The 41,665-nt window shown below is 42.9% G+C and carries 33 protein-coding genes and 1 pseudogene (1 of these 34 running past the window's edge); 12 read left to right on the top strand and 22 right to left on the bottom strand.

Annotated elements, in window-relative coordinates; translation table 11 throughout:
- Positions 1 to 170: 170 nt before the first annotated feature.
- A complete protein-coding gene (locus tag HWQ38_RS32290; protein ID WP_292801984.1) occupies positions 171 to 299 on the top strand; it encodes a hypothetical protein in 129 nt (42 codons plus the stop codon).
- A gap of 57 nt (positions 300 to 356) precedes the next feature.
- Here HWQ38_RS32290 and HWQ38_RS32285 read toward each other — a convergent pair whose 3' ends face one another.
- Together HWQ38_RS32285 and HWQ38_RS32280 are read right to left on the bottom strand one after the other, a co-directional pair.
- Positions 357 to 1,307, bottom strand: a complete 951-nt coding sequence (locus tag HWQ38_RS32285; RefSeq protein WP_292801982.1) for an aldo/keto reductase — start codon at positions 1,305 to 1,307, stop codon at positions 357 to 359.
- 365 nt (positions 1,308 to 1,672) lie between these two features.
- A complete protein-coding gene (locus HWQ38_RS32280; protein ID WP_292801989.1) occupies positions 1,673 to 1,978 on the bottom strand; it encodes a DUF4090 family protein in 306 nt (101 codons plus the stop codon).
- Positions 1,979 to 2,019: 41 nt separating this feature from the next.
- Between HWQ38_RS32280 and HWQ38_RS32275 the strand changes: the two genes are divergently transcribed.
- Positions 2,020 to 2,241 (top strand): hypothetical protein, encoded by a 222-nt coding sequence (locus HWQ38_RS32275; RefSeq protein WP_292801980.1) that lies wholly within the window; start codon positions 2,020 to 2,022, stop codon positions 2,239 to 2,241.
- 72 nt (positions 2,242 to 2,313) lie between these two features.
- On the opposite strand, the gene HWQ38_RS32270 is transcribed toward HWQ38_RS32275, so the two are convergent.
- From HWQ38_RS32270 to HWQ38_RS32260, 3 genes are all read right to left on the bottom strand, one after another.
- Complete coding sequence (locus HWQ38_RS32270; protein WP_292801979.1) at positions 2,314 to 2,568, bottom strand: hypothetical protein; 255 nt, start codon at positions 2,566 to 2,568, stop codon at positions 2,314 to 2,316.
- A gap of 91 nt (positions 2,569 to 2,659) precedes the next feature.
- The gene (locus tag HWQ38_RS32265; protein WP_292801977.1) at positions 2,660 to 5,752 is read right to left on the bottom strand and encodes a phosphoenolpyruvate carboxylase; all 3,093 of its coding nucleotides are present in this window, start codon (positions 5,750 to 5,752) and stop codon (positions 2,660 to 2,662) included.
- Between the two features lie 84 nt (positions 5,753 to 5,836).
- Positions 5,837 to 6,091: a hypothetical protein gene (locus tag HWQ38_RS32260; protein ID WP_292801975.1), complete on the bottom strand. Its 255-nt coding sequence runs from the start codon at positions 6,089 to 6,091 to the stop codon at positions 5,837 to 5,839.
- A gap of 478 nt (positions 6,092 to 6,569) precedes the next feature.
- On the opposite strand from HWQ38_RS32260, the gene HWQ38_RS32255 reads away from it, so the two are divergent.
- The 4 genes from HWQ38_RS32255 to psbA all read left to right on the top strand — a co-directional run bounded on the left by HWQ38_RS32255 (position 6,570) and on the right by psbA (position 13,445).
- Positions 6,570 to 9,572 carry a DUF1574 domain-containing protein gene (locus HWQ38_RS32255; protein ID WP_292801973.1) on the top strand — a complete coding sequence of 1,001 codons (3,003 nt, stop codon included), beginning with the start codon at positions 6,570 to 6,572 and terminating at the stop codon, positions 9,570 to 9,572.
- Between the two features lie 17 nt (positions 9,573 to 9,589).
- On the top strand, positions 9,590 to 9,700 hold the full coding sequence (locus HWQ38_RS32250; protein ID WP_292801971.1) for a histidine kinase: 111 nt from the start codon (positions 9,590 to 9,592) through the stop codon (positions 9,698 to 9,700).
- Positions 9,701 to 9,752: 52 nt separating this feature from the next.
- Complete coding sequence (locus tag HWQ38_RS32245) at positions 9,753 to 11,252, top strand: MBOAT family protein (protein WP_292801969.1); 1,500 nt, start codon at positions 9,753 to 9,755, stop codon at positions 11,250 to 11,252.
- Positions 11,253 to 12,362: 1,110 nt separating this feature from the next.
- Positions 12,363 to 13,445 (top strand): photosystem II q(b) protein, encoded by a 1,083-nt coding sequence (gene psbA, locus HWQ38_RS32240; protein ID WP_292801967.1) that lies wholly within the window; start codon positions 12,363 to 12,365, stop codon positions 13,443 to 13,445.
- Between the two features lie 430 nt (positions 13,446 to 13,875).
- Here the strand turns inward: psbA and HWQ38_RS32230 are convergent, their stop codons facing one another.
- Positions 13,876 to 17,136: an alpha-mannosidase gene (locus HWQ38_RS32230; protein WP_292801965.1), complete on the bottom strand. Its 3,261-nt coding sequence runs from the start codon at positions 17,134 to 17,136 to the stop codon at positions 13,876 to 13,878.
- 389 nt (positions 17,137 to 17,525) lie between these two features.
- Between HWQ38_RS32230 and HWQ38_RS32225 the strand changes: the two genes are divergently transcribed.
- Complete coding sequence (locus HWQ38_RS32225) at positions 17,526 to 18,542, top strand: sulfate/molybdate ABC transporter ATP-binding protein (RefSeq protein ID WP_292801963.1); 1,017 nt, start codon at positions 17,526 to 17,528, stop codon at positions 18,540 to 18,542.
- Positions 18,543 to 18,739: 197 nt separating this feature from the next.
- Here the strand turns inward: HWQ38_RS32225 and HWQ38_RS32220 are convergent, their stop codons facing one another.
- From HWQ38_RS32220 to HWQ38_RS32175, 10 genes and pseudogenes are all read right to left on the bottom strand, one after another.
- Complete coding sequence (locus HWQ38_RS32220; protein ID WP_292801961.1) at positions 18,740 to 19,351, bottom strand: DUF4360 domain-containing protein; 612 nt, start codon at positions 19,349 to 19,351, stop codon at positions 18,740 to 18,742.
- Between the two features lie 191 nt (positions 19,352 to 19,542).
- The gene (locus HWQ38_RS32215) at positions 19,543 to 20,193 is read right to left on the bottom strand and encodes a DUF4360 domain-containing protein (RefSeq protein WP_292801959.1); all 651 of its coding nucleotides are present in this window, start codon (positions 20,191 to 20,193) and stop codon (positions 19,543 to 19,545) included.
- A gap of 387 nt (positions 20,194 to 20,580) precedes the next feature.
- Entirely contained in the window at positions 20,581 to 21,213 is a 633-nt protein-coding gene (locus HWQ38_RS32210; RefSeq protein WP_292801957.1) for a DUF4360 domain-containing protein, read from the bottom strand.
- Between the two features lie 519 nt (positions 21,214 to 21,732).
- A pseudogene (locus tag HWQ38_RS32205) lies at positions 21,733 to 21,946 on the bottom strand (transposase); the annotation flags it as partial.
- A gap of 500 nt (positions 21,947 to 22,446) precedes the next feature.
- On the bottom strand, positions 22,447 to 23,031 hold the full coding sequence (locus tag HWQ38_RS32200; RefSeq protein ID WP_292801955.1) for a Uma2 family endonuclease: 585 nt from the start codon (positions 23,029 to 23,031) through the stop codon (positions 22,447 to 22,449).
- A gap of 95 nt (positions 23,032 to 23,126) precedes the next feature.
- A complete protein-coding gene (locus HWQ38_RS32195) occupies positions 23,127 to 23,861 on the bottom strand; it encodes an HAD family hydrolase (RefSeq protein WP_292801953.1) in 735 nt (244 codons plus the stop codon).
- 111 nt (positions 23,862 to 23,972) lie between these two features.
- The gene (locus HWQ38_RS32190; protein WP_292801951.1) at positions 23,973 to 25,106 is read right to left on the bottom strand and encodes a S1 RNA-binding domain-containing protein; all 1,134 of its coding nucleotides are present in this window, start codon (positions 25,104 to 25,106) and stop codon (positions 23,973 to 23,975) included.
- Positions 25,107 to 25,399: 293 nt separating this feature from the next.
- A complete protein-coding gene (locus HWQ38_RS32185; protein ID WP_292763946.1) occupies positions 25,400 to 25,504 on the bottom strand; it encodes a photosystem II reaction center protein T in 105 nt (34 codons plus the stop codon).
- 96 nt (positions 25,505 to 25,600) lie between these two features.
- Positions 25,601 to 27,130: a photosystem II chlorophyll-binding protein CP47 gene (gene psbB, locus HWQ38_RS32180; RefSeq protein WP_292801949.1), complete on the bottom strand. Its 1,530-nt coding sequence runs from the start codon at positions 27,128 to 27,130 to the stop codon at positions 25,601 to 25,603.
- A gap of 475 nt (positions 27,131 to 27,605) precedes the next feature.
- Positions 27,606 to 27,929 (bottom strand): hypothetical protein, encoded by a 324-nt coding sequence (locus tag HWQ38_RS32175; RefSeq protein ID WP_292801947.1) that lies wholly within the window; start codon positions 27,927 to 27,929, stop codon positions 27,606 to 27,608.
- An 858-nt stretch (positions 27,930 to 28,787) separates the two neighbouring features.
- Between HWQ38_RS32175 and HWQ38_RS32170 the strand changes: the two genes are divergently transcribed.
- Both HWQ38_RS32170 and HWQ38_RS32165 read left to right on the top strand, forming a co-directional pair.
- Positions 28,788 to 30,440 carry an ABC transporter substrate-binding protein gene (locus HWQ38_RS32170; RefSeq protein ID WP_292801945.1) on the top strand — a complete coding sequence of 551 codons (1,653 nt, stop codon included), beginning with the start codon at positions 28,788 to 28,790 and terminating at the stop codon, positions 30,438 to 30,440.
- Positions 30,441 to 30,583: 143 nt separating this feature from the next.
- Entirely contained in the window at positions 30,584 to 31,609 is a 1,026-nt protein-coding gene (locus HWQ38_RS32165) for an ABC transporter permease (protein WP_292801943.1), read from the top strand.
- Positions 31,610 to 31,631: 22 nt separating this feature from the next.
- Here the strand turns inward: HWQ38_RS32165 and HWQ38_RS32160 are convergent, their stop codons facing one another.
- From HWQ38_RS32160 to HWQ38_RS32150, 3 genes are all read right to left on the bottom strand, one after another.
- Positions 31,632 to 32,231, bottom strand: coding sequence for a hypothetical protein (locus HWQ38_RS32160; RefSeq protein WP_292801941.1), 600 nt, complete (start codon positions 32,229 to 32,231; stop codon positions 31,632 to 31,634).
- A gap of 195 nt (positions 32,232 to 32,426) precedes the next feature.
- Positions 32,427 to 33,542 carry an ABC transporter permease gene (locus HWQ38_RS32155; protein ID WP_292801939.1) on the bottom strand — a complete coding sequence of 372 codons (1,116 nt, stop codon included), beginning with the start codon at positions 33,540 to 33,542 and terminating at the stop codon, positions 32,427 to 32,429.
- 322 nt (positions 33,543 to 33,864) lie between these two features.
- A complete protein-coding gene (locus tag HWQ38_RS32150; RefSeq protein WP_292801937.1) occupies positions 33,865 to 34,749 on the bottom strand; it encodes an Npun_R2479 family HD domain-containing metalloprotein in 885 nt (294 codons plus the stop codon).
- Positions 34,750 to 35,109: 360 nt separating this feature from the next.
- On the opposite strand from HWQ38_RS32150, the gene HWQ38_RS32145 reads away from it, so the two are divergent.
- The 3 genes from HWQ38_RS32145 (at position 35,110) to HWQ38_RS32135 (ending at position 39,567) form a co-directional block, all read left to right on the top strand.
- On the top strand, positions 35,110 to 35,586 hold the full coding sequence (locus HWQ38_RS32145) for a hypothetical protein (protein WP_292801935.1): 477 nt from the start codon (positions 35,110 to 35,112) through the stop codon (positions 35,584 to 35,586).
- A gap of 1,203 nt (positions 35,587 to 36,789) precedes the next feature.
- Entirely contained in the window at positions 36,790 to 37,257 is a 468-nt protein-coding gene (locus HWQ38_RS32140; RefSeq protein ID WP_292801933.1) for a DUF29 domain-containing protein, read from the top strand.
- 642 nt (positions 37,258 to 37,899) lie between these two features.
- Complete coding sequence (locus HWQ38_RS32135) at positions 37,900 to 39,567, top strand: MBL fold metallo-hydrolase (protein WP_292801931.1); 1,668 nt, start codon at positions 37,900 to 37,902, stop codon at positions 39,565 to 39,567.
- A gap of 77 nt (positions 39,568 to 39,644) precedes the next feature.
- Here the strand turns inward: HWQ38_RS32135 and HWQ38_RS32130 are convergent, their stop codons facing one another.
- The 3 genes from HWQ38_RS32130 to HWQ38_RS32120 form a co-directional block, all read right to left on the bottom strand.
- Entirely contained in the window at positions 39,645 to 39,956 is a 312-nt protein-coding gene (locus HWQ38_RS32130) for a DUF6679 family protein (protein WP_012408115.1), read from the bottom strand.
- A 564-nt stretch (positions 39,957 to 40,520) separates the two neighbouring features.
- Positions 40,521 to 40,739: a hypothetical protein gene (locus tag HWQ38_RS32125; protein WP_292801929.1), complete on the bottom strand. Its 219-nt coding sequence runs from the start codon at positions 40,737 to 40,739 to the stop codon at positions 40,521 to 40,523.
- A 283-nt stretch (positions 40,740 to 41,022) separates the two neighbouring features.
- On the bottom strand, positions 41,023 to 41,665 hold the 3' portion of the coding sequence (locus HWQ38_RS32120) for a Nif3-like dinuclear metal center hexameric protein (protein ID WP_292801927.1). The gene runs 146 nt beyond the window's last position; the window shows 643 of its 789 coding nt (coding positions 147-789); its start codon lies off the right edge, out of view; it ends in the stop codon at positions 41,023 to 41,025.

The following is a 41,665-nucleotide window of genomic DNA, read 5'->3' as shown; positions in this document are numbered from 1 at the left end:
ATTGACGCTCGCACCCAGCAAATATGGGCTTTATCCTCTTAAGTTGACACCAATGAGCAATGCTGTGCCCCTACGACAGATGTGGTTCAAATACATGAAAACTGCTGTAAAACAACACCAGGCTATACACATTTGGAGTTTTGATGAATCCTCATAAGCTGTTACCTACTTTGTCTTCAATCACAACATCTGATCATTGGTACACTTACTACAAAGCCAACGCTGAGTTTCAATTAGAGATTCCTTGGAAGCGTGGTGCAGAAATCACAGAAGATGAACAGAATGCGATCGCAGAATAGAGACGTTACATATAACGTCTCTACATTTATTGTCGGAAATCTCTACTGTAATTGGTATTACGCTGACATCAATTGTTGGATGCGCTGTGGCTCCTCTCCCAGCCAATCTGGATTTTGGGCAGTGCTGTCAAAAATTGATGAGGTTTTGAAAGGCTCAAACTCGCCGCGTGATGCCGCTTCTGCGGTTTTTGCTAAGAGCGATCGCACTTGTTCGTCATTCATTGGCTGGAACGTCTGCACTGCTTCAAAGGCTTGCTCTAGAATCTCCATGCTATCAATTCCGGTAATCACAACCGATGTAGGTAGATTCAAAGCATAGTGTAAACACTCAATTGGTGTTACAGTCTTTGAGCGTAAAAGAATACCGTTCGCCAAGCTTTTCATCCCTAGAACGCCGATGTTTTGTTTAACCAGTTCTGGCACAACTAGCTTGGCAAAGCTCCGGTAGTGGGCATCCATCACATTCAGAGGCATCTGAGCCGTATCAAATTTAAACCCGTGAGTGGCTGCAACTTCCAGCATGTGCAGATGAATATGGGGATCTTTGTGTCCAGTGAAGCCGATGTATCGGAGTTTGCCAGCTTCCCGCGCTTCAATTAAGGCAGCATTTGCCCCTTCTTTATCAAAAATTCGATGCGGATCTTCATACCGAATGATTTCGTGATGCTGCACAAGATCGATGCAATCAACTTGCAGGCGTTGAAGAGATTCGTCTAGCTGTCTTGCAGCTTCTTTCTTAGAGCGGCCGTCAATTTTCGTCATCAGGAACACTTTGTCTCGGTAGCGATCGCGCAACGCTTTTCCCATGCGAATCTCGCTGACTCCACCGTTGTAATCCCAACTATTATCCATAAAGGTGATGCCGCGATCAATCGCGGTTCTCACAATTCGGATACCCAGTTGCTCATCAACGTGCTTCAAACCGATGTGCCAACCACCCAATCCGATGGCGGAAACTTTCTCTGTTGTACTGCCGAGAACTCTGTATAGCATTTCGGAATTTGACATCTGTTCTCCTTGTCTCTCAGCTATTACTTAAGTAGATATAGCTGTGTGACAATTTAAACACAAGGGAAAGTTGACAATATCTTACTGAAGATACACTTTTCAACCCGATCAGCAAAAGACTCAAGAAGCCAAAATACCGATGCCAATTTGGGATGCGTGAGTTGATTTTGTATTAGTCCACGGAGGTGGACTACCCTTCTCCTAAGGGAGACGCTACGCGAACGGGAACGCCTGCCGTAGGATGCCCGAAGGGCTGTAGGGCGAACGTTTGTCTAGCCGCGACTTCCAGTCGCCCTGGCTCTAAGTTGACTGTGCCCCTACAAGATATGTGGTTCAAATAAATGAAAACTGCTGTAAAATATCAACTATTTGCCACTATAGAAAAAGGCAATTTCTTTCTCTTTTAGGGGTGCGAAACCAGCATCTAGAAGTAATTGGTCGAGTTCTGTTTGGGGAATGTGTTTTGCACCAATTCGCACAATGCGCGATCGCATCGTATTAGATACGCCACTGCGCTGTCTATTGCCTTCTAGCGCCATAACTTTACCATAAAGTTCTAGCTTGGCGGGCGGAATGGGAGAACCATCAAAATCGATTCCCTGTGCGATCGCTTCATCAATAGCATCAGCACCTGTAGTAGTTTGATTCCCTGAGTTAGTTTCGGTAGGCATGGTGATTTGTTCTTCTTCGCTATGAGTAGATTTTACCAGCCTTGCTGACACCAAACCCGCCTATCGGCTTTTTTGCTAGTCAACTTAACGTTAAAAGGGCGGTTAGAAACCGCACGCCAATTGCTTCTCCCAAGGGGAGACGCTGCGCGAACAAGTCGGCAAAGCCGGACGCCAGTCGCCTCAAGTCGGGAAACCCGCCCACAGCGCTGGCTCCCCAACGCACTGGCTTGTCTACACAAGCAAAACCCCCCTTTGCGGGTTAAAAAATCTTGATTTTCTCTTAGCCCACGAAGGCGGGCTTTGTTTGTGTAGCCGCGAATTCCATTCAGCCAAGGCTAATCACGAGTTTGTCGCGTCACCAAACCACCAACAAACCCCCCTAAGATAGTGCCTGTCCATAGTCCTGTTGTGCTACCTTGCCATATTGCCCCTGGTGTCATCCAAGCGTTGCACATCTCCTTGAAACCCCAAGGTTGGTTTTGACACTTTTGGCTATGCAGCATCAGGGTAATTTGCCCACTGGTGTAAGCACCAAAAAAACCTGATGACAGCGCCAAAAAAGTGCAAATTAAAATTCTATTTTTTGTCATTTGTCATTTGTTATTTGTTATTTTTTATTGGTTATTCTCCTTGTCCCCCTTGTCCCCCTTGTCCCCCTTGTCCCCCTTGTCCCATGCCCAATCAACCCGTATTTCTCATCCCAGCTGCAATACCATTAATAGTTAACAATGCCCCTCGCAGTAACTCGCCTTTGCTGTAACGAGAGTGGATGACTCCAGAAGTAGCAGTAGTATTTTGGGACTGTCGTAGGCGCTTGAGTAGTGAAACTTGAATAAATCCCAAAGGTACAATTGTGCCATTGCGTAACTGTACAGATCGTTGCAATACAGGATCACCATCTAAGAGTTGATTGTGATCGGTGATTTTTAACACCAAATCCCTTGTCAGATAGAACTCGCTGGCAATTTGGTCAAAAACCTTGGCAAAACGAAGTTGATCTTCTGGTTTTGACAATTCTTGGACATAGTGATGTGCCATTTGCATATCTACTTTTGCCAAAGTCATCTCGGCCTTGGAAATCACCATCTTGAAAAAAGGCCACTTAATGTAAAAGTAGCGCAGCAATTTCAAGTGTTCCTCTGGTTCTTCGTTCAAAAATTCTTGTATAGCTGTGCCAACGCCATACCAGGAAGGCAGCAAAAAGCGAGTTTGTGTCCAGCTAAATACCCACGGAATAGCTCGCAGACTACTTAAATCTTTCTTACCAGATGGACGGCGTGCGGGACGGGAACTAATTTGCAACTGGCTGATTTCTTCAATTGGGGTTACTTCATGGAAGAAGTCAACAAAATCAGGCTGTTCGTAGATTAAAGCACGATAATGTTGACGCGATCGCGCCGCTAATTCTTCCATAATCTCATTCCAGGGTTCAATATCATCAAACCCTGTTCGCAGCAAGCTAGCTTGAATCACCGCAGTAGTGATGGTTTCCATGTGGTATAATGCCAAGTCCAACAAGGAGTATTTGGAAGCCAAAACTTCTCCTTGTTCGGTAATTTTGATTCGCCCATTGATACTATGACCCGGTTGGGCTAAAATCGCTTCGTAAGCTGGACCGCCACCACGTCCCACAGAACCGCCGCGTCCGTGGAAAATCCGCAAGTTTAGATCATAGTTTTCTGCTATTTGTTGCAGTGATTTTTGGGCTTTATGAATTTCCCAGTTGCTACTTAAAAAACCAGAGTCTTTGTTGCTGTCAGAATACCCCAACATGACTTCTTGCAAGTTCGGCGGGAGGGGGGAGGAGGAAGCAGGGGGGGCAGAGGGGGCAGGGGAGGCAGGGGAGGATGAATTTTCATCGCTATCCTGTGCTTTTGTCTGTTCGTAGCCGCCAGCTAACAAAGCGCGATATAACGGGAGTTCAAATAATTTCTGCATGACGCTTCTAGAGCGTTGTAAATCTTCTACTGTTTCAAATAGGGGGACAACTTGAATAGTTCCGACAGCAATGGCGGGGTCAAAAAGTCTGGCTTCTTTGGCTAACAGCAGTACTTCCAGCACGTCGCTGACGTCGCGGCACATACTGATAATGTAAGTTTGGCAGATGTTGAGACCAAATTCTTGTTGGAGCGATCGCACGACGCGAAAAGTCTCAATGACATCGTTGGTTTTTTCGGAAAATGGCAATTCTGCTGGAATTAATGGCCGCCGGGTTTGCAGTTCTCCTGTCAGCCAAGCAACTCTTTGCTCCTCAGAGAGTTCATTGTAAGGTTGAGATAATATTTGCAAGTATTCCAGGATCTCATTGAGCGCATCAGCATGGCGGGACGATTCTTGGCGAATATCTAGCTGTGTCAAATTAAAGCCAAAAATTTCTGCCTGACAGATGAGATTTTCTAATTCTCGACAGCTTAAACCTGTTTCTGTCAAGTTGCGCTCAATCATCCGCAGTTCTGCTAAAAAATCAGCTCCCGAAAGATACAGGGGGCTATCTTGATTTGTTGGCGTTTCCCGATTATATAAAGCGAGATTGCGATCGCGGGTATTTTCCAGCCGTTTCAACACATAAGCCAGTTTCAGCCGATAGGGTTCTTGTCGATAACGCAGCGCCAGTGCGTCGTAGACTTCGCTTAACTGCGACTGATCTAATTCTAGAGATTCTAGTAAGTCTGGTAAAACATCACTCCAATGCATCGATACACTTAACAATTCAATCAGATGTTTCACTGACTGAATATATCTCCCTAGCACCATTTTGCGCTGATAGCAAGCTGTCTGCCAGGTAATTTCCGGTGTAACTGATGGATTCCCATCCCTGTCTGAGCCTACCCAAGAGCCGAAAGAGCAAAAGTTTTTACTCGGTGGTTCTAGCCAAGGAAAGGTATTGGATAGGGTGTGTTTGAAACGTTTATAAAGTTGAGGAATGCCATCAAATAAAACTTCTTGGAAGTAGTGCAGGGCATAATCTACTTCATCTAGTACCGTGGGTTTGAACTGGTGAAGTTCGTCTGTACGCCACCACAGGCGAATTTCTTCGAGCAATTGTTCGCGGACATCTGCGGCTTCCCAAGGATATGCTCCTGGTGTGCTACCAGAGTGGTTTTCCAGGGCATCCAGTTTTTGCAAAAGTTGTACTACCTGTCGCTGCTTATCTCGGATGGTATGACGCACAATTTCCGTCGGGTGCGCTGTGAAAACTAAGCGCACATCCAGATGTGTAATTAGACGTTGAATTTGCTGAGGTGGTACATTCAGTTTGAATAAATAGGGAAATAAGGCAGCGAAAGTACCTTTTGGTTTGACTAATTCTTTTTCTACATAACTCTTTCTCAGCAACTCGGCTGCTATTCCCCTACTAACAGGCGCATCATCTTCTCTTTGATTGGACGAATAATTGACATTGGCTGGTGTTTGCGGTGTTGACTCTATTTCTGCCTCATAGCGACTCAATTGCTGCCGTTGTTCGTATTCCTGCTCAATGATATTAATCAACTGAAAATATAGAGCGAAAGCCCGAGCCGCGCGAATTGCTTCATTGATATTTAATTGCTCAATCAATTTTACGGCTGAGGCTGCTTGGTCATTTGTTGCTTGTCCTTCTGGTGAACATAAATCGCGCAACTGCCCCAATAAGTCTACCATATTTTGACCGCATTCTTGCCGGAGAACTGACTCCCACAATTCTTCCACTACCTGGAGACGATGACGCAAAAATAATTCCGACACCGGGTATATATCCGCAGTTTGAGACGAAGAGTATAAAAGGGAACCCATATTCTCTATTCTTGTAAAGCTAATTACTGTTTACGGTTCTAGGCTTTGCACTTAATGCTCACCGGGTTGTTCCTGAGCAAATAATTATTTGGTGTATATATTCTCATCTGGATTAGTTTCGGGTTCATCTGGGAAGTCAAGGTTGGGTAGGCGATCGCCTCGCAATAATTCTTCACTGGCTTCCCCTATGGCTTCTAGCGCTCTTACTGTTGTTTTTCCGGTAAGGAGCAGCAGTAATATAGACGCTGTACCTATTTGTAAAAGCAAGGACTGGGGAATGCTAAATAAATCCAGATGGGATGCAGGATTAGGTGAGGGCTGTTGTTTGGTAGGAGGCATTGCTAATTTTTGGTTATGGGAATTATTGAGTAGAGAGGCGATTAATCGCGTCTGTACAGGAGAGAGGCGATTAATCGCGGTCTGTACAGGAATTAGGAGTTAGGATGACTCCAAAGATAAAGAAATCGAGTTTAAATGGGATAAGCTTGTTGTTTGTTTAGCCCATCAAGGACGTTAAGGGAGTAGAACGCAAGTCCGGCTTTAAACAAAAAGTCATCAGCGTAGTCATATACAATTATTCTGGCTCTTAACTTCTAACTCCTAACTTCTGATTTTTGACTCCCTATTAGTAAAATAAACGCAAAACTCAACATTAGTCCGACTTGCAACCTGTACAAGACTATCTTGTCCGATTTTGTGAGCTATGAAGGTAACAAAATTGTTAAAAAAAACCGTCAGAGTGTGATAGACCTATGGTTCTAGTTTACAAGTGCAGGCACTATCCCCCAACAATCGCTTCCTGTAAAATTAACTTCCGATGAAAACAGTATTACCAGATCGCCAGCAATCCTTACTGCAATGGGTAAGCCAAGCAACAGGGATCAACACCTTCGGAGTGAAAGTCCGGTTGCGGGGAAATGACCTTCATATTCTTTGTGAAGGTACAGAATGTCCGCAGCGTTGGCGTACTTTGTCTGACTTGCTGCAAGCACTACAGCAAACAGATGTAGATATCCTCACAAGCAAGGAAGAACCCTCAATATATCAAGTATTTGTCTATGGCCGAAGAAAAGGGGAACAGCGCCCCAAATGGTGTCATCGGGTTCACTTGAATCAAATAGATAAGCATCTGGAGCAGGTGCAGCAAGCCTTGCTAGCAGACTCAGAAAAATCAAAACAATCGGGTGGGGCGCTAATTGTCTCTAACGAAAGTTTGGCACGCCAGGGGAACCCAGAAGCGATCGCTCGGTATCTTAGCGAAACCCTGAGTGTGTTAGGTGTATCGGTACAGGTAAAGATTAAGCTATATAAGCCAAAGAACTCTCAGCCAGAAGAAAATCGCCTGTGGATATTTTGCCAGTCGATCTATAGCCCTGATGCATCGTTGCTTGCTGAACCAGTCGCGCAGAAGTTGCGTTATCTGAAGCTTTCCGGCTACAAAGATGCAGTAATTGTTTCCCAGGTAAGCGGCGAAACTGCCCCTGATTGGCTGCTGCGGGTGGATTTGACCCCACCAGAGGTAATGCTGAAAGAGTGGGCGCGATGGGGGGATGTCCAAGCGATCGCGCGATTATTAACTGAGGTATTGTCACAGTTAAAAGTTGCTGTTCAAGCTGATCTTAAGGAATCAACCCTACATATCTTTTGTACTCCAGTTTATGATCCCTTGGGAATAGCCCCAATCCCAGACAAGGTAATGTGCTTAGAGGCGATTTTACCCCAGCTAGAAGCGATCGCACCTCAAGGCATTCTCGCCGCCACCCTATACGGACAAAAAGCAGGCGACAACCAACCAACTTGGATTGATTGGCTGGCTTTACCCGCGACAAAGCATCCCGCCTTTGCCATATCACCGCTAGATTTGGCGAATACTGGCGACGAACCAGCGCTGATATTTTTATTGGAGCGTTTACTCAATCCAGACTTGGATTGGCGGCTATTGACAGGGGGAATTCGCGTACTTCTGCTGAACAAAAATGATTTATTGCATATCATGTGTGATGCGCCTGTTTGTCCAGGGCGTGAACAAGTCGCCAGCAAAATTACGCAGTTCATCCGCCAGTTAAAAATTCCCGGTATTATGGGGGTACGTGTCTACGGTCGCCGTGCTGGGAATAAAGAACCTTTTTGGCACTATGGACTTGATCTTGAGCATCGCCAACGTTTAGTCCCAGAAGCCACCCCAGAATTTGCTGCCACTTCTAAATACGTTAACGATCTAGTAATCTCTGAAACTAACGAACCAATTTTGCGCCCCGACTTAACGACAGAAGAAGTTCAAACTTTTGTGACAGAAGTAGCACGAGGTTGGATAGCAACAGCGAGTGCAACAGCGAAAAAATTCCTGTTGACAAGCCAACTATTTAGCGAAAGCTACCAGTCAGCCGAGGCAAACCCTGATACTCAAGGACTTAAAGTGGTTCTGGTTTGGGGAACGCTGGGATTATTGCTCACCCTCCAAACTGATTGGGCATTAGGTCAAATCATTGCCCGCACTACGCCCAGCAATATCTTACCCCCATCATCCTCTGGGCAAAAGGCATCTTTGACATCTGGAAAAAATCCCAGTGATCAAACGACATTTGTTACCAGCACTTCCAAGACAAAATCTCCTCCAAATCAGAGTTCTGTATTTAATGCTTCGGAATTTACCCAAAGTGATAACACCCCGATCAAGAATTTGGCAGCCGCACCACTGAAAGAAAAAGCAACCTCTACCGCTATTCTTTTAGCAGCGCGATCGCAAATACCAAGTTTCAATGTCAGACAGTTAGACGAGCAACTAGCACTGTATAAACAGCGTTTAGCGAGAACTGGTAGTCCGCCAGATGTGTTGATTATTGGCTCCTCCCGCGCCCTCAGAGGAGTAGATCCAGCAGCACTTTCTAAAGCTTTAGTGACTCAGGGCTATCCAAATCTTGACGTATTTAACTTTGGAATCAACGGTGCAACCGCACAAGTTGTAGACTTTCTGATTCGCCACGTACTCCAACCATCAGAACTACCTAAAATAATTATCTGGGCAGATGGTGCGCGTGCTTTCAACGGTGGACGCGAGGATATTACCTTTAAATCGATCGCTGCATCAGTTGGTTATAAAGAAGCATTTCAAAAAACACCAATAACTACTGCAAATAGCAATGATTTGCCCGAAAGTACCGTAAATTCGGGAGAACAAAAGACAAAGGAAGAAAAACCAGAGATTAGTACCTATGAAGCTATCAATCAGTCATTAAATCAGGCTCTAGCATCTCTTTCTGCTAGCTATCAAAACCGCGACCAAATTAAAAGTTTACTGCAAAAACCACTGCTCATCCTTGGTCATAATCAGACAGTTGCATCAGAAAAACAGCTAACAGACGGTACTTCAGATGAGAGCATTTCCCAGCAAGCAGTTGACGTTGATGGCTTTCTACCTTTATCTATTCGCTTCAATCCCGCTAGATACTATCAAAAACATTCTAAAGTTCCTGGAAATTACGACAACGACTATAAATCTTTCCAAATAGAAGGAGAGCAAGATGCTGCCTGTCAAGAAGTGCTTCAGTTTGCCCAGTCTCAGAAAATTTCCTTAGTGTTTGTGAATATGCCTCTGACAGGAGATTATTTAGATCCAGTGCGGAGACAATATGAGCAAGAATTTCAGCAATATATGTTGCATTTGGCTACTAATCCCAACTTTATTTATCGTGATTTGAGCCAACAGTGGATAAAAACAAACGACTACTTTTCTGACCCCAGCCATCTCAACCGCTTTGGAGCATACGAAGTCTCGAAAAAGCTGGCTAATGATCCGATGATTCCTTGGCCAGTGAAGTAGGGAGTGGGGAGTGGGGAGTGGGGGATGAGGGAGACAAGGGAGACAAGGGGGACAAGGGAGACAAGGGGGACAAGCAGAATAACCAATGCCCAATGCCCAATGCCCAATGCCCAATAACAAATGACTAATGCCCAATGCCCAATGCCCAATAACAAATGACTAATGACTAATGACTAAAATATGAACTTTATATCAATTTTCTATGGGCTGTTCTTGTTGAGTGTGTTAGGAATTTACTGGTCTTTAGCACAACAGAAATTGCGATTATGGACGCTGCTAATTGCCAGTTTGATTTTCTACGCATCTTTGCAGATCCAGTACATACCATTACTATTAGCATTGACGTTTATTAATTTCCGTGTGGGGCTGGAGATTGGCAAAAACACATCACCGGGAAAACATTCTCTTGACTGGCAAATTTCTAATGAAGAGTGGCAATTTGCCCAAGGTGACTGGAATCTTCGTCGTCTAAAACTTTTGTGGCTGGGTATAACTCTAAATGTTTTATTGTTATTAGGTTTTAAGTATTTTACCCCTTTATTTAAGTTTGTTTTTCATCTGGAAACAAACTCACCAGATAGCTCTTTTAAATTGATTGCACCTTTGGGAATTTCATTTTTCACCTTTGAATGCATTGCCTACTTAATAGATGTCTATCGTGGTGCCCCTGCTACTGAGAAGTTTATCAAATTTGCGACATACAAATTATTTTTTGCCAAAATGATTTCCGGCCCGATTACGCGCTACCACAACTTAGCAAATCAATTCAATACAGTAGACTTCCCCAGTAGCGATAGAGTAGCTGAGGCGCTGTGGTTGATTGCTAGGGGCGCAGTCAAAAAAGGTATTTTTGCAGACCACCTGGGAATTTTTGTCGATTTATGTTTTGGTAATCTGCAACGGGCGGGTAGTACCGATCTCTGGTTAGCTACATTCGCCTACGGCTTACAGTTATATCTAGATTTCAACGGTTACGTAGACATCGCCCGTGGTAGTGCTTTGCTTTTCGGCTTGGTTCTACCTGAGAATTTCGATTTTCCCTATTTCAGCACCAATATTGCCCAATTTTGGCGGCGCTGGCACATAACTCTCGGAGATTGGCTACGTAACTATGTCTACTTTCCTTTGGGTGGTTCCCGTCAGGGTTTAGTCCGTACCTGCTGGAATTTATTTTTTATCATGTTAATCGCCGGTATTTGGCACGGTGCAGCTTTGGGTTATGTAGTTTGGGGCATATTCCACGGGTTAGCCTTGGTGGTTCATCGACTTACAGTTGCGATGAGCGATCGCTTTGAAAATCTAGCACAATTCTGGCAAAATCCTCTGGGTATCTTTGTCGCTTGGTTATTGACGCAACTGATGGTTTTTACCTCTTGGATTTGGTTCCGCCTACCTAATCTCCAAGACTCTTCTTTGGTAATTCGGCATCTTTGGGGTTATCCTGCTGATCCCCAGTTTGCTGAAAAGGTCTATGTGGAAGCCTTAAATCTCAGCCAATACCAACTCACTTGGGTACTTCTAGCTTTAGCTGTCCTTATGGCTGTAGTCTATGCTTTCAACCGAATGCTGAAGTTAGAGCTTAACTGGCCGCTTAAGCTTGTCTTCGTCCCCCTATGTTTCTACGCTGTTTGGTTATTAGCTCCTGAAGGTAGTTTGCCCTACATCTACTTTGATTTTTAAAATTCCCCAAAATATAAAAAATTAACTCAAACATTAGACAACAGCAAGAAACCTCGAAGGCGGTTTTATCGAGTTAACTAAGGGATTTCCAACAAATAAATTATTCAATCTTGTAGGGTGGGCTGAAAAGCCCGCCTTTGGCTATGGGCGGTGGTGTCAAGTTAAGAAAAAATCTGCTTTGAGAAGAGGTTTTGCCCTCATCCCCTAATACCATTTCACACAAACCCTGATACATATAGATTTCTCGTAGGGAACATTGCTGTGCCCCTACCAACGTATTTGTATCATTATTAAAGTGAAAGGGTATAACCCCGAATCCCAAGTTGGGATTCGGGGAACTAGAGAATTTGCTCCCCTCTACCAATTTTGGGAGAGGGGCTGGGGGTGAGGGTCAAACCTCGAAAGCTTCCCAAGCCTAACTTCTACGTTAAGTTGACACCAATGACCAGACATCCACCCCACAAGAAGTAGTTGAGTATTTTTTTCTACTTGAAACCAAGTTTTTTCCGTGTTTTAATTCTAAAAGTAGCTTTCCCTGTCTAACCTTTTACTGGCAAAGGATATTGGTTTGAGCGTGGTTCTTCTGGGCGGCATCTGGCTGCTAAAGAAAAATCTGCTCCCAGGTTCAAGCATCAACCTGCTGAAAAAGTAGGGTTTTCTTAATACTACCTAGAATCCGCATTAGGGCTGGAGTTGATCATTGACTCGAGTCTAAAGCTGACCGATCACGGTTGAGGGAGCCATCCAAGTCATTTGTTTCATTAATCAAAGCCTCAATTCATTGAAAGCGGCGGGAAACTCCATCCCCAGGTGTCTGGAGAGGGATAGTCGCCCCGCCGCTTTAGTCATTAGTCAAAAGTCATTGGTCATTGGTACTAATGACTAATGACTTTTGACTAAAAACTCCACCCACAAGGGGATGGAGTTTTTTATAACTATTATTATTTCATAGTAGAAAAAATTGACTGTTTGATCAGCTTGTAAAAGGATTTTGTAACAGAATATTAAATCACAGATTGCATCAAAGTAAATTCATCTAAACTGTAATTCAACAGGCGAAAATAAATCCGCTTGTTCCATTATTAACAACCCAATCGCACTTATAAAACCATGACCACAACCTTACAACGGCGCTCTGACGCTAGCGTATGGGATCGCTTCTGCGAGTGGATCACCAGCACCGAAAACCGGATCTATATCGGTTGGTTCGGCGTTTTGATGATTCCTACTCTGTTAGCTGCGACCACCTGCTTTGTAATTGCCTTCATCGCTGCTCCTCCTGTGGACATCGATGGTATCCGTGAACCAGTTGCAGGTTCTTTGATCTACGGAAACAACATCATCTCTGGTGCAGTTGTTCCTTCCTCCAACGCCATTGGCTTACACTTGTACCCAATCTGGGAAGCTGCTTCCTTAGATGAGTGGTTGTACAACGGTGGTCCTTACCAGTTAGTAGTTTTCCACTTCTTAATCGGTTGCGCTACCTACCTGGGTCGTCAGTGGGAACTTTCTTACCGCTTAGGTATGCGTCCTTGGATCTGCGTAGCTTACAGCGCACCTTTAGCTTCCGCTACCGCAGTATTTTTGATCTACCCCATCGGTCAAGGTTCTTTCTCAGATGGCATGCCTTTGGGTATCTCTGGAACCTTCAACTTCATGATTGTGTTCCAAGCAGAACATAACATCTTGATGCACCCCTTCCATATGTTAGGTGTGGCTGGTGTATTCGGCGGAAGTTTGTTCTCTGCAATGCACGGTTCTCTAGTAACTTCTTCCTTAGTGCGTGAAACCACCGAAACCGAATCACAAAACTACGGTTACAAGTTCGGTCAAGAAGAAGAAACCTACAACATCGTTGCAGCCCACGGCTACTTCGGTCGTTTGATTTTCCAATACGCTTCTTTCAACAACAGCCGTTCACTGCACTTCTTCCTAGCTGCGTGGCCTGTCGTCGGTATCTGGTTCACGGCTTTGGGTATCAGCACGATGGCATTTAACCTGAACGGTTTCAACTTTAACCAATCAATCATTGACTCCCAAGGTCGCGTCATCAGCACCTGGGCAGACGTAATCAACCGCGCTAACTTAGGTATGGAAGTAATGCACGAGCGTAACGCTCACAACTTCCCTCTAGACTTAGCTGCTGGTGAAGTTTATCCTGTAGCAATGACTGCTCCTGCGATCAACGGTTAATATTTCAGTATTAGCTAAATAAAAAGCGTCCTCCAGAAATGGGGGGCGCTTTTTATTTAGCTAAAACGAAAAGAAGCCCCACATCTCACCGTCGATAGGAGTGTGGGATGAATTTTTGGGCGGTGATGAGTTGACCTCTAACCAAATCAATCCTTTTGTTTGAGAGGGAAAGGGGTCAAGGAGGAATCGCCGCTCTCTGTTAACGTAAGCGAGTCAATTAATTCTTCAATGATTTGTGTCATGGTCTTATCAACTGATACAGCGTATTTACGAAGTTTGTTTAATCTGCGTTCAGATAGCCGCAAGTTAAAATATTTCTTCTTCATGTAGGGAGTGCAAATATCACTTATGCGAAAAAGAATTACTATAACCGCCCATTCAAGTATGCTGTGCTTTATCCAGAACCCTTCATGACCAAGCTTTTTGAGACTTAACGGCAAAAGTCAGCTCCATTGATGTATAAAGTGAGGATCTTCCAAGGGGAAACGCTAAATATCTTTTCCTCAATCAATTGCTCAGAGGGCTGAGTGAGTCGCTCTAATATATCGGCAGGATGGGAGACTACTAACCTTAAGTCACTCTGCAATGACAACTCGGCTGGCTCTCCGTGGCATTCATAACACCGTAAAATCCACTGCTGGGGATCATCCTCGGACTGCTTGAACGCCATTAAGACTAGATTCTGGGCTGATAAATCTAAGAATCGACCAACTGGCGGTAAAGCCGCTATTCGATTAGCCTCTAAACCCCGGTAGATCATCACTTGGAGTGGTAGATTTAGTTCGTAGCCGCGTCGTACCGTGTGGGCTGCCTGCCAACTGCCTGGGTGAGGATAGACGGCGTAAGTAAATTCATGATATCCTTGATCAGCTTGAGGATCAGGCCAGTTTGGACTACGTAGTAGAGTTAGACGCAATTGATTCGATTCACTATCGTAACCGTATTTGCAATCATTCAGCAAACTCACACCGTATAGAGCATCAGGTATCGGAGATTGGGAATTGCTAGGAAGTTCCGAAACCCCATCCCCCATTTGCTGAGTCAGATCAGCCCATCGCATAGCAGGAACTTCCCATTTTGCCTGCTCTCTAGGTTCTGTAGGTCGGGTTGGACGCCCAATAGCACCGCAGGGAATCTCATAAGTGACGTAATCCGCTTCTAGAGTTAGCGGGAAAGCCGCTTTTACTAGTACGTGGCGCTCTTGCCAGTCTACGGTAGTAGAAATTTTGAGAATCGGCGATCCAACTGAGAGTATGTAATCTTGGCAAAACTCAGATTTCCCCAACTGTCGTACTACCCGCAGACGCTGTTGCACTGGTCCTTGTTCTACCAAATGGATAGATTTCAGATCGGTTGGGGATAAAGGGTGTTTGGCATAGTTGGGGTCAATATTCCAAGCATCCCAGTATACATGACCGCTATCCTCGAATCCTTGCAACTGATTACACCCTTCTTGATTGACAATTTCCCGATGATTAATTTTGTCGAAGATACTGCAACAATCGCCACTTTTAGAATCAACAATTACCCGCAAAAATTCATTTTCTAAAACAAAATCTTTTCTAGTAAAAATGTTTTCACTATCTGAGTTAGGCTCAAGTAGTGCTCTACTAATATTATCTTGAGATTTTTCTGTTTCAGGTGCATCCTGTTGAGGACATAGCCAAAAGAGCCGATAGCCGACTGATGGAATATCAGTCGCTAGAAATAGAAGTACCGCTTCCTCGGACAGTTGGGATGTTAGCTGGTGTCCTTCCAAGTCATAAATTTCCCAGTACGGACTTTTCTTACCACCACTTTCTAAAGGGAGAGTTGGTAAGGGGACAGTAACGACTTCTGAGCGCTGCCAATTCAGAGGGTTAAAAACGATAATTGGCAAGGCGTCGGGCTGTGGCGATGGGGGAAAGGCAATTTGGGATGCGATCACTCTAAGTGAATTATCTAATATCTCCGAACAAACTCGATCTACTTCCTGCCAAGCTTGGTTTGCATCTACATAAACTTCGGGAATTGATGCTCCCGGTAGAATGTCGTGGAATTGGTTAAACAACACCTTCTTCCAAGCGTCTGACAATTCAGCCTTGGGATAAGCTACCCCACCACTCAAAGTTGCCAAAGAAGCAAACAGTTCTGCCTGATATAACAACCCTTCACAATGCCGATTCCAACGCTTTTGCAGAGCATGAGTGGTGTAGCAGCCACGATGGAACTCAAAATACAGTTCATCATCCCAGACAGGAAACTGCTGACTGCTAATTTGTTGCAAATATGCACTAGCTGTGGTAGATTCCAGACGTGGAAAGAAAGGAGACTTTTGCCATCGGCAAGCTACGTTTAACATATCATGGGTGGGACCGCCACCGTGATCGCCACATCCAAAAAGCCAGAGGGCATCTTTCAACCCAGTCTGCTTTTCCCAGTCAAGGGCGTAGTTAGTCATTTTGATCGGGTCGATACTTTCCCCAATCGGGGCAGACATGAGGCTGAGTATCTGAGTGCCATCAGGCGATCGCCAAAAGAATACTCCGTGAGGAAACTTTGTGGTATCATTCCAACTCAGTTTCTGGGTGACAAAGTATTCAATCCCTCCAAGTTTGAGAATTTGGGGCAGAGTCGCACAAAAGCCAAAACTATCTGGCAACCAGACAACTGTACTTAACTGCCCAAACTTTTCCTGCACATAACGCTGACTGTAAAGAATCTGTCGCACAATCGATTCGCCATTAATCAGGTTAAGATCAGGCTCAACCCACATCCCGGCTGCAACTTCCCATCGCCCCAGAGCAACCTGTGCTTGAATAGCAGCAAACAAGTCAGGGCGATGTTGTTCAATCCAGGCGTACAAAGCTGGGCTGGAGTGGCAGTAAATTAGGTTGGGAAACTCTTCTTGTAACAAAAGAACCGATTCAAAAGTCCGCACTGCTACTTCCCAAGTTTCACTTATTGGCCACAACCAAGCCAAATCGAGGTGAGAATGACCCAACAAAAAAATGCGGCGTTCTTGTAGCAGCGGCAATTCATGAATTGCTAGTGCTAGGTTTTGGCGTAAAATCGCAAGTGATTGCTCAAAGAATTGACCGTCTGGCAAAGCTGCCCAATTAATTAGAGTGACAGCTGCTGTGATGATGTCCAATTTTTCTGGTGCTTCGGTTTCGACATAGCGCTGCAATATGGCTAACTCATCAGCGACAAAACTAGGTTCAAGCTGCTGATCATTGGTAGACTCATACACAAGCTGCGATCGCACCAACGCCCCTGCATCATTATCTGGACTAACCATCCGCAATACAACGAAAATCTCCTCCCCTGGTTTTACAGATGGACTAAGCAAAACCCTGGTTGAGGCATCAAACAAATCTCCTTCCTGCACTAAAGAGTCATTCACAAAAATTTTGACATCTTTTGCCCACCAAGTCAGTACCAGCCGTAATGCTAAATCCGTCAAAGGATAGCCATGAAAATCTTCAGGAATGACAAATTGTTGAGCAAGCCACAACACCTGACCGCCTGCGGGTATAGTAATGTGTTCTTTGGCATTGAGTTCTGCGATCGGCCAGCTCAAAAAATTTCTAGTCAGGCTGATACTAGCGTTGGGAGTATCTGAGGAACAATATCGCCAACTGGTTTGAACATTGAGCCGAGACATCTGGCTTAATCTTTGAATGGCTTGAGAAATTAGGCTACTATCCATTTTGAAAAATAAATAATTTTTATAAACTCACTATATTTTTGAGCAACAATCTTACGGACACATAGACCGGCTCCCCAAGGGATGGTTTTGGTTGAGGATCGTAAGTTTGACCACTGATTTTGATCGTGTAAGTAGAACGGCGTGAAAAAACCCAACTGTGAAAACTACACATTTTTATTTTTTGGGCTTAACCGAACCGTATTGTGAGGTATGCAAAGGGTAAATCCCTTTTGAGCCAAGCATAATATTACCGCCTCATTGTAGCTTCATCGATCGCAGTAGCCGTAGTAGCCAAATCTTGTTCATCTATAAATAATTATGTATGGTATATGTAAGACACAGTAATCCTAGCAAGGAACTGTAGATTTAGTTGCAGAGGTACAGTAGCAGTGGGCATAGTAGTTGAGAACGTCTCCAAACAATTCGGGAGTTTCAAGGCAGTTGATCAAGTCAGCCTGGAAATTAAGAGTGGTTCACTAGTTGCGTTGCTCGGTCCATCGGGATCAGGTAAATCTACGCTACTACGGTTAATTTCAGGTTTAGAAATGCCAGATAGTGGCAAAATCCTGCTCACCGGTAAGGACGCTACATATCAAACTGTGCAAGAGCGAAATATTGGGTTTGTCTTTCAGCACTATGCCCTATTTAAGCATCTGACCGTTAGGCAGAATATTGCCTTTGGCTTAGAAATTCGTAAGGCACAGCCAAAGAAGATTAAAGGGCGGGTAGAACAGTTACTGGAATTGGTGCAATTGACTGGATTAGGCGATCGCTATCCATCACAACTTTCTGGTGGTCAAAGACAACGGGTAGCATTGGCAAGGGCACTGGCAGTAGAACCGGAAGTTTTACTGCTAGATGAACCTTTTGGCGCACTTGATGCTAAAGTCCGCAAAGACTTACGGGCATGGTTACGCCGCCTCCATGATCAGGTTCATGTTACCACGGTTTTCGTCACCCATGACCAAGAAGAAGCAATGGAAGTCTCCGATGAAGTTGTGGTCATGAATAAAGGGCGGATCGAACAGGTAGGGACACCAGCAGAAATTTACGATAATCCTGCTACCGCATTTGTGATGAGCTTCATCGGCCCGGTGAACATATTACCCAGCACCTCGAAGATTTTTCAAAGTAGCGGATTTGATGCGCCACACCCACAAGTGTTTTTGCGTCCGCAAGATGTGATTTTTGAAAAGGTTGCCAACGGTGCCACTACACCTGCGACAGTCAGCCGATTGGTACATTTGGGTTGGGAAATTCAGGTGGAATTAACTTTCGATGATGGACAAGTGGTGATGGCGCATTTAACACGCGATCGCTTTAATGATTTACAGTTAGAAACAAAACAGCGAGTGTATGTCAAGCCAAAAGATGCGAAGTCCTTTCCACTGTCTTATTCAATTTAGTTGGCAGTATTGCGCGAAATTCTAAACCATTTACGGACTTGTCTAAATATCCTGGCCTTATAGTCATTGAACTCAGTTTTTAAAATAACTGAGGTAATTTATGATGTCTATATAAATTGTTCGCGGAGAATATCCGCGAACACATCTTTTTTGTTCAAAGTCCAAACTTTCTACATGCCCCGCTATATTTGCCCCTCCTAACAAGGAGTAAAAGTAAACTTAATTTGATAACCACGATCGATTAGAATTTTGGTTTGCTGCCCCGCAGCTACATCCCTGGCACGCGCTATCAAAGTTGTGTTGATGCCGAAAACCGAATTCACTGGGTTAGCACACGCATTTATTGCATCTGGTGTAATAGCTACATTTTTTACCCATCCATTTGAAAACCCAGACGGGAAGTTTGCGTTTGGATCATTACTAGAATTTGGAACATTTTTGCCTTGAAACACTAACGTAACTTTTAGGTCAGCACTGCCTCCCTTAGGCACATTTGTAAAGCCAACATACCTGATGTTAATGGGCTTAACTTTGTAACCCTTAGGCACATTCAGACCAATTCTCAAATTGCAAGATTTTGATACAACCTTAGGAGCTAAAGCTGTAATCTGAAATTGAGGTAAAGTCACAGACAGAGTATCTCCTTTCAAACTTGGTTGGAGATTTCCCGACGGACAGCCATTTCCGAAAAGAGTTACTGGAACTTGTTGAAACTGAAATCCTTGTGATTGAGCCTGTACCTGAGATAAACCTACAACATTTAAACTCAGTAACGTCAAACTAGAAACAAGAGTACTTAAGACTTTCATAATTAAATAAGGAGAGTTTATCAGCTTTGTTGTCAATACTATTTCTAAACACAGATAGTCAAAGATTTCTTCCGAACGATTGGAAGAAATCTTTCGACAAGTTGCTAAAGCAGCTTTAGAGAGTTTAGCTTTTGTGAAAAACTAAATACAAAACTTAACTATGCATTTAAGAAACCTTACAAGGATTAAAATCAAGTTTGATTTGTAACACAAGGAGTAAAATCAAACTTGATTTGGAACAATACAGGACCAATTGTTGTGTCGATTGTATCAATTCTGATTTGAGTTTCTTCATTTGCAGGTATATCTTTAGCTCTTGCCGTCAGAGTTGAATTGATGCCAAAAATTGAACTCACTGGTTTATTACATGCATTTATTGTGCCTAATATAATATCTACATCTTTGCTCCAAACATCTGAGAAACCTGACTTAAACGTTGCGTTTGGATTATCGTTAATTTGAACTTCTTGACCTTGAAAGAGTATTTTAACGTTCAGGTCAGCGCTGCCTTTTTTAGGCACATCTGCAAAGCCAAGATATTTGACGTTAATCGGCTGAACGTTCAATCCAGAAGGTACATTCAGACCGATCCGCAGATTGCAGGATTTTGATACAACCTTAGGAGGTGCAGCTAAAGCTTCAAAATCAGAAAATGTTATTGAAAGAGTATCTCCATTCAAAATTCCCTGTGCTTTTCCCGGTGGACAACCATTTCCTGCAAGAGTTACCGGAATTTTTTGAAACTCAAATCCTTCTTGTGATTGAGCCTGTACTTGAGATAAACCCACAACATTTAAACTCAGTAGCGTCAAACTGGAAATCAGACCACTTAAAATTTTCATCCAATCACTCCGCGAAACGTGTAATTTCCTGTATACATTAAGCTGCAACTGAAAATTCCCTCAGATACTTCTAAACAAAGGAATTTCCCCAGCAGCCTCGCTAGGGTTTGGGGATTTATACCAATTCTTAATTGTGTTTAATACGCTCTAGTTAAGGTAGACAGAAATAGGAAAAAACAAGGAATTTCTGACTCTTAAATTATTTATTAGCGGATTTCATTTATTTAAGAATTGCTATTTTGTTGCCAATACTATTTCTGAAGACAGATAGTCAAAGATTTCTTCAGAGCGATTGCAAGAAATATTTCTAGAAGTTTATAAAGCAGCTTTAGAGGGTTCAGCTTTTATAAAAAACTAAATGCAAAACTTACTCTGCATTTAAAAAACCTAACAAGGTTTAAAACCAAACTTGATTTGGAACAATACAGGACCGATTGTTGTGTCGATTGTATCAATTCGGATTTGGGTTTCTTGATTTGCAGGTATACCTCTAGCTCTTGCCGTCAGATTGGTATTGATACCAAAAATCGAACTTACTGGGTTCTTACAGGCATTTATTGTCCCTAATACAACACCCACATCTTTGCTCCAAACATCTGAGAAGCCAGGCTTAAACGTTGCGTTTGGATTATTGATAGTTGGAATTTGTTGACCTTGAAAGAGTATTTTAACATTCACGTCAGCACTGCCTCCTTGAGGTACATCTGCAAAGCCAATATACTTGACGTTAATTGGCTGAACGTTCAATCCAGAAGGTACATTCAGACCGATCCGCAGATTGCAGGATTTTGATACAACCTTAGGAGGTGCAGCTAAAGCTTCAAACTCAGAAAATGTTATTGAAAGAGTATCTCCATTCAAAATTCCCTCTGCTGTTCCGGCTGGGCAACCATTTCCAAAAAGAGTTACTGGAACTTTTTCAAACTGAAATCCTACTGGTTGAGCCTCTACCTGAGACAAACCCACAACATTTAAACTTAGTAGCGTCAAACTGGAAATAAAAGCACTTAAAATCTTCATACAAGGACTCCGCTAAAACGTGTAATTGCCTCTGGACATTAGCTGCAACTGAAAATTCCCTAAGACACTTATAAACAAAGGAATTTTACCCAGCAGCCTCTTTGGGGTTTGGGGATTTATACCAATTCTTATTTGTCTGTAATACGCTTTGGTTAAGGGAGACAGAAAATAATAAAAAATAATGAATTTATTTTCTGGCTCTTAAATTATTTATCAGCGTATTTTATTTATTTAAGAATTGACATAAGAATAACCTGTTAATAATCATACTGTAACATCATAATTACATTGAATCTCTCCAAAGAGATATGTTTTGTAATTATTTACACAAGTTAACTAATAGCTAACTATTCGCTCATTTTTTATCAAGTTAAAAGAAGAATTGGCTAAAACCTAGACTTTTTTAAAAGATGGGAAATTAACAGCTAGCAACGTATCCAGCTTTTATTTTTTAGCAGTGGCAATACAATCAGCGTAGGCGCAGCCCGTCTTAGGTCTTACCCTGAGCCTGTCGAAGGGCATTGCTAACTTAAAATCATCAAAGTCAGTATAGTACTTTGAATACAAGGATTCATTTCTCACAAAGCACAAAAAGTGTTCAATCAAGTTAAATTTTGGTGAATATAAAATTAAATTTTGGCGAATATGAAGGGAAGTAACAGAGTTCTATACCCAGTTTTTTGGCCTATGTTTGAACAAGTTGGCATAACTGAAATTTGGCGTTATCCAGAATAAATTTTATGAGTATATTCAGTTATTAAACCAGCTACTATAGCAGTCTGCTTTGATTTTTGAAATTATTTGCGTAGACAGGGAGTAGGGAGTGGGGAGTCGGCTTGCCGTGAGCGTAGCCGAATGGGAATAGGGAAAAAGCCTTGTCGGGGTGTACTGATTTTTTTCAAAAATCAAATACGAGTCCTATATAGGAATCATATTTGAGTTCTGAAAAAAATCTCGGTAGTCTTGTAGTGGACTATCTACGCCTAAAATGTTGCAAAAAAATTGTCGGTTGGGGAGCCACTGCGTTGCGCGGGTTAAGAGCGTTGTAGCAAGTGGCGTTGGAGGCTTTGCCAAAGCCAACATCCTGATAATCAGTTGGGTTGCGCTCCGCTCCACCCAACCTACATCTACGTCTAATGCAGTATTTTAGCCAAAAGAGTCCACTACGTGCATTTCAAAAATCAAATACTAGTCCTATATTTAACAGTAGGTGACAAATATTTTCCTTTTTACCTAAGTTACTCTCAACAGTGGTAACATTTCCAAAACTGCAATGCTTAAATCAGGAAACTGTAAAGGTGAAATAATCCCATCTTCCTCTACAATTACTTCACTTTGATAGCCATCCTCAGTCGGTTCTCGAAAGACGTGCAATTGCCGGCCAATCACATCTAGCACCCAATAATCTATAATTCCTGCCTTTGAGTAAGCTTTTCCTTTAGTTTCACAGTCTAGTTTAAAGCTACTATCTGCTACCTCAATAATGAAATAAACTTCAGAAGGGGTAGGATGGTGGTCTGCATAGTCCAGTGGGTCTACTTTAACGACAGCAATATCCGGTTCTGGTTCAGACTGTTCATTTAGCTTTACTGGGTCTTGAATGGATACCCAAGCCCGATTTCCTAACCTATTTTTCAGTAAGTAGTCTGTTCTCCCCACTGCTGACCTATGGGCTGTTCCTTTGGCACTCATCCAGATAATCTTTCCTTCTAGGAGTTCCACTCGTTCATCTGCACTAAAAATCCCAGCGTCAGCCATGCGGTGGTATTCCTCTACTGTCCACAGGCGCAGTTTTAACGTCGTTTCTGTGTTTTGCATGGCTTTAGCAACTGTGAGGAGCAATTAATATCCTAGCATCTTTAACTTGACATACCAGAAATAGTATGATAATAGCAAAATATTTTGCTTAGAAATTAATCCTCTAAAATCTGGATTTCATCAAGTTGATTAATCACCACATCTGCACCTCGGACATTATCTGACTTACCTACCCAAGTGATACCAATACAACCTGCGGCTTTAGCATTACGCGCCATTTGCATATCACCAACTGAATCACCCACCATCAATGTAGCTCCTGGTTCGACTTCCAAAGCTTGGCAAGCTTGCAAAAATAGCACTGGATCTGGTTTACTCGGACCCTCATCGACTCCCATTTCCAACTGGATATAATCACTTAATTGGTGATTAGCGACAAACTTACGTACTTCTTCAGTTGTCGCAGCTGAGAGGATACCGAGTTTTAGTCCGCCTTCTTGCAGGGATTTCAAAACTTCTAAGCTACCCACAAACAGTGGTGAAGGAGTTTGTCCAATGTATTTTTCCGCTTCATCCAAAGCTTGACGGGCTATTTTTAAGGACTCAAACCAACCCCTACCAGTTTCGGCAATATATGCCGCAGCCGCAACTTCTGTTTCACGGCGGCTTGCTACTGATATTAAACCTGCCACATCTAGAAGATTGCCATTGACACCAAATGCCATTAATAGGGGTTCCCCAGTTCCAGGGATTTGAGCATCTATTAATCTTGCTGCTTTTTGTGCGAGCGATCGCAAATATATTTCAGAATCTTCTAGAGTACCGTTTTTGTCAAACAAAATTGCCTGGATATTATTAAAAATGATATTTCTACATTTAATGGTTGCCACAATCTTTAACTCTTAACTTTTACTGATTCTCTACATAAAAAAAGAGGGAAAAACCCTCTTTATAACATGATGTGATACTCTTACTTAAAGACAAGTAAAGCTATAAATGTATTACTCTTCAATAGCTACTGGAATTTCTTCTTCAGTTTCCGTCGCTGCTGGAATCTCCTTTTCAATTTCCGCAACTACTGGAATTTCTTCTTCAGTTTCCGTCGCTGGTGGAATTTCTTCTTCAAGTTCTGCTGCTGGTGGAATTTCTTCGTCAAGTTCTGCTGCTGGTGGAACTTCTATTTCTTCGTCTGCTACAACTTCCGCAGGTGCAGCCGGCGCAGCAGTAGCACCTTGCTGCTTGGCTAACTGCTGTTCACGATACTTAGCAGCCATTTCTTCTGCCTTATCGTAAACCAAATCCCGGTTTTTAATCATGTCGCCGGGTTCGGGTTCTAGCTGCTTGGTAGATAGGGAAATCCGACCCCTTTCTGCATCCAAGTCAATGATCATAACTTTCAGTTCATCATTGACATTGAACACGCTGTGAGGCGTATCAATATGTTCGTGAGAAATCTCAGAAATGTGCAGTAGACCACTGACACCACCGATGTCGATGAAAGCACCGTATGGCTTGATGCCACGAACAGTACCAATCACTACTTCGCCGACTTCTAGGCGGTTCATCTTGCGCTCAACCAACGCCCGACGGTGAGATAGAACTAGGCGATTACGTTCTTCGTCCACCTCTAGGAATTTCAATGGCAGATCCTCACCTACCAATTCTTCTTTAGGTTTGCGGGTACTGATGTGGGAACCTGGGATAAACCCACGTAATCCTTCAATCCGTACTAATGCTCCGCCGCGATTGGTTGCAAATACGCCAGAACGTACAGTAGCATCTTCTGCTTGCAGCTGTCGCACGCGCTCCCAAGCCCGCATATATTCAATACGGCGAATGGAAAGGGTTAATTGTCCATCTTCGTTTTCATCGGTAAGGATGAAAAATTCCCGCGTTTCGTTTGACTGTAAAACTTCTTCCGGGCTATCTACCCGGTTAATAGACATTTCTTGTATAGGTATATATGCTGCGGTTTTAGCACCAATGTCAATCAGAGCGCCGCGCGGCTCTATACTGAATACTGTTCCTGGTACAACATCACCAGGGCTAAAATGATAATCGTATTTGTCAAGTAGAGCAGCGAAATCTTCGTGAGTGAATCCAATTTCTGTAGCGGTTAAATTCTGATTGACCATGCTAATTTGTTCCTGGTTCTAGTCTCCGTAAAGGTTGGACGATAAACGCGATGTCTTATGCAAGCGCTTTTATGGCAGCTTACACTTAAGACCTTTTTCATCCTAGCGCAGAAAAGCTAGTATTAACACATATCTAGTCCAAAGATCGGAAATTATATCACAATCTTAAAATGATTGGTCATTTACTTAGTAGTTAGAACCAACAAAGGACAAATATAATAATATCCGTTGCTACCAAAGATAGTAGCAACGGATATTAAGATTAAATCCGCTTAAAGGTCTGGGAATAGGATCTACTTATCTTTTTTCTCAAAACGAGGGGGTTCGCGAAATGCGATCGCAAAAAAGATAGTACCTATACAGAGTGTAAAAATCAAGATGTACGCAACGCTTTCCATATTACGATTTCCTGCCTATCTAGCCAGTAATTAAACTTATGAGTGCTGAGTCAGAGCCTTAACTCGAAACACAGCACTCATAACTCAGCACTTAAATTAGAGAGCTTCCTTGCGGCGGGTTGACTTGTCACCCACTTTCTGGAACAGACCCCATTCAACTTGTTCTTCTAGATCGGCATCAACACCAGCAAATACGTCTCGGTAGATTGTCCGAGCGCCATGCCAGAGATGACCAAAGAAGAACAGCAGAGCAAATACAGCATGTCCAAAGGTAAACCAACCTCTAGGACTGGTGCGGAATACACCATCAGAGTTCAAGGTTTCCCGGTCAAATTCAAAGATTTCACCGCCTTGAGCCTTACGAGCATACTTCTTTACATCAGCTGGATCTGTAAAGGTCTTACCATTCAGATCGCCACCATAGAAGCTAACGGTGACACCAGATTGCTCGAAGCTATACTTAGATTCTGCCCGACGGAAAGGAATGTCAGCGCGGACAATTCCATCTGCATCAGTCAAAATTACTGGGAAGGTTTCAAAGAAGTTGGGGAGACGACGCACGGTCAATTCCCGTCCTTCAGAATCTTTGAATACGGCGTGACCTTGCCAAGACTGGGCAATGCCATCACCTTTGACCATCGGACCGGTACGGAATAGACCGCCTTTGGCGGGGCTATTACCGACGTAATCGTAGAAAGCCAGCTTTTCTGGAATCTGCGACCAAGCCTGCGTTAGGCTTGCGCCTTCAGCAACGCTAGTTTGAACGCGACGATCAATTTCCTGACGGAAGTAGCTTTGATCCCATTGATAGCGGGTAGGGCCAAATAATTCGATAGGTGTGGCGGCGTTACCGTACCACATAGTACCAGCAACAACGAAAGCAGCAAAGAAGACTGCTGCAATACTGCTAGAAAGTACTGTTTCAATGTTCCCCATCCGCAGGGCTTTGTAGAGCCGTTCCGGGGGTCTGACTGTCAGGTGGAATAAGCCTGCAATAATACCAACAACACCAGCCGCAATGTGGTGAGCCACAATGCCGCCAGGGTTATATGGGTTAAAACCATCTGGGCCCCATTCCGGTGCTACTGCTTGCGCGGCACCAGTTATACCGTAGGGGTCAGTAACCCACATCCCTGGGCCAAATAGTCCGGTGAGGTGAAAAGCACCAAACCCAAAACAAAGTAGACCAGATAAGAATAGGTGAATGCCAAACATCTTTGGCAAATCTAGGGCAGGTTCACCAGTGCGGGGATCTCTAAAGAGTTCCAAATCCCAGTAAACCCAGTGCCATACGGCGGCTAGGAATAAAAGACCGGAAAGAACAATGTGAGCGGCAGCAACGCCTTCAAATGACCAGAAGCCAGGATCAGTTCCTGGACCACCAGTAACATTCCAACCACCCCAAGATTGGGTGACACCCAAACGTGACATGAAGGGCAGAACGAACATCCCTTGACGCCACATCGGGTTGAGAACCGGATCGCTAGGGTCAAAAACAGCCAATTCGTAGAGTGCCATCGAACCAGCCCAGCCTGCAACTAAGGCTGTGTGCATCAGGTGTACAGAAATCAGCCGACCTGGATCATTCAGAACGACTGTATGTACTCGATACCAGGGTAGTCCCATTGACTACGCTCCTCCTCTATGAGTTAGTTTACAAAGCAATTTTCTTACTGAGGTTTTGAGAGACGAAAGCCGCCACTCAGAAAACTCTCTCTTGTTTTTTGTTATTGCCAGAGCCAGAGTCTTACCACAGCTTAATCTTAAAAGTCAGACAGCGTAGGTGTTTTGGCAATGCTTACTCGCTTTGGGAAGTTTACCCCGTAGGGTAGCCATCGCCTAAGCAAAAATGAGAATGTTTTAAAAAGTGTAACTATTGATGGAATTGTTTGCAAGCGTGTAAATTGATGCGATCGCGTAGCATCTGAAAGTTTTTTCGCTACCAACCCCCCTCACAGATTAAATTTGCTTATATTTTCTTTACCAGGAGTGGGGAATGGGGACAAGGCGGACAAGGAGGAATTATTGAACAAGTTTCTTTTCTCCCTTGTCTTCCCCCTCTTCCTTGTCTCCCTTGTCTTTCCCCATGCCCAATGCGCTACTAAACCACCAACTGGATATTTTGCAATTGACACTTCGCCTCAGCCGTACCCAGGCGTTCAATTACCTGTTCAGCACTCATCAGACGCTTGAGTACTACTTGTCCTATGGCTTTACTGGCAATTACTGGTGTTATTGGCTTGACTTCCACGGTTAAAATGGCTTCTTCAACTCGATAAAGCCATAGCAATTCGTTTTGTTCCACTAAACAAATATTCATTTGCTGAATATCTGGTTGGCGTCGCCATGCAGTTATTTGCCATAGTCCATCAGATGCCCAGACTCTAGCAACTGCCCATCCCTCAGATAGAAAGAAATACTTCACGATCTTAGTCTCACTGTTTGGACTTTCTATTTGCTATTTACCATATCGTACATATCTGATTTGTTAATGTATAACTAATGATATTTTAAATTAAGGCTATTTAATTTAGTGTCCATGTTTTAATAGCAAAAATCATTACTTAGATCACTTGGATCGGTACAAAAAATTACAAGATTAGAATATCTAATTTGATAATAGCGATGCAATTAGAGAACTATATGATTGGGCATTAGAAATAGATGATAAAGAATGGAATTATACAATTATAGGACTTACGCAAAACTACACAGCGTAGGGGCAATTCATGAATTGCCCGTACTGTAAAATCTGGGTTTGGGCTATTGTTTGCGTAAGTCCTGAATTAATAGAACCGATGAGCAAAAAAATGGAAAAAGAAAACAAGATAACCTTAAAGGCGAACGATATAAGGGAAAAGAAATTTTTATATTAAACTACTGTTCTCTTAACTCTACGTATCAAAACTGAGAACAATTAATTTTAAATATAGCAATCTTAAATCATTCGTGAAAAGTTAGATCCCTGACTTATTTGAGAAGTCGGGGATCTGGACACAGATAATTTTCACAAATCAGATAGGATTGCTATATCTAATGATTCTATAGAAATAAGTAATCTAAATTCTGATGCTAAAAGTCTACATACTCTAGTTAGCATTTAAGGGAATCAACTATCACAGCTTTCTAAGTATTTTTATTTAATAATCTCAAATATATCTATTTATTAGAGCAAAACCCTGTATCAAAAGTGGGCACATTAGTAATTAATTGTAATAAATGCTATAAAACTAGCGAAGATATAGTATAATCACTGACCGATAATTACATAAAATTTAACTGTATGACCTGGTTTTCCTTGTCCCTGAAACGGTGGGGTCGAATTACACAATTCTTATCTTTGTTCTGTCTATGTTTATTATTCATTGTTAGTTGCGCTCCTCGTCCACAGCTTTCTACGCCACCATCCGGTTCTGTAAATATCCCTACAGGTGATGGTCGGATTACTATAGGTACAACAGCAAAGCCAAGAACCCTTGATCCGGCTGATGCTTATGAGTTAGCATCTTTAGGTTTGGTGTTTAATATGAGCGATCGCCTCTACACCTACGAATCAGGAAGCACGGAAATTAAGCCCCAGCTAGCTACAGCATTACCGAAAGTCAGTCAAGATGGCTTAACTTATACCATTCCCTTACATCAGGGAGTCGTTTATCACGATGGGACTCCCTTCAACGCTAAAGCAATGGCGTTTACCATCCAGCGCTTTATTGAAAATAAAGGAAAACCCTCATTCTTACTAGCTGATATAGTAGATTCGGCAAAAACTACAGGCGAGTATGAGTTAACAATTAAGCTGAAAAAGCCCTTTTCAGCCTTTCCTTCACTGCTGGCGTTTCCTGGCGTGGGTGCAGTTTCGCCAAAAGCTTACGAAGTTGGTGCTGGTAAATTCAAGCCAAATATTTTTGTGGGGACTGGCCCTTATAAGTTAGCGCAATATGGCACCGATTCACTGCGATTTGATGCGTTTGATAAGTATTGGGGAGAAAAACCAGCAAACAAGGGTGTTAACCTCCAAATTCAAACTAGTCCGGTTAATTTGTTTAATGCTTTCCGTACAGGCGCAGTTGATGTAGCTTATCTGTCGTTGCAACCAGATCAAACTCGTAGCTTGGAAGACGGTGCTAAAAAAGGGGATTGGCAAGCGATCGCTGCTCAAGGTAGTGTAGTAAGTTATCTAGTATTAAACCGGAATCAAAAGCCTTTAGATAAATTAGAGGTAAGACAAGCGATCGCCTCAATAATTGACCGTCCACTTTTAAACGAGCGAGTATTACTTGGTCAAGCAGATCCGCTTTATAGTATGATTCCCACGACGTTTAAAGTATCTGTGCCATTATTCAAAGATAAATATGGTGACGCTAACTTTGATCAAGCTAAAAAATTGTTAACTACTGCTGGTTTCTCCAAAGAAAATCCTGCAAAAGTTCAAGTTTGGTATCCTTCTAGTTCGCCTACTCGTAGTTTGGCAGCACAGACATTCAAATCTCTTGTCGATGTCAAAATGGATGGAATACTGCAATTTGAAGTTACCCCCGCCGAAGCCCCTACCTTTTTTAAAGACATCTCCAAAGGATTATATCCAGCAGCTTTACTTGATTGGTATCCAGACTTTTTAGACCCAGATAATTACGTCCAGCCGTTTTTATCTTGTGCCAAAGGTTCAGTTGCCAAAGGATGTGAAGATGGAGGCAGTCAAACTCAGGGTTCGTTTTACTATAGCGAAGCCATGAATAAACTGATTGATCAGCAACGCAAGGAACAAAACCCCGAAGCGCGTCAGAAAATTTTTACAGAAATTCAAACGCAAGTAACTACTGAAGTCCCTTACGTTCCTTTATGGCAAAACAAAGACTATGTATTTGCCCAAAAAGGTGTTAGCAACGTACAACTTAACCCTACTCAAATTCTGGTTTACCAGACAATTAAAAAGTAGTCATTAGTCATTAGTCATTAGTCATTAGTCATAACTGTTGACGATTGACTTTTGACTATTAAATAAAATATTTCATGTTCAATATATTTATAGCTAATAGCTAAAATAGTTCCCAAAAGTGCATTTTTAATTTTGAATTGCTTATGTCTCGCTCTAAAGCTTTACAATATTACATTGTTTCTCGGCTGCTTCTCGCGCCACTTCAGCTATTAACTATTATCACCATTGTATTTCTCTTACTAAGAGCAACACCAGGAGATCCAGCAGATGCAATTCTCGGTGGACGTGCGCCAGAAGCTGCTAAAGAAGAATTGCGAAAACAACTAGGTTTAAACCTTCCTCTGTGGCTACAGTACCTAAATTATTTGGGAAGCATACTGCGTTTTGATTTGGGAACCTCTTTAATGAGTCGCGGAGAGAATGTTTGGGACATAATTGGGCAATATTTCCCGGCGACGGTGGAGTTAGCAGTATGTAGTATGGCGGTTGCACTCATCGTTGGAATTGCGGTTGGAACTCTTTCGGCTTCCCGTCCTGGAACATATTTTGATGTCGGCGGGCGCTTATTTGGGATCATTACCTACGCACTCCCCATGTTTTGGGCGGGAATGCTTTTGCAGTTGATTTTCTCAGTCCAATTGGGTTGGTTTCCTAATTCCAACCGCTTTCCGCCTAATCTTCCGGCTCCCACGAGCGTAACAGGATTGTATACAATTGATAGCTTACTCGGTGGAAACTTTACCCAATTTTTCACATCTTTGCACCATCTTGCGTTACCGAGTCTCACACTAGGAATTTTGTTGAGTGGGATTTTTGAGCGAATTGTAAGAGTGAATTTAAAGCAAACCTTGCAAGCAGATTATGTAGAAGCCGCTAGAGCCAGAGGTATTGGTGAAAATAAGATTTTAGCCTCCCATGCCTTGAAAAATGCGCTAATCCCAGTAATTACAGTCTTGGGATTAACCTTTGCGTCTCTATTGGGTGGAGCGATTTTAACAGAAGTGACATTTTCTTGGCCTGGGTTAGCCAATCGATTGTATCAAGCGATCGCCGATCGCGATTATCCCACAGTCCAGGGAGTGCTAGTATTTTTTGGTGCGATCGTTGTGAGTGCAAGCATTTTGATTGATATTTTAAATGCTTATGTAGATCCGCGAATTCGATATTAAGCTGCTTGAGATTTTATTAATTTTATTGATAAATCCCACTTGCTAAAATACCAAGAATTTTATTCACATCTTTGAGATAATATTCGCTTAAATCAATAGTCAATGTTTGTTCTTCTAGTTTAAGGAATTGCCAAATACTGCCCGTTGTAACTGCTCCGTAAATTGTTTTAATCTCAGTTGCAGCTTGCTCATTAAAAATTTGGGCTGCTACCATTTCTGCTGCACACTGACCCAAACCCGCATTAATATTTTCTTTTTTAGCTTCTACAACTGTAATTACTGGTGCTGTCAAAATTAGAATTTCTGGAGATTTAGTAATAATAAAATCGCAAGTACCGTTTAATCCTTTGCTATTATCGACAGTGAAATCTACCCTAGAAAATAAACCAATTTGTTCTCGTAATTGTCGGCGTAAATCCACTAAAATTGGAGCAATAATTAACTCAGAACGAGCTTTTTCACTATTACTACCTAAAGCGATCTCCAGGTTATAATTGAGTGTTTCTGCAAGTAAATTACTCGCTGTTAATTCAGGAACAGCAGCGAAAATATCGCGTTTTTCTAATGTGATTAAACTCAACTCTTGTTTTGCTTTAGCTAAACTAAAGTCGCTATAAGCCATAAAACAAATACTCCCTTTCGCTTTTAAACAGAAGACTGAAATTACCATCCAACATCCAAGTTAAAGTAGAAACTAGCGTCAACAATTCTGTTGCTGGTATTTCAGCGATCGCCTACGGCTGGCTACACCTACGCGTTTGTTATTTCAGCGATCGCCTATGGCTGGCTACGCCGGAGCATTTGCTATTCTAAGGGCTTATCTTCTTAAACTACGAGGATCAAGGGCATCTCTCAGCCCATCACCAAGTAAGTTGAATGCTAGCACTGTGAGGATAATCAGCACAGCTGGCGGCCAGATTAACCAAGGTTGCAATACCAAAATTGAAGCATTGCTAGCCAGAGAAAGCATATTGCCCCAAGAGGGGTCTGGTTGTTGAATTCCCAAGCCGATGAGACTCAGTATCGCTTCTGCACCAATAAAGCTGGGAATAGCAAGAGTTGCAGAGATAACTATATAACTAGCCGTTTGCGGCAAAACGTGGCGGAGGATGATATAAAGTGGATTACCGCCCATTGCGCGTGCCGCTTGCACAAATTCTCGCTCTTTAATTGATAGTACCTGTCCGCGAATCACCCGTGCTAAACCAGCCCAGCTAATAACCGAAGTAATCACCACAATCAGCAAAAAGCGCTGAGTACTGCTTAAACCAGCTGGCAATACTGCTCCCAAAGTCACCAAAAGATAAATACTAGGGAAAGTCATTAGCACTTCTGCCAAGCGCATAATGACGCTATCAGTCACACCACCGAAATAACCGGAAATTCCACCGATGAGCAAACCGAGGGGATAGGTAATGATAATACCAAAAATCCCGATAAACATACTGATGCGACCGCCATGTAGTATGCGACTAAATTGGTCGCGGCCTTGGTCATCAGTGCCGAAGATGTTGACTTTTGCGCCACTTGTTGTCCCAAATAAATGCCAATTTAAGGGGATACCAGCAAAGATTGTGACCTCATCCCACTTCGGGGGTAATGGCAAACTCATCTGTAACAATCGGTATTCTGCGCCGGAGACAAATAGACGCACTGGTGAAGGCTTTTTGAAGTCTACAATCACTTGGCGATCGCCTGTTTCTAAATTCGTGTCTCCCTGAGTCGTCGGATAAACATGAGGCCCGATAAACTGCCCTGACTGAGAAACCCAGTGTATCTTAGTTGGTGGCAGCAGTGAACCATTAGGCTGTGAAGCATAGGGATCATAAGGAGCCACGAAATCAGCTGCAATTACTGCTATGTAGAAAACTAACAGCAAAATTGCCCCAAATCGTGCCAAAGGATTTTTCTTCAGTCGTCGCCACCAATCCATAGTTGTTAGAGACGCGATTAATCGCGTCTGTACAGGAGTTATAAGTTATGAGTTAGGGACTTCCAAATAAAAAAACATCTCAAATTTTTTTCTGGGATGGGTATCCCCACCCGCCCCACAAGATAGATAATTTATTTCTTGGAAGTCCCTTATCAAAGTTTTATCTTAATTCATAGCTCATTCATGATTAATAATTCTTAACTCCCAACTCCCCACCGTTGTACAGACGCGATTAATCGCGTCTCTCCAAACTCCAAACTTCCCACCCCTGTACAGACACGATTAATCGCGTCTCTCCAAACTCCAAACTCCAAACTCCAAACTACCCACTCCCAACTCCTAATTTTTCTAAATAGCGCTGCTGTTCTTGCTGTTGTTTTTCGTGTTCTACAACAAACACATTTGAGTAGAGATTAGCGAGAATTTGTTTTCCCTGTTGTGTCAGTGATAGATAATGCAGTCCCTCTTGGATATAGGGATAGACGCCATTCCAGTAAAACTTAGCGTAGTTATTCCGTAAATCCGCAGGGGTTTTATAGCCCAAAACTTTATTTACACCAGTTTCTTCAAACTCGTAAAATAAAGAAGTAATTTTCTTCAAGTAACGCGGATCGCTTAGTTGTCCAATCAAATCAGCAGCACGTACTAATCCGGCAAAGCACTTTGTCTCTTGCTGATCTTCTGCCGCAGGCACAGGAAATCGAGTCAATTCAATATTGCTCTTAATTGCCTCAGCATCTATTAACTTGTGACCGCCAAAACGCTCATCAATAAACAGCTTGGCTCTATCAACATGATAGGGTGTGAGACTGGCATCAGAAGCGCCAGAAGCTACAGAAATCATTCTGCCATTTTTACCTGTGGCATATAAGTCTGCTGTTTCTCGATCTTGTCGGCAAACTCCTTTAACGTAGCCAATATCATGACACAGCAAGGAAATGATGCAATGCAACCAATCTTCACTGGAAACACCCCCTTCTCGAATGTGTTTGCCACGTAAGATTTCTTGCCCGACTAGGGTGACAAGGACAGTGTGTTCAACATTGTGATAAAGGGCGTCGCTATTAGCAATGTTTTCCAAAGCCATGTTACCAGCCCAGGCGATAATATCCTGATAATCATTTTTGAAGCAGCCATAGGTGCGACGGTAGCCTTCTCGAATTTCATTTACGAAGGCATCAATTAAAATTTCAGTGACATTGAACATATCTGCTTACTCTGGTAAATACCAATTATTTATTGATTTGATTTCAAAATTCCATAATCAGGGCTACCTTTGCTGGAATTTAGGGCAATGGATGTTTGCTCGTTTGTAACTTATTTGTAGCTGTGGACGCTAGCTTTTTCTCTGCTTGGATTGCATGATGTTGCATGGCTTCCTGGTAACACAAAAGCTTTAGAGGAATTGTGGGTTACGTAGAAAAAAGAATTTGCCCGATTTTAATGACTTCTCTGGCAATGATCGCAGGTATTCTGTCCCCATTCCCCACTCCCTATTTCTTAAGACTGTGCGATCGCCTTTACAAGTGGGAATCATAACAAACAGATTCACCAGAGTAAATATCCAATGTCTTACCAAAATATCACCGCCTCTCTTTCTCCAGCAGATATCCAAGAAATTAAAGCAGCCTTTGCGACTATCCAAGCAAAGATGCCTTTTCTCGTTACTCTGAGTGTAGAAGAACGACGCAAGTTATTTAAGATGGGCGATAAAAGCCTAGCCTTTGTCAACACTAGCCTGACTGCTGCCCAGTCTAACCGAGACATTTTACCAGCTAGCTTTGATGTAGATGAGTTTGTGCGGGATTATCAGCTAGCCGCAACGCTTACCGAACTGTTGATTAAACTGCAACAACTGACAGAACAGGTAGATGATACCCTAATGGCTGTTGGCAGTGAAGCAATGGGTAGCAGCTTGACAGTTTATGATTACGTAAAGACTGCTGCTAAGAAAACTCCAGGGTTAAAAACTGTTGCTGAACAGTTAGGGGAACGGTTTAAAGCTATTAAAAGTAAACCTGCTAAAACTGCTTCTGGTTCATAGGCTGTAAACTTTGCCAGAGATAGCTACCATGTATACCCAAGTTGGCAGACCTCTCCCCAAACCCCTCTCCGACGCGGAGAGGGGCTTTGAAGATTGGCTCCTCTTCCCTCTTTTCGAGACGCTGCGCGAACATAGGGAAGGGGCTGTTCTTGTTAGGTCTGAGAGCGCTTTAAGCAAAATAAGTCACTTGTGTATACATCATAGGCCAGAGATAGGGGGAGGGTGAAAGGGGAAAAGTTAAAGGTAAATGCAATTCCTTTTCTTTTCCCCTTTCTGTTTTCTTAACTCGTGAATGAGTCTTTGATACTCGCGGGAGAGTCTTTAATACTCGCGGGAGAGTCTTTGATACTCACAGACGAGTCTTTGATACTCACGGGAGAGTCTTTAATACTCGCTGGAGAGTCTTTGATACTCGTGGGAGAGTCTTTAATACTCGTAGGAGAGTCTTTGATACTCGTGGATGAGTCTTTGATACTCGTGAGCAAAAATTAAGATTAATTCCGTATACTCAGAACTTGCATCAGTCCCAACAACCGCCTCAGAATTCATTCTGAGGCTGATAGCTAAAGTCTTCTAAAGAAGACTGGATAAGGTTTATAGTCCACTTGAGTGGACTTGCGCTATTAGCCAAGAAATTTATTTCTTGGCGGGATAGTGGGCTGGTGCAGCATATAACTTTAATTACTTATAAATAATTCACTATTAGCCTGACGCAAGCAAAAACCCTTTACAATTCTTTTACTTTGCGTTCTTTGCGTTTTTCTCTGCGAGATGCTGTGCGTAGCTTGCTTCTTTGTAGGAGTATGCGGTTCGTTTCTTCATTCTCTTATTCCTGGCTGAACGCAGCATAATAGTAAATTTCCAAATTTGGGATGCTCCCACAAATACAAAGCTAAAAACCCAAATAAAATCTGACTTTCTCAATCAGGAATTAGGAGTTGCAAGCTTGTTATTATACCCATAACCGCGTGTAATCTGCTGCCTTGCACCCAATTATGCTCACCATACCCCGACATACCAGCAAGCTCTCGCTCTTTTTCCTTTTCTGTTTAACCGTACTCCTGACTCTTTTCCTCTCTCTACCTTGGTCTCTCATTGGATGTGCGTAGGCGTAGCCCGTCGTAGACATCGCTTTCATCGCTATGATCGGATAAACTTTCAAGGCCAGCTGGAATGTTGAATAACTGGGAGTTGATCTGAGAAATGCCTAACACGCTATACGATCAAGATTTGCAATTATGGATTGAGCAAACTATTCAACAGTTACAAAATCATGAATTTGAGGCGTTGGATATTGAGCATTTGATTGAGGAGCTAGTTGATTTGGGTAAGGCTGAGAAAAATGCGCTCAAAAGCAATCTGACAATTTTGTTAGCGCATTTACTCAAGTTACGACTTGGGCATGATGTACCCGATAGCATGAAAAGCAGCTGGTATAGCTCAATACTTGAACATCGTCAGCGAGTTCTGAATAATTTGGCAGATACTCCTTCTCTAAAAAGTTTTCTGGTAGAGACGGTAGAAAAAGCCTACCCAGATGCTCGAAAGCTAGGGATTAAGGAAGGTAAGCTGGCTAAGTTTGGGGTTAGGATACCCCAGGAAAGTGAGTATCCTACCGTTTGTCCTTTTTCGATTGGGCAGATTCTAGATGAAGATTTTTACGGACTGTAGAAAATTGCTCCGGCGTAGCCCGTCGTAGACATCGCACTCATATTGATTTACATCTAGATCGATAGACAGGTGAACCGAAAAGTTTTACAATCTGACTGATTGCGGTAAATTTACTTATTGCCCAATCCACATAAGCATAGTAAAGATTTTCTAGTGATTGCGTTTGATTACCCAACCACTAAATTAATATAGGAAAGTCTTTAAGTTAAGGCGCAGCAAACAAATGGATGTAAAGCTGATTCTAGCGGGATTAACAGTTATATTTACGCTTTCGTGCTTATTTTTTGGCACGAAAAATGGATTCTATGATTCAGATAACTATCACGGCAATGGCTCTGCACATTGAGATAAATCTGTAGACGCTACGACTTTCCATAGGGTGAGTTGGTTAAGATAGCTCAGAACTTGCAAAGGGAAAATAAACAAGAGGGATCCTTTAGCTCCTAATTTGATCGCTTTCTTGTTAGCCCACCTTTCCGAACCAGTGCGGGTTCGGTAGAGGCGTCCTCCCCAATCAAAAATCTGTATTCTCAGGGTGTAGGGGCGCACAATAAAACTTACCCCTAAGTCACAAAACCAAAATTTGTGTAACTTTTGGCTTTTGGGATATGTCGATGATGATCAGGTTTGAGGGGAGGAAGCATGAGGAATAATCTGTCGGCATCTTCTCGCGTAGATGCTGCGGAAGCGAGTAGTGAATTAGAATGTTTGCCCTATAGTGTCCAGCATGATAATGAGGGCGTGTGTTTATTGGTGAAGATGGGGCCACATCGCATCCTGTTGGATTGTGGTTTGGAGGATATTTCATCGCTGGCTAAGGGGCTTACTAAGTCGGAACGGGAACCTAGTTCGCCCCTACCAGCAGATTTAGTTTTGATTAGTCACGCTCACCCAGATCACGCCAGAGGCTTACTGGCACTGCATAAAACTTTTCCAAACTTACCTATTTATGGTAGTGAGGTGACTAGCAAGTTGCTGCCATTGAATTGGCTAGACCAAGATGCTGAGGAAATTTCTCAATTTTGTCATGCCTTGCCGTTGCGATCGCCTGTGGAATTCCAAGAGGGTCTGGTAGCAGAATTATTTCCCGCCGGGCATCTACCAGGGGCAGTGGCAATTCTACTCACGTACACCACCCAGCAGCGTACTTACAAGCTACTATATACAGGCGACTTTTTCCTGTCAAACTCCCGGTTGGTAGAAGGTTTGCGTTTAGAGGAATTGCGAGGCTTAGACTTGGATGTGCTGATCATTGAAGGCAGTTATGGTACATCCCGTCATCCCCATCGCCGCACCCAAGAAAATCAATTAGCAGAGCGAATTAATCGGGCGATCGCTGACCATTGTTCTGTAATTCTTCCCACCCCGGCTTTAGGATTGGGTCAAGAACTATTAATGCTTTTACGCTCACATCACCACTTCACCGGACGAGATTTAGATATCTGGGTAGATGGTGCTGTCGCTACTGGGTGTGATGCCTACTTAGAACTGCTACCCCACCTCCCGCCATCCGTGCAGAATTTCGCCCGCCATCAACCCTTGTTTTGGGATGAACGGGTGCGTCCTCGCGTACGTCGTTTACAACCAGAACATCGTCCCACAGTGGGCAAGTCACCTTGTATAGTCCTTACGGACTCAACAGATGATTTGGGTAAGCACTGCCAACTAGACACCGGCCCTTGGCTGATCCTCCTACCAGAAAAAATTGATATAAAAGTTAACAAAGAATACTTAGCGCCTACCAATGTCGAAACCTATCTTTTAGCTCAACATAGTGATGGCCCTGGTACTACGCAGCTAATTCATAATTTGCGACCCCAGCACGTCATTTTTGTCCACGGTTCTCCTGGCTATTTGGCAGACCTGACTAGCTTAGAAGAGTTGCAAAACCGCTACCATGTACATTCACCGGCGGCTGACACCTTAGTAGAACTGCCGATCGGCGATACATTTTTACAACCAGCAGCACCAGAAACTAACTACGAAGGCGAATTGACAGAGTTGGGAACAGTAATTACCATCACCCTACCCAATGTGATTACTGGCGATTCGCGTTGGCGGCAATTTGCCGATACTGGTTTAATTGAAGCTCGTTGGCAAGGAGAAGAACTAGTATTAAGGGGATTGTCTCAACGAGAACTGCTCACCCAAAATAGCGATCGCTATACATGGACAGATGTAGACTGTTGCGGTACCTGCCGACATCAAAGAGGCCAGAGGTGTTGGAATCCAGCTTCCCCGTTATATAACTTTAAGGTAACTCTAGAAGGTTACTGTCCTGCCTTTGAAGGTCTAAATGATAGTCAATAGTCATCAGTCCGCTGCCCTTAGTCATTAATGACTAATGACTAATGACCAATGACTAATGACTAATGACCAATGGCTAATTATTCTGGATTCGAGTCAGTGTAACGGTTGTGGATGCGTTCAGCTTCGGGACAATCTTCAGTCATCAAAGGTTCCACATTACCGCGTGGTACTGAAGCCAATTTTTGGGTTACAGCACCAATGCTCTCAAGGCGAACCATTTCTTCCCAAGAACAAACTTCGTCCTCTTCTTCTGTTTCATAGCGTAGGGTCACTAAATCTCCCTCTATGTCGATGATGCGGGCGCGTTCAATCCAGCGTTGCTGGTCCCGCAAGAAAACACATACCTCGCGCCCATCGCAACACAGTTGATAAATCTTGCGGTGTAGCATGTATTGTTTCTGCCTTTTTAAACAACGTAGTTAAACCTGTCAATATCTGGGTTTTATCCCATTACATTACACCTTTAAGAGGTTAATTTCACGGTTGAGAACAAGTACGCTTCATGACCCAATCCCAAGATTTGCTTGTAGTTGTCAAAATATCGGGAAATGTTGGGTCATTAATCAATGATTGCTCTAGCAATGAACTCAATCTCCCTCCGGCTCGTTCTAGGGAATGTCTGCTTTATAAAAGTCAAACAATTCAGTACCTGTCCTAACCAGGTTTATATTTGTTGATGAGTCATTCTTACCATTATGTAATAAAGAATACTCCAAAATAATCGTTGATTGCGGTTGTTTAACTTGCCTACTTTTACTCATTGGCATTACGGGGAAGTCCGGGGACTTGGCTTTACTTTTACCCACTTGTACCTGATCTTAACTCATTCTCTTGCTGACCTTGATGCTTTTCAACAACAACACCCAAAGAGTTTTGAGTTTTTCAGATTTTTGGCTGCTCATGACTAAGAAAAAGCCAACGGATCGGGGAAAGAGGCAAAGGAGATGGGAGGATCAGCAAGATTTATACGGTAGGGGAAATTCCATAGGCACATTCGACGAGGACGCTTCTCGTTTAATTTGACCTGCGCGAACTGCATTATATAGGGTTGCCAGGGCTGACAAATCCTGTTGCTTCCAGCATTTAGTGGCTAGTACTTGCTGGAGTAAACCCTCAGATTCAACACTAAGATATCCAGTTTGGAAGGCAGAGTCAACAAGTGTACGAATCATCTCGATTAGGGCAGAGTAAACAATTTGTGATCTCAAGTGTGGAACATTTTTCTCTGCTACTAATTGATATGGAACATAAGTATTGTGTGATTATAATTACACATAACTAGTGATTCGCATCACAATATTAGCTCTAAGTGCATCTATCTCTTGGTCTACAGAGATAGATGGTTACAAAAATTTTTCGCCTCACCCAATATTGAGAAGGCAAATAACTTAACAATATTAAAACATAAAGAAACTTTTAGGCAAGTATCCAAAAAATCTCGTCAAACATCAGCAATCAAGCAAAAAACTGGCGGAAATCTTCATCCTTTTGACTTAATTGCACCCAGTCTAAGTTTAAAGACTGGAATTTTTGGACTAAGCGATCGCAAGCCGGACGTTCGGTAGCATAATGTCCAGCATCGATTAAAATAAGATTGCAATCGCGGCTTTCTTGAAACTGATGAAATTTACAATCAGAAGTCAGATAAGCTTGAGCGCCAGTTTTCGCTACGCCTGAAATGTAACTAGCCCCCGAACCGCCCAAAAGGGCAACTCGTGAAATTGTTTGCTGTAAATCAGCAGTTGGGGAAAAAATCAAATTAGGGGAAGCAAGTCGGGTTTGAATCGCTGTGAGTAATTCCTGTAATGTCAGAAATGGCTCTAGCAAACCAACACGCCCATATCCTAATCCGGCTTGTGTAGGTACTATGGGAGTAACTTCTTTGAGTTCTAAAATCTGAGCCAAAACGTCAGCAGTACCATCCTGCACTTGGTCAAAATTCGTGTGAGCAGTGTAAATACCAATATTGTGGCTAAAGGCTAACCTTACCATTTCGGCGATCGCTTCACCAGTGCGTAAAGATTTGGGAGGAGTAAAAATTAAGGGATGATGGGCAAATATCAGATTAGCATTCAGAGCGATCGCTTCTTGGATTACT

It is taken from the genome of Nostoc sp. NMS7, from assembly GCF_017115085.1.
Taxonomy (GTDB): Bacteria; Cyanobacteriota; Cyanobacteriia; order Cyanobacteriales; family Nostocaceae; genus Nostoc.
The sequence above is the reverse complement of the archived record's forward strand: the minus strand, read 5'-3'. Positions and strand labels throughout refer to the sequence as shown.

Excerpts from the sequence above, each read along its gene's own strand:
- HWQ38_RS32285 (WP_292801982.1), bottom strand. The coding sequence starts at position 1,307 with ATGTCAAATTCCGAAATGCTATACAGAGTTCTCGGCAGTACAACAGAG.
- HWQ38_RS32280 (WP_292801989.1), bottom strand. The coding sequence starts at position 1,978 with ATGCCTACCGAAACTAACTCAGGGAATCAAACTACTACAGGTGCTGAT.
- HWQ38_RS32270 (WP_292801979.1), bottom strand. The coding sequence starts at position 2,568 with ATGACAAAAAATAGAATTTTAATTTGCACTTTTTTGGCGCTGTCATCA.
- HWQ38_RS32265 (WP_292801977.1), bottom strand. The coding sequence starts at position 5,752 with ATGGGTTCCCTTTTATACTCTTCGTCTCAAACTGCGGATATATACCCG.
- HWQ38_RS32260 (WP_292801975.1), bottom strand. The coding sequence starts at position 6,091 with ATGCCTCCTACCAAACAACAGCCCTCACCTAATCCTGCATCCCATCTG.
- HWQ38_RS32255 (WP_292801973.1), top strand. The coding sequence starts at position 6,570 with ATGAAAACAGTATTACCAGATCGCCAGCAATCCTTACTGCAATGGGTA.
- HWQ38_RS32245 (WP_292801969.1), top strand. The coding sequence starts at position 9,753 with ATGAACTTTATATCAATTTTCTATGGGCTGTTCTTGTTGAGTGTGTTA.
- psbA (WP_292801967.1), top strand. The coding sequence starts at position 12,363 with ATGACCACAACCTTACAACGGCGCTCTGACGCTAGCGTATGGGATCGC.
- HWQ38_RS32230 (WP_292801965.1), bottom strand. The coding sequence starts at position 17,136 with ATGGATAGTAGCCTAATTTCTCAAGCCATTCAAAGATTAAGCCAGATG.
- HWQ38_RS32220 (WP_292801961.1), bottom strand. The coding sequence starts at position 19,351 with ATGAAAGTCTTAAGTACTCTTGTTTCTAGTTTGACGTTACTGAGTTTA.
- HWQ38_RS32215 (WP_292801959.1), bottom strand. The coding sequence starts at position 20,193 with ATGAAAATTTTAAGTGGTCTGATTTCCAGTTTGACGCTACTGAGTTTA.
- HWQ38_RS32210 (WP_292801957.1), bottom strand. The coding sequence starts at position 21,213 with ATGAAGATTTTAAGTGCTTTTATTTCCAGTTTGACGCTACTAAGTTTA.
- HWQ38_RS32200 (WP_292801955.1), bottom strand. The coding sequence starts at position 23,031 with ATGCAAAACACAGAAACGACGTTAAAACTGCGCCTGTGGACAGTAGAG.
- HWQ38_RS32190 (WP_292801951.1), bottom strand. The coding sequence starts at position 25,106 with ATGGTCAATCAGAATTTAACCGCTACAGAAATTGGATTCACTCACGAA.
- HWQ38_RS32185 (WP_292763946.1), bottom strand. The coding sequence starts at position 25,504 with ATGGAAAGCGTTGCGTACATCTTGATTTTTACACTCTGTATAGGTACT.
- psbB (WP_292801949.1), bottom strand. The coding sequence starts at position 27,130 with ATGGGACTACCCTGGTATCGAGTACATACAGTCGTTCTGAATGATCCA.
- HWQ38_RS32170 (WP_292801945.1), top strand. The coding sequence starts at position 28,788 with ATGACCTGGTTTTCCTTGTCCCTGAAACGGTGGGGTCGAATTACACAA.
- HWQ38_RS32165 (WP_292801943.1), top strand. The coding sequence starts at position 30,584 with ATGTCTCGCTCTAAAGCTTTACAATATTACATTGTTTCTCGGCTGCTT.
- HWQ38_RS32160 (WP_292801941.1), bottom strand. The coding sequence starts at position 32,231 with ATGGCTTATAGCGACTTTAGTTTAGCTAAAGCAAAACAAGAGTTGAGT.
- HWQ38_RS32155 (WP_292801939.1), bottom strand. The coding sequence starts at position 33,542 with ATGGATTGGTGGCGACGACTGAAGAAAAATCCTTTGGCACGATTTGGG.
- HWQ38_RS32150 (WP_292801937.1), bottom strand. The coding sequence starts at position 34,749 with ATGTTCAATGTCACTGAAATTTTAATTGATGCCTTCGTAAATGAAATT.
- HWQ38_RS32145 (WP_292801935.1), top strand. The coding sequence starts at position 35,110 with ATGTCTTACCAAAATATCACCGCCTCTCTTTCTCCAGCAGATATCCAA.
- HWQ38_RS32140 (WP_292801933.1), top strand. The coding sequence starts at position 36,790 with ATGCCTAACACGCTATACGATCAAGATTTGCAATTATGGATTGAGCAA.
- HWQ38_RS32135 (WP_292801931.1), top strand. The coding sequence starts at position 37,900 with ATGAGGAATAATCTGTCGGCATCTTCTCGCGTAGATGCTGCGGAAGCG.
- HWQ38_RS32130 (WP_012408115.1), bottom strand. The coding sequence starts at position 39,956 with ATGCTACACCGCAAGATTTATCAACTGTGTTGCGATGGGCGCGAGGTA.
- HWQ38_RS32125 (WP_292801929.1), bottom strand. The coding sequence starts at position 40,739 with ATGATTCGTACACTTGTTGACTCTGCCTTCCAAACTGGATATCTTAGT.